Annotated in this window: 37 protein-coding genes and 1 tRNA gene (1 of these 38 running past the window's edge); 15 read left to right on the forward strand and 23 right to left on the reverse strand. The window is 69.6% G+C overall.

Annotated elements, in window-relative coordinates:
- Positions 1-799: 799 nt before the first annotated feature.
- The 3 genes from OV427_RS04495 to OV427_RS04505 all read left to right on the forward strand — a co-directional run bounded on the left by OV427_RS04495 (position 800) and on the right by OV427_RS04505 (position 7354).
- The gene (locus OV427_RS04495) at positions 800-4612 is read left to right on the forward strand and encodes a hypothetical protein (RefSeq protein WP_267854871.1); all 3813 of its coding nucleotides are present in this window, start codon (positions 800-802) and stop codon (positions 4610-4612) included.
- A 172-nt stretch (positions 4613-4784) separates the two neighbouring features.
- Positions 4785-5684, forward strand: a complete 900-nt coding sequence (locus OV427_RS04500) for a hypothetical protein (protein ID WP_267854872.1) — start codon at positions 4785-4787, stop codon at positions 5682-5684.
- Entirely contained in the window at positions 5681-7354 is a 1674-nt protein-coding gene (locus OV427_RS04505; protein ID WP_267854873.1) for a MopE-related protein, read from the forward strand. The genes OV427_RS04500 and OV427_RS04505 overlap by 4 nt, the downstream gene beginning before the upstream one ends.
- 38 nt (positions 7355-7392) lie before the next feature.
- On the opposite strand, the gene OV427_RS04510 is transcribed toward OV427_RS04505, so the two are convergent.
- Positions 7393-11325 carry a bifunctional serine/threonine-protein kinase/formylglycine-generating enzyme family protein gene (locus OV427_RS04510; protein WP_267854874.1) on the reverse strand — a complete coding sequence of 1311 codons (3933 nt, stop codon included), beginning with the start codon at positions 11323-11325 and terminating at the stop codon, positions 7393-7395.
- A gap of 62 nt (positions 11326-11387) precedes the next feature.
- Here OV427_RS04510 and OV427_RS04515 point away from each other — a divergent pair, with 62 nt between their 5' ends.
- Positions 11388-12305, forward strand: coding sequence for a sigma-70 family RNA polymerase sigma factor (locus OV427_RS04515; protein ID WP_267854875.1), 918 nt, complete (start codon positions 11388-11390; stop codon positions 12303-12305).
- Here the strand turns inward: OV427_RS04515 and OV427_RS04520 are convergent.
- Positions 12302-13357, reverse strand: a complete 1056-nt coding sequence (locus tag OV427_RS04520; protein ID WP_267854876.1) for an ADYC domain-containing protein — start codon at positions 13355-13357, stop codon at positions 12302-12304. The genes OV427_RS04515 and OV427_RS04520 overlap by 4 nt on opposite strands.
- A 404-nt stretch (positions 13358-13761) precedes the next feature.
- On the opposite strand from OV427_RS04520, the gene OV427_RS04525 reads away from it, so the two are divergent.
- Positions 13762-17031, forward strand: a complete 3270-nt coding sequence (locus OV427_RS04525) for a CHAT domain-containing tetratricopeptide repeat protein (RefSeq protein ID WP_267854877.1) — start codon at positions 13762-13764, stop codon at positions 17029-17031.
- A gap of 68 nt (positions 17032-17099) precedes the next feature.
- Here OV427_RS04525 and OV427_RS04530 read toward each other — a convergent pair whose 3' ends face one another.
- The 3 genes from OV427_RS04530 to OV427_RS04540 all read right to left on the reverse strand — a co-directional run bounded on the left by OV427_RS04530 (position 17100) and on the right by OV427_RS04540 (position 23770).
- Positions 17100-18989: a right-handed parallel beta-helix repeat-containing protein gene (locus tag OV427_RS04530; RefSeq protein WP_267854878.1), complete on the reverse strand. Its 1890-nt coding sequence runs from the start codon at positions 18987-18989 to the stop codon at positions 17100-17102.
- 24 nt (positions 18990-19013) lie between these two features.
- A complete protein-coding gene (locus OV427_RS04535; RefSeq protein ID WP_267854879.1) occupies positions 19014-22343 on the reverse strand; it encodes a CHAT domain-containing tetratricopeptide repeat protein in 3330 nt (1109 codons plus the stop codon).
- A gap of 128 nt (positions 22344-22471) precedes the next feature.
- Entirely contained in the window at positions 22472-23770 is a 1299-nt protein-coding gene (locus OV427_RS04540; protein ID WP_267854880.1) for a M12 family metallopeptidase, read from the reverse strand.
- 490 nt (positions 23771-24260) lie between these two features.
- Here OV427_RS04540 and OV427_RS04545 point away from each other — a divergent pair, with 490 nt between their 5' ends.
- A complete protein-coding gene (locus OV427_RS04545) occupies positions 24261-25208 on the forward strand; it encodes a hypothetical protein (RefSeq protein WP_267854881.1) in 948 nt (315 codons plus the stop codon).
- Between the two features lie 117 nt (positions 25209-25325).
- Here OV427_RS04545 and OV427_RS04550 read toward each other — a convergent pair whose 3' ends face one another.
- The 8 genes from OV427_RS04550 to OV427_RS04585 all read right to left on the reverse strand — a co-directional run bounded on the left by OV427_RS04550 (position 25326) and on the right by OV427_RS04585 (position 34736).
- Complete coding sequence (locus OV427_RS04550; RefSeq protein WP_267854882.1) at positions 25326-26003, reverse strand: hypothetical protein; 678 nt, start codon at positions 26001-26003, stop codon at positions 25326-25328.
- A gap of 382 nt (positions 26004-26385) precedes the next feature.
- Positions 26386-27630, reverse strand: coding sequence for a hypothetical protein (locus OV427_RS04555; RefSeq protein WP_267854883.1), 1245 nt, complete (start codon positions 27628-27630; stop codon positions 26386-26388).
- 343 nt (positions 27631-27973) lie between these two features.
- Positions 27974-28055, reverse strand: a tRNA-Leu gene (locus OV427_RS04560).
- A gap of 86 nt (positions 28056-28141) precedes the next feature.
- A complete protein-coding gene (secG, locus tag OV427_RS04565; protein WP_267854884.1) occupies positions 28142-28594 on the reverse strand; it encodes a preprotein translocase subunit SecG in 453 nt (150 codons plus the stop codon).
- 99 nt (positions 28595-28693) lie between these two features.
- Positions 28694-29467: a triose-phosphate isomerase gene (gene tpiA, locus OV427_RS04570; RefSeq protein ID WP_267854885.1), complete on the reverse strand. Its 774-nt coding sequence runs from the start codon at positions 29465-29467 to the stop codon at positions 28694-28696.
- Positions 29468-29515: 48 nt separating this feature from the next.
- Positions 29516-30703 (reverse strand): phosphoglycerate kinase, encoded by a 1188-nt coding sequence (locus OV427_RS04575; RefSeq protein ID WP_267854886.1) that lies wholly within the window; start codon positions 30701-30703, stop codon positions 29516-29518.
- A gap of 39 nt (positions 30704-30742) precedes the next feature.
- Entirely contained in the window at positions 30743-31753 is a 1011-nt protein-coding gene (gene gap / locus OV427_RS04580) for a type I glyceraldehyde-3-phosphate dehydrogenase (protein WP_267854887.1), read from the reverse strand.
- Positions 31754-31853: 100 nt separating this feature from the next.
- On the reverse strand, positions 31854-34736 hold the full coding sequence (locus OV427_RS04585; RefSeq protein WP_267854888.1) for an N-acetylmuramoyl-L-alanine amidase: 2883 nt from the start codon (positions 34734-34736) through the stop codon (positions 31854-31856).
- Between the two features lie 78 nt (positions 34737-34814).
- On the opposite strand from OV427_RS04585, the gene OV427_RS04590 reads away from it, so the two are divergent.
- Positions 34815-35510 (forward strand): diacylglycerol kinase family protein, encoded by a 696-nt coding sequence (locus OV427_RS04590; protein ID WP_267854889.1) that lies wholly within the window; start codon positions 34815-34817, stop codon positions 35508-35510.
- Between the two features lie 93 nt (positions 35511-35603).
- Here the strand turns inward: OV427_RS04590 and OV427_RS04595 are convergent, their stop codons facing one another.
- Positions 35604-35807: a hypothetical protein gene (locus OV427_RS04595; protein ID WP_267854890.1), complete on the reverse strand. Its 204-nt coding sequence runs from the start codon at positions 35805-35807 to the stop codon at positions 35604-35606.
- 321 nt (positions 35808-36128) lie between these two features.
- Here OV427_RS04595 and OV427_RS04600 point away from each other — a divergent pair, with 321 nt between their 5' ends.
- The 5 genes from OV427_RS04600 to OV427_RS04620 all read left to right on the forward strand — a co-directional run bounded on the left by OV427_RS04600 (position 36129) and on the right by OV427_RS04620 (position 43038).
- Complete coding sequence (locus OV427_RS04600) at positions 36129-37724, forward strand: NAD(P)/FAD-dependent oxidoreductase (protein WP_267863360.1); 1596 nt, start codon at positions 36129-36131, stop codon at positions 37722-37724.
- Between the two features lie 26 nt (positions 37725-37750).
- Entirely contained in the window at positions 37751-38119 is a 369-nt protein-coding gene (locus OV427_RS04605) for a hypothetical protein (RefSeq protein WP_267854891.1), read from the forward strand.
- 195 nt (positions 38120-38314) lie between these two features.
- Complete coding sequence (locus tag OV427_RS04610) at positions 38315-39454, forward strand: class I SAM-dependent rRNA methyltransferase (RefSeq protein WP_267854892.1); 1140 nt, start codon at positions 38315-38317, stop codon at positions 39452-39454.
- A gap of 49 nt (positions 39455-39503) precedes the next feature.
- Complete coding sequence (locus tag OV427_RS04615) at positions 39504-41048, forward strand: 3'-5' exoribonuclease YhaM family protein (RefSeq protein WP_267854893.1); 1545 nt, start codon at positions 39504-39506, stop codon at positions 41046-41048.
- Between the two features lie 16 nt (positions 41049-41064).
- Positions 41065-43038, forward strand: a complete 1974-nt coding sequence (locus tag OV427_RS04620) for an HD domain-containing phosphohydrolase (RefSeq protein WP_267854894.1) — start codon at positions 41065-41067, stop codon at positions 43036-43038.
- Here the strand turns inward: OV427_RS04620 and OV427_RS04625 are convergent.
- The 3 genes from OV427_RS04625 to metG are packed head-to-tail and all read right to left on the reverse strand — an operon-like array spanning position 43025 to position 46915.
- Entirely contained in the window at positions 43025-43801 is a 777-nt protein-coding gene (locus OV427_RS04625) for a TatD family hydrolase (RefSeq protein ID WP_267854895.1), read from the reverse strand. The two genes, OV427_RS04620 and OV427_RS04625, sit on opposite strands and share 14 nt — an antisense overlap.
- The gene (locus OV427_RS04630; protein ID WP_267854896.1) at positions 43798-44772 is read right to left on the reverse strand and encodes a HEAT repeat domain-containing protein; all 975 of its coding nucleotides are present in this window, start codon (positions 44770-44772) and stop codon (positions 43798-43800) included. Before OV427_RS04630 ends, OV427_RS04625 begins: the two co-directional genes overlap by 4 nt.
- A 1-nt stretch (position 44773) precedes the next feature.
- Positions 44774-46915 carry a methionine--tRNA ligase gene (metG, locus tag OV427_RS04635; protein ID WP_267854897.1) on the reverse strand — a complete coding sequence of 714 codons (2142 nt, stop codon included), beginning with the start codon at positions 46913-46915 and terminating at the stop codon, positions 44774-44776.
- A gap of 115 nt (positions 46916-47030) precedes the next feature.
- Here metG and OV427_RS04640 point away from each other — a divergent pair, with 115 nt between their 5' ends.
- Positions 47031-47843, forward strand: a complete 813-nt coding sequence (locus tag OV427_RS04640; RefSeq protein WP_267854898.1) for an NRDE family protein — start codon at positions 47031-47033, stop codon at positions 47841-47843.
- 118 nt (positions 47844-47961) lie between these two features.
- Here OV427_RS04640 and OV427_RS04645 read toward each other — a convergent pair whose 3' ends face one another.
- The 4 genes from OV427_RS04645 to holB form a co-directional block, all read right to left on the reverse strand.
- A complete protein-coding gene (locus tag OV427_RS04645; RefSeq protein ID WP_267854899.1) occupies positions 47962-49872 on the reverse strand; it encodes a M4 family metallopeptidase in 1911 nt (636 codons plus the stop codon).
- Between the two features lie 336 nt (positions 49873-50208).
- Complete coding sequence (locus OV427_RS04650; RefSeq protein WP_267854900.1) at positions 50209-50670, reverse strand: hypothetical protein; 462 nt, start codon at positions 50668-50670, stop codon at positions 50209-50211.
- Between the two features lie 98 nt (positions 50671-50768).
- Positions 50769-52088 (reverse strand): DNA polymerase III subunit delta, encoded by a 1320-nt coding sequence (gene holA / locus OV427_RS04655; protein WP_267854901.1) that lies wholly within the window; start codon positions 52086-52088, stop codon positions 50769-50771.
- Positions 52085-53119, reverse strand: coding sequence for a DNA polymerase III subunit delta' (gene holB / locus OV427_RS04660; RefSeq protein ID WP_267854902.1), 1035 nt, complete (start codon positions 53117-53119; stop codon positions 52085-52087). The genes holA and holB overlap by 4 nt, the downstream gene beginning before the upstream one ends.
- 83 nt (positions 53120-53202) lie before the next feature.
- Between holB and OV427_RS04665 the strand changes: the two genes are divergently transcribed.
- Both OV427_RS04665 and OV427_RS04670 read left to right on the forward strand, forming a co-directional pair.
- Entirely contained in the window at positions 53203-54696 is a 1494-nt protein-coding gene (locus OV427_RS04665) for a mechanosensitive ion channel family protein (RefSeq protein WP_267854903.1), read from the forward strand.
- 127 nt (positions 54697-54823) lie between these two features.
- Complete coding sequence (locus OV427_RS04670; RefSeq protein WP_267854904.1) at positions 54824-56221, forward strand: MATE family efflux transporter; 1398 nt, start codon at positions 54824-54826, stop codon at positions 56219-56221.
- An 8-nt stretch (positions 56222-56229) separates the two neighbouring features.
- On the opposite strand, the gene OV427_RS04675 is transcribed toward OV427_RS04670, so the two are convergent.
- Together OV427_RS04675 and hmgA are read right to left on the reverse strand one after the other, a co-directional pair.
- Positions 56230-56607: a Rieske (2Fe-2S) protein gene (locus tag OV427_RS04675; RefSeq protein WP_267854905.1), complete on the reverse strand. Its 378-nt coding sequence runs from the start codon at positions 56605-56607 to the stop codon at positions 56230-56232.
- 9 nt (positions 56608-56616) lie between these two features.
- Positions 56617-57671, reverse strand: partial view of a homogentisate 1,2-dioxygenase gene (hmgA, locus tag OV427_RS04680; RefSeq protein WP_267854906.1) — the 3' portion only. It continues 259 nt past the right edge of the window; only the last 1055 of its 1314 coding nucleotides appear in the window; its start codon lies off the right edge, out of view — the gene reads right to left on this strand; its stop codon occupies positions 56617-56619.

Raw genomic sequence — 57671 nt, forward strand, 5'->3', positions numbered from 1 at the left:
AACGCAGACCTGCATGGGGAACGGTAGTAGCTGCCCCAATGGTATGGACTGCCATGGCGGCTGCCCTGTCTGCCTGAGACCGGGAGATCAGTGCTCAGAGTGAAGGGCAAGGGAATGGCTGGAATGCCTGACGGCCCCCTACGGCTCGCGGTCTCGAGCAGCCAGGGACTCCGCGTGCTCGCGAGCGTCAGGGGCCGATTCCGCCGCCCCCCGAATGGTTCTGTGCCCTTGTCCCTCTCAGCGCGGGCGAAGGGTAACCGGCCGCAAGCGGCCAGCCCTGGTTGGCCTGGAGTCGCGATCCTCCTGGCCTCCCGGGGCGCAATCCGTTTTCCCAGCCCATGACGCAGCGACGCCAATCAATCCGCGCGGCACACAGACGCGCGGCTCCAGCGAGGGCCCTCACCAGCCGGCTCGCCCGACCATTACACAAGGATGCGCAGCAACGATTGGAGTGAACCGGGTGCATTCGACGCGGGCTGCTGGCCGCGTGCGCAACCCCCGACATCCGCATGCGCCACAGCGAGTCGCATTCAGTCGTTCGCTTCGGACTCAACTTCCCGCTGCACAAACCTGTCTCAGTGCGAGGCAAATGACACGCATTGTCATCCCCACTCGACGCTGTGCCCTGAAGAAACACTGAGCTGGAGGTCTGGCGGTCCCTACCGACTCCCCCCATGCCGACCAGCCAGCAAGCGAGCATGACGGATGCCCGAACGGGAACGCCTGGGATGGGGGGATTCCGGATTGGAGGACGGGTTTGCTATGAAGGCGCCACCTCCCCGTCAAAGGCCAGTCCCTCTTGAACCAGCCGAGCCGTTCGGGCTTCAGCCCGGCGCTGCTGTCGCTCTTGTTTTGTGCCGCCTTCCTCGCGCGCTGCGCCTGCACGGACGTCACTCCTCCGGCGCCGCCACCCACTTCGGGCTGTGGGACGAGCTGCCCCCAGGGCCAGACCTGCGTGGCCGACCAGTGCGTCGCCGAGACGTGCGCTGGGCAGGTGTGCCGCGCCGACGAGGTATGCCAGGAGGGCCGCTGTCTGTCGCGCGAGTGCGTGGGCGTGCAGTGTCCCGGCTCCCAGGTGTGCGTGGACGGCAACTGCTACCTCAAGGCCTGTGGCGGCACCGCCTGCGGCGTCAATGAGGCCTGCGTCGACGGACGCTGCCAGGACACTCGCTGCGTGGGCGTCGCCTGCCCCACCGGCCAGGACTGCGCCAATGGCACCTGCTACCCGCGCTCCTGCGGCACGGTGGCCTGTGCCGCCGGTGAAGTGTGCGTGGGCAATGCCTGTGCAGAGCGTCGCTGCGTAGGCGTGGCCTGCCCCACCGGTGAGTTCTGCAGCCACGGCTCCTGCAGCAGGTGCCCTCCTGGCTTCTACTCCGAGGGGGTGCAATGCCTGCCCGAGGTGGCTACCGGCGGTGACTGCACCAACGGTCGCCAGTGCGCCTCCAGCCAGTGCACCGACGGCGTGTGCTGCAACCTCGCCTGTGACGGGGCCTGCGAGACATGCGGCGACGACGGCGAGTGCCGCCCCCTGCCAGTTGGCCAGGGGGATGTGGCCTGTGGAACCTACTCGTGCAACGCCTCGGGTGAATGCGAGACGGCGTGCACCTCGGATGCCCAGTGCCAGCAGGACGCGCGGTGCGTGGAAGGCGAGTGCCGCGCCACCCGTGCCGACGCCACCACCTGCACCTCGGGCGTGGAGTGCCAGAGCGGCTTCTGCGTGGACGGCGTCTGCTGCGGCTCGGCCTGCGCCGGCGGCTGCGACAGCTGCGACCAGCCGGGGAAGCTGGGCGTGTGCTCATCCCTGCCTTCCGGGACGGCCGGGGTGCCCTCCTGCGCTCCCTTCGTCTGTGACGGAGTGAGTGGCGCCTGCCCCCAGGCCTGCGATGCCCAGGCAGACTGCGCTTCCACCTACTACTGCGAGGAAGGCCACTGCCTCGAGCGCAAGGAAGCGAGCGGTACCTGCACCCGCGCCGAGGAGTGCGCCAGCAGCCACTGCGTGGACGGCGTCTGCTGCGACGCGGCCTGCGATGGGGCCTGCGACGCCTGCAACCTTGCGGGCAATACTGGCCACTGTCTTCCGCTAGCCGCCGGTGAGGCGGGAAGTCCCTCATGTGCTCCGGCGACGTGCGATGGCACCTCGGCCTCCTGCCCGGGCGGCTGCACCACCGATGCCCAGTGCTCCAACGGATACTTCTGCAACGGCAGCGGGCAGTGCGAGGAGAAGAAGACTCCCGGCACCTCCTGTGGAGCGAGCAACCAATGCTCGGGCGGCAACTGCGTGGACGCGGTCTGCTGCGACGCGGCCTGCGCCGGCGCCTGTGACGCCTGCAACCTGCCCGGCAGCGTGGGCACCTGCACCCCGCGCCCGGCCGGCAACGCCGGCACGCCCTCCTGCGCCCCCTACCTGTGCAACGGCGCCTCGGCCTCGTGCTCCACCACCTGCGGCTCCGACGCCGAGTGCACCGCCGGCAACTTCTGCAACGCCGGCTCCTGCGCTCCGGCAAAACAGAATGGCGCCACCTGCTCAGCCGCCAACGAATGCGGCAGCGGCAACTGCGTGGACGGCGTGTGCTGCAACACCAGCTGCAACGGCGGCGCCTGCGACGCCTGCAACCTGCCTGGCAGTGAGGGCACCTGCAGCCTCGCCCCTTCCACCACCCAGTGCCGCGCCTCGGCCGGCGTGTGCGACCCGGTGGAGTTCTGCAGCGGCTCGTCCGCCATCTGCCCCGCCGACACCCTCGCCTCCTCCGCCACCGTCTGCCGCACGGCGACAGATGCCTGCGACACGGCTGAAACGTGCACCGGGGCGAGCGCCCTCTGTCCCGCCGACGCCGTCGCGACGACCGCAACGGTGTGCCGTGGTGCCGCAGGCAGCTGCGACGTGGCCGAGACCTGCGACGGAGCCAGCAAGAGCTGTCCCAACGATGCCGTCGCGACGGCCAGCACCGTCTGTCGAGGGGCTACCGACACCTGCGACGCCACGGAGACCTGCGACGGCGCGAGCAAGACGTGTCCCAACGATGCGGTGGTGACGGCCGGTACCGTCTGCCGCGCCACCTCGGGTATCTGTGACGTGGCCGAGAGCTGCAATGGCAGCAGCAAGGCGTGTCCCGGCGACGCGCTCGTGAGCGCTGGCACCGTGTGCCGGGGCTCATCAGGCGCTTGTGACGTGGCGGAGACCTGCACGGGCGCAAGCGCCGCCTGCCCCGGCGATGCGCTCGTGAGCGCTGGCACCGTGTGCCGGAGCTCGTCAGGCGCTTGTGACGTGGCGGAAACCTGCACGGGTGCGAGCACCGCCTGTCCCGGCGACGCGCTCGTGAGCGCCGGGACTGTCTGCCGCGCCGCCACCGACACCTGCGATGTGACCGAGAGCTGTACGGGCTCGAGTGTGGCATGCCCCGCAGACGGCGTAGTGGCTGCCGGAACGGTGTGCCGGGGGGCCACGGACACCTGCGACGTGGCCGAGTCCTGCAACGGCTCCGCCAAGGCCTGCCCCAGCGATGCGGTGGCGGGTGCGGGCACGGAGTGCCGTACGGCTTCGGGCGTGTGCGACGTGGCCGAGTCCTGCAACGGCTCCGCCAAGGCCTGCCCGGCGGACGGCGTCGTCTCCGCGGGCACCATGTGCCGGGGCTCCGCGGGCGCCTGCGACCCGGCCGAGGCCTGCAACGGTTCGGCGAAGAGCTGTCCCGCCGACGCGCTGACCAGCGCCGGCACAGTGTGCCGCGGCTCGGCGGGCTCGTGCGACCTGGCCGAATCCTGCAACGGCTCCAGCGCCGCGTGCCCCGGCGATGCGAAGGTTGCCGCGGGCACGACGTGCCGCGGCTCGGCGGGCCTGTGTGACGTCGCCGAGTCCTGCAACGGCTCCAGCGATGCATGCCCCGGCGATGCGAAGGTTGCCGCGGGCACGACGTGCCGCGGCTCGGCGGGCTCGTGTGACGTCGCCGAGTCCTGCAACGGCTCCAGCGATGCATGCCCCGGCGATTCGAAGGTTGCCGCGGGCACGGAGTGCCGCGCCTCAGCGGGAAGCTGCGACCCGGCCGAGGCCTGTGATGGCTCCGGCGTCGCGTGCCCCGCCAACGTCTACACCAGCGCGGGGACCGTCTGCCGCGCCGCGAGTGGGGTGTGCGACGCGACAGAGACTTGCACCGGCTCAGGGCCTTCGTGCCCGGGCGATGCTTCCGCGCCCAATGGGATGGTGTGTGCCGCCCCGAACCAGGGGGGCTGGAGCGCCTGCGCAGGCTACAGCGACACCTGCGACGAGACCGGCACTCAGTCGCGCGTGGTGACGGCCTACGCCTGCACCAGCGGGACCTGCGGTAGTTCTACCTCCAGCGAGACCCAGGCCTGCAGCCGGAGCACCACGGGGGTGGCCTGCGGCACCACCACGTACGGACCGTGGAGCGCCTGCAACGCAAGCGGCCCTTGCGCAATGGGGTCCCAAAGCCGCACCGTCACCAGCTACGCCTGCGCTTCTGGAGGCTGCCAGGCGAGCACTTCCGAGGAAACGCAGTCCTGCGTGGGGAACGGTAGTGACTGCCCCGGTGGTATGGCCTGCTATGGCTGCGCTGTCTGCCTGAGACCAGACCAGGTGTGCTACGTCGAGGAAGGGTAAGAGTATGGCTGGAATGTCTGATGGTCACGCCTGCGCGAGCAGTCTCCGCGCGAGGGCGTGTGGTAGTCGCCGCCCCATGGGTGTTGTCCTGAGCCGGGGGCGAGCCGCCGCCGTATTCGCCCTCCTGCTCTTCTGCTTTCCCAGGGGAGGACTCGCACAGGCCTCCTCCTCCGTGTCAGCGCCGGAGGGGAGCCCCGAGGTTCAGCGCTACCTCCTTTCCGCCTCGCGCCTCTACGAAGACCTCGAATACGAGCGGGCGCTCGACCAACTCGCGAGCGCCAAACGCTTCGCGCACCGCGTGGAGGACGACGTCACCATCGCTCTCTATGAGGGCATCATCCTCGCCGACCTTGGCAAGAAGGAGGCGTCCACCGCTGCATTCAAGGCCGCGCTCTTCCTGAACCCAGAGGCGACGCTGCCGGTGACGGTGAGCCCCAAGGTGGAGCGGGACTTCGAGGCGGCACGAGCCGACGTCCGCAAGGAACTGGCGCCCATCATCGCCCGGCAGGAGGCGGAGAAGCAGCGCAAGGAGGAGGAGCGCCGCGCCGCCGAGTTGCAGGCGCAAGCGGCGGAGAAGCAGCGCAAGGAAGAGGAGGAACGTCACGCCGCCGAGTTGCAGGCACAAGCGGCGGAGAAGCAACGCCAGGAGGAGGCGCGCCGCGCCGCCGAACTGAAGGCCCAGGAGGAGGCAGAGCGCCTGCGTTCCGCCAACCACCGCCCAGTCCTCGAACCTGCTGCACCCGCCATCTCCACCGGACCCGACCTGCGTGTTGCGCCACAGGTGGAGGCGCCTCGGCGCTCCCGCCCGGTCCTTCCTTTCGTGCTGCTCGGCGCGGGCGCACTCGCCGGTGGAGCGGGAGGCTACTTCGGGATTCAGTCCAGGTCGGACACCCGGTCCGCCCGGGAGCCGGGCTTCCAGTCGGTGCGCGCCGACCATCTCGAGAGCGCGCGAGGTAACGCCCTCATCGCCAACGTCCTCCTTGGCACCGCGACCGCGGCTGGCATCGGGGCCCTCATCAGCTTCCTATCCTCGGGTGGTGACGACGCCCCCACGGCGGAGGCCGCGCGATGAAGTGGCTCTCCCTGTTCGCCGTGCTGCTCACCGGCTGTCTCGTTCCCAGCCTCGATGAAGTCGAGGCAGAAGGACCGCCGGGCACCTGCGACGCCGAGCACCCCTGCGTCACCGGCTACTTCTGCGTCGAGGGCATCTGTCAGACCAACGCGGGCCCAAGCTGCGAGCCAGGGAACACTGCCCTGTGCGACCTGCAAAAGGGAGTCTGCGAGGGCAAGGCCCGGGCGTGCATCGAGGGCCACGAGGAATCGGTGTGCACCGCCGCGTCGTACGGCATGGACTATGAGCCGGCCGAAACGCTCTGCGACAACAAGGACAACGACTGCGACGGCGCCACGGATGAAGCACTCACCCTGGCCTGCGCGAAGCAGCAGGGCGTCTGCGAGGGCAGCGTCCAGGCCTGCACCGAAGGCACCTATCCCGCCTGTGACGACGCGGTGTATCTGGCGAACAACGGCGCCTATCAGCCCTTCGAACAGAGCTGCGACGGCCAGGACAACGACTGCGACGGCCAGAAGGATGCCTGGTCACCCATCAATGTCAGCCGGACCACGCCCACGGACGGCGCACCGGACGCGGTGCGCTCGCGGAACGTGGCAGCCATCTCTGTGTCCCAGGGGGGCCAGTCTCCCGTGCTCCTCACCCTCTACGAGGAGGGAGACCGCATCCTCGCGCGCACGTTCACCCCGGATGGCAGGGTGAGCCAGGGCAAGGCCCCGAGCGCCACCGTCCCCCAGGCCTCCACGGTGACTGAGCCGGTGCTTGCATCCAACGGGCTGGTCCACGTGGGCGCATGGATTGAAGAGCTCCCGCCGGGCAGCGGCACGGTGACCCACCGGGTCATGGTGGCGCCGCTGGGAATCGATGGCGTGTCCACCATCCAGGACCGGGCTGCTGTTCCCATCTTCGACCAGGGTCGGCCGCTGCGTCTGGCGCTTTCGGTGAGCAACAACCGGGCCCTCGTGGTGGTCGAGCAGGCCCAGGAGTCCGGGGGACCACGGCTGTGGGCCGTCACCATGCCCCTCAGCTTTCCGCCCCCTGGGGACTCCATCAAGACGCAGCAGATCGGCGTTGGCGCCACGGGTTCGCGTCCCTCCGTTTTTCCGCCCCGCTCGGCGACGGAGACCTTCTTCGTGGCCTACGAGAGCGCCACGGGCATCCGGGTGGCCTCGGTGCGGGATGACGCGACGGTGAGTCCGCTGACAGGAATTGACGTCGAGGGTGCGAGCCAACCGCAGGTCTTCAGCGATGAGACTTCCGGGGGCGTGCAGGGTTACACCGTGTGCTTCGTGCCCCCCACGCGCGACCGCATCTCGGTGGCCCACTGCACCGGCGGCACGTGCAGCCCGCAGCCGGAGCTGGTCGGCGCCCCCCTCTCCGGCCCCATCCAGGACCTGAGGATCACCTCCCGCTCGCCCACTTCGCAGGAACCGCTTCTGGCCACCTGGGTGTCCAGCGGCACGGTCCAGGTCTTCCTTCCGAGCGTCGGCACGGAAGGCTCGCTCCTGCAGGCCAACTCCGCGGGCAGCGCCTTCCGCCCTGTCCCCGTCGTCCTCGAAGCTGGGGTATCCGGAGGAGGAAAGGGCCTCGTGATCTTCGACACCGAGGGGAACACCTCAGGTGGCCTGGCCCGCGACGAAATCTTCGTCCTCCCGGTGTGTCTCCCGTGAGCGGGGTTTGCGCTCCCCAAGGGGCCGGGCACTCCGGCCTACCCTGGTGAAAACGAAGCACAGACCCGCACGCCAATCCTGGCATCGCGCGCCGTGGGGTCACCGGGTGAGAGGTCCGCGCTGGCCGCGAGAAAGGCGTCGTAATACCAGGCGCCCCCTCGGAGCACGACGCGCCCGAACCCCGGTGTCGCGGCGCGCGTGAGCTCGTAGGCGTTGCCGGCCATGTCTTCCAGGCCGAAGGGACTCACCGAGTCAGGGTGGGCGCCGACCATGTCGGGCCCGAAGGCCGTGGGCTGCCGGTCGTACGTCTCGTCGACGTTGGCGTCGTCGGGCTGCAATTGGTCGCCATGGGGGTATCGCCGGCCATCCGCGCCCCGGGCCGCGTACTCCCATTCGTGCTGGCCGCACAGGCGCGCTCCCGGCAGACGCTTCGTCCGGTCGAGCCAGTAGAAATAGCCATCCAGGTCCCGGGCCGAAACGCCAGACAGGGGAAACCGCCTCCAGTCGGCGGTGTTCCTCCGCGTCCGCCCCGTGTACACGAAATCCTCGCCCACCTTCACCGCGCTGAACTCCTCGCGCGAATGCTGGAAGGAGAAGAGCCACCCATCCTTCGGGTGCTTCCAGAGTGAGACGGCCCCCCCGTCGCCGAAGCGTGGCTGTTCGAGGATGCGCCTCGCGGGCGCGTCCGGAGGCAGGTCGTCCAGGTAGGCCAGCCAGTCGCCGAACGTCACCTCCCTCCGGCCAATCAGATAGCCCTCGTTGAGACAGAAGCGATGAATCGGCGGGCTGTACGTGAAGCGCCGCACCTCTTCCGGCTCGGCGCTGCCCAGGAGGAAGCACCCCTGCGGAACGTAGGCGTAGCCGTCGGGCACCGTGGTGGGGAGCGTAAGGCGAACCGTCTCGCGAGCCCCGTGCGTGAGGAGCAACGGCACCTCCACTGGAGCGCGTCCTGGATGCGTGATGCGAAGCGCATAGGAGCCCTCGGGAAGAAGGAGGCGGGAGATGGGTGTCAGCCCCAGGGAACCCGCCTCCGGAAAGGGCTCTCGGCGAAGCCTCCCCTCCACCTGGGTGTAGCGCTCGAGCTCGACCTGCGCACCAGGAGGCGTGGTCACCACCTCGAGCTCGGCCGGAGCCCGGAGCCGTTGCAGCCACTCCGCGCCCTCCTTCGAGATGTCCGCCTCCCGCTCCAGGCGCTGCGCCCACTCGTCACGCTCGCGGCGTTGATGGAAGAGCTCGGCGAGAAGGACTCGCTCGTAGAGGACCTCCGCGGTGAGCCGGCGCGCTTCCGCGTGGCGGGGATCTCGACTCAGCGCCCGCTCAAGGGCCTGGCTGGCGCGAGTGTAGGCCGCATCGGTCCGGTCATGCATGGCGAGCGTCTCGGTCCATTGCTCATTGGCGGCCCTCCTGGTGCCCGTGGCTTCCCACATGGCCCCGAGGCCCACGGACGAAGGCGACCAGCCGCCGAACAGCACCATCGCCTTCTCACTGCCCTCCCGGGCCTGCCCGGCGAGGGCACGACCCTCGGCGAGCGCCCCCCGCGCGGTGGCGAGCTCCTCGGCGAACAATCGCGCGTCCACGAGGTACGCCAGCAGCCGCTGACCGCCAGAGGCGAAGATGGCGAGCGCGACGACGAGGACCGCGAGCCGGCGCCCCCAGCGCTCACGTGTCACGGCGCGGCGAGAGGCGAGGAGAAAGGCGCGCTCGCGCGGGCCCAGGATGGAGAGGTCGAGCAGACGCGCCTCGTCGAGCTGCCGCTGCCCCCAGAGTGCCTCGCGGGCACGCAGGAGGCGCTCCCACTCGGCACTGGCCCCCTCGACCCGCTTGCGCAGCACGCGCTGGCCGATGTCGTCATCCAGCCAGTCGCGGAGCGTGCCCCAGCTCTGGATGAGCGACTCGTGGGCGATCTCCCAGCGCGGCTGGCCACCCACGGTGCGCGTGTGCAGCAGCCGGCCTTCGACGAGCGCACGAAGGGCGGCGCGAGAGGCCCCATCCGAGGCCTCGGCGAGCGCGTCCTCGCCGCGCTCGATGCGCGTGCCCTCCGCCGTCACCAATTGAATCAGGAGGCGGTGTGCCGCCGCGTGCTCGGCCGGACCCAGGCGCGCGAGCACCCCATCCGCATGCCGGGACAGCGCTCCGGCCACCCCGCCCATCGCGTCGAGTGCCTCACGCGTGATGCGGCCCTGCGCGGGATTGCGCCGCTCCCACAGCTCGGCGAGCGCGAACTGGAGGAGCGGCAGGCTGCCCACACCGTGCGCCGTGGAGTCGACCAGCGTCTGGAGGAGCTCACCGGACTCGAAGACCACGCCCCGGCTGCGCGCGGGGCCGACGATGGCCTCACGCACTCCCTCGGGGGACAGGGGACGCAGGATGTAGAGCCCCCGCTCGGCCTCGTCGCCCAGGCCGGGCAGCGCGCACAGTCGCGTCAGGAAATCACCGCGCGCCGCCAGCAACACGTGGAGTCCCGCCGACGGCAGGGCGAGCTCCCCGAGGAGGCGAGCGAAGTGCGCCGCCTGGACCGGCTCGGAAAGGGTGATGAGCTCCTCGAGCTGGTCGATGAATAGCAGCAGCCCCCGCCCGCGCGAGTGCGCCTCGCGCAGCGCCTGCCCGAGCCAGGCCGGCCTGTCCGCGAGCGCGGTCACGAGCTCCGCTTCCTTCTGGCCCAGCACGGGCGCGAGCGCGGCGGCCAGGGCCTCGAGCGGGCGGTGACCGGGCCACAGCGTGAGGGTGACCTGCTCACGGCCGTCGTCCAGGGCGCCCGCGGCCACCCGGGGCAGCACGCCCGCGCGGCACAGCGAGGACTTTCCTGCCCCGGAGTCTCCGGCCACGAGCACCAGGGGCCGGGAGCGGAGACGCTCCAGCACGGCGCGGATGTCGGCCTCGCGCCCGAAGAAGAGCGACCGGTGCTCGGCCTCGAAGGGCGCCAGGCCGCGGTAGGGATTGCCGGCGACCAGCGGCTCTGGCGCGCAGAGGCGCTCGAGCCGCCCCAGGGCCTCGCAGAGAGCGTCGGCCGAGACGAAGCGCTCGAATGGATTGGCCGCGAGGCACCGGGTGATGAGCGCGGCGAAGTCCGGGTCGAGGTCCGGCCCGAGCGCGGCGCGAGGGGGCGGCTCCGACCCGACAGGCGCGCGACGCGGCACCTCGCCCGTGCACAGCTCGTGGAGGATGAGGCCCAGGGCGTAGATATCGCTCCGAGGCGTCGCCGGAGCACCCGCGAGCAGCTCGGGCGCCATGTAGGGCACCGTGCCGGCGACGAAGCGTGAGCCGGGCTCCGGGGCCGCTTCCGCCTCGAAGCGCTCGGCCAGGCCGAAGTCGAGCAGCTTCACCTCCCCTTCCCGGGTGACCAGGGCGTTGGAGGGCTTGAGGTCGCGGTGGAGCACGCCCTGGCGATGCGCCGCCGCGAGCCCCCGAGCCAGGCCCACGCCCAGGGCAAGGACGCGGCGCCAGGGCACCGGCAGGGGCAGCTCCGCGAGGCTCTGGCCGACGACGTACTCGGAGACGATGTAAGGGCGGCCGCCCACCTCACCGACGCTGAAGACATTGACGATGTTGGCGTGCTGCACGCGCGCCAGGGCCCGGGCCTCGGTCGCGAAGTTCTCCCGGACCCGGGCATCGGGCTGGCTCGAGGCCATGAACTTCACCGCCACGCGCCGGTCCAACGAGGTGTCGTGCGCCAGGAAGACGACGCCCATGCCGCCACGGCCAATGGGCCCTTCGAGGCGGAACTCGTCGAACGCGTCGGGGGGCGTCCAGGACAGCCCCGGCTCCCGTGAGGTGTCAGCTGACTCGAAGGCCTGCGCGGCTGCTTCCCCCGAGTGTTGAATTCCAGGCGTGAAGGTTGCCAGGAGGGTGCGGCAGTCGTCGCACCCGGAAGCGTGTCGATGGACACGGGCCAGGTCTTCGTCTGGCAGTCGGCCCTCGAGGAGGTCCACCAGGACCTCGTCCGTCAGACAACTGGAGGTGGGCGGACGCATATCGTTGTCATTCAATGGCAGTCGTTGAACCGCGGGAGGCGACCCGTAGTATGGGGCTCCCCATGGAACAGGTGCCCGAGCTGGTCGCGACGTTTCTCGCACATACCCGGATGCGCGTCGTGCCCCCCACGGAGGCGGAGGCCGGGGCACTCGACGCACTGCTGGTCCGCGCCTGGGAGCAGGCTCGCACGCAGTGGCCGACCGTGACGCTTCCCGTCACACGGTTCGTGATTCACGTCGCCGAGCGGCTGCCCGCGAGCAATCCCGTCGGCCCCATCGCGCCGCTCCTCGACAGTCTGTCCCTGGTGGAGCTCTACCTCACGTGTGCGTGTCTCCAGGGCATGACCTCCGCCCAGGAGGCTTTCGAGCGGAACTACCTGGCGAAGCTTCCGGCGAAGCTCCGGGGTCTCAAACAACCCGACGCGATGATTGACGACGTGTGTCAGATAACACGCGTGAAGCTCCTGGTCGCCACTCCCGAGAGCGCTCCCAGGATTGGGGATTACACGGGGCGCGGCGCGCTGCTGAGCTGGGTGCTCGTCATCGCCGGGCGCACCGCCAGCAAGCTGCGGGCCGCCGAGAAGCCCGCGCCCGATGACAGCTCGGAGGAGATCATCAAGGTGCTGCCGGGACAGGGAATCGACCCGGAGCTGGATGTCATGAAGCGCCGCCACCACTCCGAGTTCCGCCAGGCCGTGCGCGAAGCCGCCTCCACGCTCTCGCCGGACGAGCGCCACCTGCTGCGCCTCCACTTCTCCGATCAGCTCTCGACGTATGAGCTGGCTTCGCTCTTTCGCGTCAATCAATCGACCATCTCCCGCTGGCTGAAGAGTGCACGGCAGCGAGTCTATGAGGAGACCCGGAGCCGCCTGCAGGAGCGGCTGGGCCTCTCCACCCCGGGCTTCAAGAGCTTCCTGGCATTCATTGGCAGCCAGCTGGACTTGAACATCAGCCAGATATTGGAGGAGAAGGACGTCTAGCGATTCGGGGCCGCATACGTCAGGTTCCGCAGCAGCGCGGCCTCGGGGCTCACGTCCGCGCGCCGCACCGTGCAGCGCTCCCCCGCGCCCAGCTCGACCGCCGCACCTGTCTGGAACCGGTTGGGGCACTCCTGGAGGATGGTCTCCATCGCACGGCCGTCACGGGTGCGAGCCAGGCAGGTGGCCCCGTCGGGCGCCCACGCCGCCTCGAAAGAGGCCTTCGCCGGGTCCCACTCTCCCCGCTCGACTAGGCCGAACCGGTCATAGAGGTCGATGACGGTGTTCTGGTGCGTGTGGTTCTGGCCGTTGCCGCAGTAGTCCGCGCGCGCCATGCGGGTGCAGGCCTGATGGAGGTCCGCCAGCGGCTTCCCGTCGCGGCGGGCCCAGGGCTTGTAGCCCCAGGTGATGCACTTGGTGATGGCGCCGTTCTCACAGGCGAAGGTGAGCTTGCCCGGGGCCTCCTGGTGGGCGCCGCTGCCGTCCCAGACTCCGCTCACCGCGAGGGCGCGGGGGTCTGGCACGCGGTCCAGGGCGACGCAGGGGTTCTCCCACTCCTGGGCCACCGCGTTCCAGGCCTCGATGCGGTAGAAGACCATGCCAGGGTCTTCGGGAGAGGGCTCGGCGCCGCAGATGGCCACCTCCACGGGCTTGCCATCGCTGGAGGTGCCCTGGAGCACGGTGCCAACGACGCCGCCGGTGGCCACCCCGGCATCCGGGCCACAAGCGGCCACCAGGTGCCCGCCCTCGAGCCGCAGGGCCTTCACCCCGTCCACCGCCTGGCGCAGGGGCGCGAGGTCGGCCGAGACGAGCACGCTGCTGCGCTCCGGGGCCAGCTTCTCGGTGTTCCAGTCCCGCCGGGTGCCCCACAGCATCGTCCCCTGGGGCCTGCCGATGCGGTGGGCGGACTGGGACTGGCACCGGCGCGCATAGCGCTCGGCGTCGGACACGACGCCCGAGGGTCTGGAGGCCGCGGGCTTCGGGGCGGCGGGAGCGGTGGCCCAGGCTGCCGCCGGGAGCTGAAGGAACAGACAGACGAGCAGGGACTTCTTCATCGCTTTCTCTCCGGTGGGTTCACCGGGCCGGACAGGTGGCCCGCAACCGTAGAGAGCCCATGACCTGGAGAATCATGCACGGAATCCGCCCGGGTGGCGGAAGCGCCACCTGCGGTCAGCACCAGGAGGGGCCATGACGCCTGCTCGCGTCCAGCCCCCATCAGGAACCTCACCAGAAGAGCAATCCGAGGATTCTCTGCATCATTTTCCATTTCATCGGCTCATCCGATTGAGGGCCCTGCCCGCCTCCAATGACGTGAGCCCGGGACGAGCCGACACCGTCAAGGAGCGGAAACGCCATGATTTGCTACCTCGACTCTCTCAATCTCCTCGCCCTGGTCGAACTGCTTCGTGCGCGGCTGCGGAGGAGATAGGGCAACAACGTTGCATTCACGAAGAGGACCATGAAGCGCCTATTCGGGTGGATGACGGTCGTCATGCTCTGTTCTACGGCAGGAGCGGCCACAGCGGAGGAACCGGAGAATGCGAAGCTGCTGGAGACGCATTCTGCCTTTGACGAAGCGACGAAGCTCAAGGACTCAGGCCGTTATTCCGAGGCGCTTGCACGGGCTGAGCATGCGCTCGCGCTCAGCGAGGCTGTGCTCGGGAGCACGCATCCAGACGTCTCCCACTGTCTGCACCTGGTGGGGACCCTGTATCTGCTGCAAGGGGATCAGGCACACGCCGAGCCAGTGCTTCAACGCGCGCTCGCCATCCGGGAGGCGGTCCTCGGCAAGAGTCACCCCGACGTCGCCACCTCGCTCAACACCCTCGGCGGCCTCTACGTGCTCCAGGGGTTGTACAGACAGGCCGAGCCATTGATTCACCGCGCGATCACCATCCGGCAGGCGGTCCTCGGCAAGGACCACCCGGAAGTCGCCAAAGGGCTCCAGAACCTCGCCGCCCTCTACATCAACCAGGGTTTGTACAGCCGGGCGGAGCCGCTCTACCAGCGCGCGCTCGCCATCCGGGAGGCGGCCCTTGGCACGAGTCACCCCGACGTCGCCGTCTCGCTCGACAACCTCGCCGTCCTCTACTCGCAACAAGGGTTGTACGGCCGGGCGGAGCCGCTCTACCAGCGCGCGCTCGCCATCCGGGAGGCGGCCCTCGGCAAGAACCATCCCGACGTCGCCACCTCGCTCAACAACCTCGCTCTTCTTTACGCGGTGCAGGGGCTGGACGGCCGGGCCGAGCCGCTCTACCAGCGTGCGCTTGTCATCCGGGAGGCCGCCCTCGGCACGAATCACCCCGACGTCGCCACCTCGCTCAACGTCCTCGCCGACCTCTACTCGAACCAGGGGTTGTATGACCGGGCCGAGCCGCTCTACCAGCGCTCGCTTGCCATCCGGGAGGCGGCCCTCGGCAAGAACCACCCCGACGTCGCCACCGCGCTCAACAACTTCGCTCTCCTTTACGCGGTGCAGGGGCTGGACGGCCGGGCCGAGCCACTCTACCAGCGCGCACTCTCCATCTGGGAGGCAGCCCTCGGCAAGAGTCACCCCCTCGTCGCCTTTTCGCTCAACGGCCTCGCCGATCTCTACTCGAAACAGGGGTTGTACGAACGGGCCGAGCCGCTCTACCAGCGCGCGCTCGCCATCCGGGAGGCGGCCCTCGGCAACACCCACCGCTACGTCGCCACCTCGCTCAACGGCCTCGCCGATCTCTACTCGAAACAGGGGTTGTACGAACGGGCCGAGCCGCTCTACCAGCGCGCACTCACCATCCGGGAGGCGGCCCTCGGCAACACCCACCCCGACGTCGCCTTTTCGCTCAACAGCCTCGCTCGGCTCCGTCTGGCCCAGCATCGCCTCCCCGAGGCCCTGCCGCTATTCGCCCGCGCCTTCGCCATATCCGAGCAGCGTTTGCGCCAGGAGGCGCTCTACTTCTCCGAATCGCGACTGGCCAGCTTCCTTCAGTACCTGCGCGCGGACGAGCAGTCGCTCTACGCCCTATTGCGCGCTCACCCCGGCGATGCCCACGTCAGACGCCTGGCCCTGGGCGCCGCACTCCTGCTCAAGGGCCGCTCCGTCGAGGAGACCGCCGACATCTCCCGCACCGTCTATCGGAGCCTGGAGGCCGAGGACCGAGACATCTTCCAACAGCTGCGTGGCCTGCGCACCCAGCGGGCCACTCTCTCGCTCGCAGGCCCCGGCTCTCTCTCCCCCGCAGACTACCAACAGCGTCTCAAGATGCTCGCCGACGAGGGCGATGCCCTCGAAGCAGAGCTGGCCAAACGCTCCGCGCCCCTGCGTGCGCTCACCAACCTTCCACTCCCCGCCGAAGTCGTCGACCGGGTCGCCGCCTCCCTCCCCAAGGACAGCGCCCTCGTCGAGTTCATCGCCTACGTGGACAGTCCTCTCGTCCCCAAGCCCGGCACGCCACGAGCGAAGCTACCTCGCCAGCTCCGCTACCTCGCACTGGTGCTCTTCCCCGATGGCTCGACCCGTGCCCAGGACCTGGGGCCCGCGGCCCCCATCGACCGTGCCGCAACGCGCCTGCGTGACGCACTCGCACGCCACGATGTTCAATTCCAGACCTCGGCTCAAGCCCTCTACCGGCTCGCCTTCCAACCGCTGATTTCGTTGCTGGGCGGCACCCGCCGCCTATTCCTCTCTCCCGATGGGCAGTTGGGCATTGTCCCCTTTGCCGCGCTCCACGATGGACGCCAGTTCCTCGTGGACGCCTTCGACTTCACCTATCTCACCTCCGGCAAGGACCTGCTGCCGCGTGCCCAGGACAGGCTCCCCTCGTCCTCCGTCGTCGTCCTCGCGGACCCGGACTTCCATGCGGCCCCTGGAGCTGCGCCCTCGACCTCTGGCTCCACCCCCTCGCCAGCAGAGCGCTCCGCCGCCCTTGAGCGCTTCTTCTCGACGTCGCGCGCGGAGGACCTCACCGCCACCCCATGGGCACCACTGCCGGGCACCCGCCAGGAGGCCGAGGCCATCCAGCGCCTGCTGCCCCGGGCCCGGCTCTTCCTGGGCAAGGAGGCCACCAAGGAGCGGCTGTTACAGCTCACCACTCCCGGCATCCTCCATCTGGCCACCCACGGCTTCTTCCTCGAGGACGCTCCCGTGCCCAGGGACTCCAGAGCCGTCGTCAATTTTGGCGCGCTGGGCGGCGATCCCCTCGCAGCGCGTCCCCCCGATCCATTGCTGCGCTCGGGGCTGATTCTCGCGGGCGCGGGCCCCGGGGCGCCCAACGCCTCGGACGCGCTCCGGGCTCCGGCCGACAACGCGCTGGTGACGGCGCTGGAGCTGGCGGGCATGGACCTGTGGGGTACCCAATTGGTGGTGCTGTCCGCGTGCGACACCGGCCGAGGCGACGTCAAGCTGGGCCAGGGCGTGTACGGGCTGCACCGGGCCTTCCTCGTGGCCGGTGCGGAGACAGTCGTGATGAGCCTGTGGAAGGTGAGCGACGCGAAGACCGGAGCCCTCATGGAGGCCTATTACCGGAACCTGCTCGCAGGGCAGGGCCGGGCCACGGCCCTGCGCGAGGCGATGCGCGAATTACGCCTGACCCAGGCCCATCCCCACGACTGGGCCCCCTTCATCTCCGTGGGCAGCGACGCCCCCCTGCGCGCGCTGACGCCCTTCCCCAGCAACCTCCGGACTCGAAGTCCGTGGACGGACGCTGAGCCGGCACTGACATTCCACGGCCAGCGACGCGCACGATGACACGGGTGCGCTCCTCGAGCTGCTCGGAGCGCACCTGCCGAGCCCGGCAAAGACTCTCTTCGGCTGGCTCAGGGGCAATCGTGCCAGACGAAGGCTGTCATCGGAGTCGTGTCACCGTTGCGGTTCACCACTGAATCGGCTGGGTTGATGTTCAGGTTCGAGGTGCTGTGGCTGCCGCAGAGGAAGCTCGCCGAGCCGGGGGCGGAGCCGCTCACCGTGTTGCCGTAGAGAATGAGGGGGGCGGCTGCTGTACCCGCGCCATCGACGTTGATGCCCTGGCGGCCCGCGAAGACGGTGTTGCCATGCACGTCACCACCGAGGATGGGGGTCGACCGATACCAGGCATGCGGTCCCAGGTTGATACCAAAGTGGCAATTGCGGGCCGCCGTGCAGTCGATGGTGTTGCCGGTGACGACCGCGCCGGTGAAGTCGCCTGAGGTGCCGCCGTTGAAGTTGTCGAGCATCAGGCCGGCGAAGACGACCTGACCGGGCTGGCTGATGGCGTTGTTGGTGACGACGGCGTTTCGCCCGCCCCCCAGGATGAGGGCCACGTCGCTGTTGTCGACGAAGACGTTGTCGCTCACCGTCACGCCATCCGAGAAGTGAATGGTCAGCCCGTCGGCCCACATATTGGAAGTCGCGTTCTGGCCGTTCGAGCGGAAGACGTTGTGGATGAGGGTGCCGTCGTTGCCGCGAAACTCGAGCCCGGTGCCGCAGAGCGCGTTCCTGCTGACGCTGTGGGTGAAGCGGCAGAACGTGCAGTCGCTCATCCGGGAGTTGAAGCCGTAGCGGTTGTTGCCGCCAGCGCACTGCGAGGCCGCCGTCGTTCCCAGACGCGCCGCCCGGTTTCCGTCGAGGACCAGGTGGTCGATGGCGACATCATGCGTCGACTCGACGGCGAGGAACCCACCGACATTGGCGTTGAAGGTCGGCAACGCCTTGAGCACGGCGCAGGTGAGGCCGGGCGCCTCGCAGTTGGCGGACACGCCGGCGAGCCCCTGCGTCCGCAGGGTGAGCGGTTTGTTGATCAGCACCTGGGTCGCAATGCCGTAGGTGCCGGCCGGGAGCTCCAGGGTGCCGCCCGAGACAGTGGCGTTGATGCAGTACTGGATTGCCGGTCCCAGGTCGGTCGTACCGTCCGGGGTCACCACGATGCCGGGACAGAGGGTGACGGACGGCGGCGCGACCGAAATCGCCACGTTGGGCGACAGCTCGCCGAACCAGGTCTGCCCCTCCTGCAGCATCTTCCACTGGAAGTTGTAGGTCCCCGCGGTGGCAGGGGCGGTGATGTTGAAGGTGAAGGTCTTCTGGCCGCTCCGGCCTATCGACTCGCCCGGCGCCAGGTCCACCCGTCCGAGCCCCCATGTGCCGTTGTCCTGTGGGTTCTGCGACCCGAGCCTGTAATTGCCGGCGGCGGTCCAGACGTTGGTGCCGGTGTTCTTCATGCTCACAGAGACCGACGCCGTCTGGCCCGCGGTCAGCGTCGCCGGTACCGTCTGCGACACGAACTGCGAATTGTAGGGGGCCGGCGCCGTAACGGTGATGACGACGTTGGGAGTGAAGGCACCAAACCAGGCGACGCCCTCGTGCACCATGCGCCACTGGAAGTTGTAGGTACCGACCGAAGTGGGGGCGGTGATGTCGAAGGTGAAGGTCCGGGAGGCGCCGGGAGCAACCACCTCACCGGGATTCAAATAGACCCGGGTGGCCCCCATCCACAGGATGTTGTCTTGGGGGTTCTGGGTGCCAAGTTTGTAGCCGCCGGCCTCCGTCCATGGCGTGGTGCCGGTGTTCTGCATCGTCACCGAGACGGAGCGGGTTTCGCCTGTGGTGAGGGTCGACTGCATGCTCTGCGAGACGAAGGAGGCACCGTCCGCCGCGTGTGCGGACGGGCTCGCGGCCAGACCGAAGAGCAGAGCACCGAGGAAGATGAACAAGCGGCTTCGGCTTCGAATCATGGGAGGAGCCTTTCACGAAGCGGGTTATGGGTGATGCGCACCCTGATGACCAGGCAGGAGCAGACGCAGCGGTGTCTCCCGGCCCATGGCGATGAACGGCGCCCAATAGTGAGGGTGGGGTCGGGCACGCCGCAACTCGTACATCGCATCGCGTAGCGCCATGGCCCTGCCCTGGCCCGCCAATAGATTGCGGTAGTAGGCCTCCATCAGCGTGCTCGTCGTTACATCGTCCACCTTCCAAAGGCTCATCACCACCGTCTCCGCGCCAGCCACCACGAGCGCGCGGCGCAGCCCGTAGACGCCCTGGCCCAGCTTGACGTCGCCTCGGCCGGTATCACACGCGGACAGCACCACCAGCTGGGTGCCCCACAGGTCGAGGCCGGCCAACTCCAGGGCCGTCACCAGCGCGCTGTCGGGCGGGGATTGGGGGGCGCTGGAGGTGGAGGGCGTCGGCGCATTCGCCCCAGCGAAGAGCAGGCCAGAGCGCAACAGCGGGTCCGGGGGGCGCTGGGCGAGAGGGTCTTCGCCCAGCGCCCCAAAGTTGCCAATGGCGCGGGAGCCAGTGAGTGCAGGGGCGTCCTGCAAGAAGAAGCCATGGGTGGCCAGGTGGAGGATGCCGGGAGCAGGCAGGTGAAGCAGCCGGTCCTTGGTAGCCTCCGGGCCCAGGAAGAGCTGGGCTTGGGGCAGCAGGCGCTGGATGGCCTCGGCCTCCAGGCGGGTCCCCGGCAATGGGACGAGGCTCCAGTCTCGGTGCGCCAGATCCTCGCGTCGCGCGGAGAAGAAGCGCTCGACGGAGGTGGAGCGCTCGGTTCGCGATGAAGCCTCTCCCGGAGAGGGAGCAGGTGCCTGGAGCGGGGCGCTGAAGTCCGGGTCTGCCAGGACGACCACGGAGGATGCGGGGACTGTCTTATCGGGACGAGGCAGCAGTTCCTTGCCCGAGGTGAGGTAGGTGAAGTCGTAGGCGTCGATGAGGAATTGGTGACCGTCGTGCAGGGCGGCGAAGGGCACCAGGGCCAGCTGACCCTCCGGCGAGAGGAAAAGGCGGTGGGCCTTCCCCAGCAACGGGAGCAGGGGTTGAAAGGCGAGCTGGTACAGCGCCTGTGCGTGAGCCTGGGAGGCGGCATCGCGATTGGCCAGGGCGTCTCGCAGGCGCGAGGCGGCAAGGTCGATAGGTCCGGCAGGGCCCAGGTCGAGGGCACGAATGCGTGTGTCAGGCAAGAGCACCAGCGCCAGATAACGGAGCTGTGGCTCGGGCATGCCGGGTCCGGGCAAGAGCGGGCGGTCCACATAGGCGATGAACTCCATGAGAGCACCGTCCCTGGGCAGGGCCGCGGCGACACGGTTGACGATGTCAGCGGGAGCCGGCAGCGCGGCCAGTGCGCGCAGGGGCGCGGAGCGCCTGGCCAAGGTGACTTCGAGGGCATCCCCCTGCTCGGCGAGCACCTTGAGCTGTTGCTGGTAGGCAGTCAGTGGGAGTGAGCCAGGGCCCTGGAGCGAGAGACTGGCCAGCTGGGTGCGCAGCCCGCGCAGTCGCTCGAAGGTGTCGCGCTCCTCCGCGCCCAGGCTCCGGTAGACAGCACGGGAGATGTCGGCGCTCTCCTCGACGGAGCGGCCCTTGAGTAGCAGTGCCGCGCGGAGGGCCAGGCGTCTCACCTCGAGGTTGTCTGGATGCGCGCGCAGCACCGCATAGAGGCGCTCCTCGTCGGTGCGCAGGAGTTGAAGGAAGCGAGCCAGGCGCGCCTCGGAGAAGCCGAGCGCCTCCTGGCGCAGGCGCTGCTCGGACACGGAGAAGGCGCGCGTGAACAACGGCAGGGCCTCGGCGAGGCGATTCTGGTTCAACCGGAGCAAGGCGAGTTGGTTGAGCGACAGGGCGACGTCTGGGTGGCTCTTGCCCAAGGCCGCGTCCCGGATGGCGAGAGCGCGCATGTGGAGCGACTCGGCCCGGCTGTACATCCCCTGCTGCGAGGAAAGGATGCCGAGGCTGTGGAGCGATTGGGCAACGTCGGGGTGGTTCTTGCCCAAGGCCGCTTCCCGGATGGAGCGCGCGCGATCGAAGAGCGGCTCGGCCCGGCCGTACATCCCCTGAGCGAGATAGAGGTCGGCGAGGCCGTGGAGCGCCCGAGCGACCTCGGGATGGTTCTTGCCGAGGGCCGCTTCCAGAATGACGAGCGCGCGCTCATAGAGCGGCTCCGCCCGACCGTACAACCCCTGTTCCCTGTAGAGGCTGGCGAGATTTGAGAGCGATTGAGCGACCTCGGGATGAGTCTTGCCGAGGGCCGCTTCCAGAATGGCGAGCGCGCGCTCGTAGAGCGGCTCCGCCCGGTCGTACATCCCCTGCTCCTTGAAGAGCCTGGCGAGGCCATACAGCGATTGGGCAACGGAGGGATGATTCTTGCCGAAAGCCGCTTCCTCGATGGCGAGCGCGCGATCGTGGAGCGGCTCGGCCTGGCCGTACAGCCCCTGCTCCGTGTAGAGGTTGGCGAGGTTGTAGAGCGATTGGGCGACGTCGGGATGGCTCCCGCCGAGGGCCGCTTCCCGGATGGCGAGCGCGCGCTCGTGGAGCGACCCGGCCCGGCCGAACATCCCCTGGTCCTGGTAGAGGTTGGCGAGGTTGTTGAGCGATTGGGCGACGTCGGGGTGGTTCTTGCCGAGGACCGTCTCCCGGATGGCGAGTGCGCGCTGGTGGAGCGGCTCGGCCCGGCCGTACAAGCCCTGAGCCCAATAGAGGTTGGCGAGGGAGGTGAGAGAGGCGGCGACCTCGGGATGGTTCTTGCCGAGGGTCGCTTCCCGGATGGCGAGCGCACGCGCGTAAAGCGGCCTGGCCCGGCCGTACATCCCCTGGTCCTTGAAGACGTTGGCGAGGTTGTTGAGTGATTGGGCGACGTCGGGGTGGTTCTTGCCGAGGACCGCCTCCCGGATGGCAAGCGCGCGCTGGAGGAGCGGCTCGGCCCGCCCGTACAGCCCCTGCGCCCTGTAGAGAAGGGCGAGGTTGTTGAGCGAAGCGGCGACGTCGGGGTGGTTCTTGCCGAGGGCCGCTTCACGGATGGCGAGCGAGCGATTGAAGAGCGGCTCGGCCCGGTCGTACATCCCCTGTGCCTTGAAGAGGATGGCGAGGGTGTTGAGCGAAGAGGCGACATCCAGATGGGTGCCCCCAAGCGCCGCCTCCCGCAGCTCAAGCGCACGCTCGCCCTTCACGATGGCGTCAGCGTACCTGCCCGCCGCGTAGAGCCTTGACGCCTCGTTGGAAGCCTTTTGCGCCTCCTCCAACCGTGCGTCCGGCGTCTCCTCCCCGGCCGCTGCCCCCGCTGCACAGCACAGCACCACCGCTGTCATCCACACGAGTACCTGCCGCATGTTGAGCATGCCCCTGAGCTTGCCTGGGTTTCGTGGCTCGCCCGCGCTTTGTGTGATGCGCAGGCTCAGACGGTGCTCAGCACGCGACGGCGCAGCAGGTCGAAGCTGGCGGTGGTGCGAAGAGCGGGCTACATGAAGCGCGAGCGATACTCGGCGGCGGTAATGAAGCCGCGGATGACCGCGTTGTAGTCACTGGTTGAATTCAGGAAATCCAGCCAGTAGGTGCCGTCACCAGGGCCATGCGGACGCCGTAGGAAGCTCGTGTAACAGTTGTTGATGTAGGCGGCTTTGTAATTCGGCGAGCTCGGATCCAGCTCCGGATGCTGCTGACGGTGCTCAGCGGACTCGAAGAGCGAGCGCGCCGCGGAAACACGAGCCGAGTCCAGACAGGCTTGATTACCGGAGCATCCGTTCATGCTGCCCAGATAGTATACGAAACCGCTCGTGTCAGGCTCGCGGTTGAGCACATCCGTATAGAGTTGCTGGACGAAGAACTCCGAATCATCGCTGGAGTAGATGCTCCTGATTGTGGCCACGTCTCCAGCGCTCGGCGCGGTGTCCTGTCCGATGGCCTGGCCCCCTAGCGCCTCGATGGTAGGCAGGCCGTTCTTCGAGGCGATATACGGACCGTAATGCATGATGGAATTGTAGTCGTAGGCGACTACGTCTCTGGTGAAAGGCGGCCTGATATCGAAATCTCCAGAGTATGCAGGAATGATGTTCTCCCACAGGATGCGCACGTAGGCGTTGCGATCCGTGCGGGTATGCTCGTGCCACATTCCCAGCACATGGCCGATCTCATGGATCATAATGCCCGTGGTGGCCCCACTGCTTAGCTGCACCGACTGCGGGGTTGGCTGCCTCCCGACATTGCTGAAGTTCCCGCCGGGGGTGTCTGTCGCCCGAAAGGTGACGTAGTTCGGGTACTGTGCGGCGTTGCTCGCCGTGCGCAACACGAAGCGGATTGGCGTGACCTGCTGCCAGGCGTTGATGGCGGCTGCCAACCTCGATGGCTGGGCCACGTCTTGAGCGATGGTGTACGGGACCACGCCGTTGGGCCACCGCCACCAGTATTGGTTGTCGGTAATGACGGCCCCCTGGGCGTGGACGATGCCGGCCTCGGGCCCACCCTGCGCCTCCACCTCGCGAGTGCGCGCCTCCACCTCCGCCACCGAGCCGATCACGATGTCCCCCTCGACGACCGCCAGCCCGCCCACCTTCGCATAACGGACGGGCACCACTTTCCCGCTGGCCGCGTTCCAGACGTATCCGTTGTGGATGGGCGCGCGGGACTCCACCAGCGCTGTCTCTGGACTCACTGGCGGACGCAATACTTCCGGACCTGCCTCCATCCCGCAGGCGGTGAGCAGCAAGCAGGGGACGAACAGCGCGGCGACAAGCGCCGGCTTCAGGGTGCTTCGATACATGTGACTGCTCCTCGACTCGTTCGCCGGGAACGGATGTCTTGCTTCCCAGCATGGATTGAGAGGAGGACGGCTCGTCCCGGGTTCACCTTCGTAGGGCCGAGCAGGTCCCCCTCGGCTCCAATGAGCCGACGAGGTGGAAAACGATGCAGAGAATCCGAAGGCCGCTGGCCCAGAGCCGGTTCGTAGCGCCGCCCTGCGGCCCAACGCCCCCTGAAGTTGCCCCGTTTTCACGGCTCTTCCGCATCTTGTGTGACGCGGGTCGCCCACGGTGCAGGCGCTCGCCCGTCGAGCAGTCGGGCTCGACGCTCCCGGCATGACCGCCTGACCTGAAGCCAACGGTTCGAGCCCCTGGACTGAACGGACCCGTCGAAGTCAGGCCAACACGTGACGTGGTCCCTGACGTATCCTGGGACATTCCCGCCACCTCGGGGCCCTGCCGAAGAGCGCCCCGCGACGAGCGGGCGCGGACGACGGCCCCTGAAAGACCCGCATGCGCGCCGCCGCCCCGACCCTGTTCACGCTCCAGAGCCAACCCGCCTGGGGTCGCGCGACCCTGCTGGACGACAAGGATGGCAAGCTCACGCTCTTCTTCGAGCACGGCGGGCGGCGCGTCTTCGTCAAGGCCCAGGTGAAGGGGCTCCAGGCCGTCGAGCTCGGCGAGGACGAGGCCCGGACGGTGGACGCCCGCCTGCGCGGCAAGCACCCGCAGGGCGGGACACGGAAGCCCACCAAGCCGAAGGCGGCGCGCGCCCTCGTCGCGGCCTTCCCCTCCTTCGACGCCCAGGTGCGCTGGTTCGAGACCTTCTTCCCCGGCGGCTTCGCGGGCGAGAAGTTCGTCTCCGAGGAGCGAGGCGCCCCCGAGACCAAGGGCAAGAAGGGGTACAAGACCGCGGCCATCAAGCTCGCCCAGGCGCAGCTGTCGCCCGAGCGACTGGCGAGCGCCACGCCGGAGGAGACCTTCGAGGCCTCCAAGAAGCTGCTGGGCTTCACGAACCTCGTGTTCCCCATCGAAGGCCCCGTCCCCTTCGGCTCCATGAAGGAGGAGGACCGGGCCGGGTTCGTGGCGGCGCTGAGCGAGGTGCTGCACGGCGAGGGCGAATACGAGCCGCGCTTCGAGAAGTTCGCGAGCTCGGTCCAGCTCCGGGACGCGACGGGCCAGGGCCGCAAGGTCACCTGGCCCCTGGCCACGATGCTGCAAGCGCTCTACGCCCCTGAGAAGCACACCTTCGTGAAGCCCCCCGTCTTCGAGCAGCAGGCGCTCATCTTGAACCTCACGGCGGACAAACACGCGTCCGTCACCGGCCCGAACTACGAGCGTTTCCTGGACGTGGCGAGGAAGACGTCGGAGCGGCTGGTGGCCGCGGGGCATGCACCTCGGGACCTGATGGATGTCTATTCGTTCATCTGGCGCTCGCATAAGGAGAAGCCCACCGCGTAGCCGCGGAGCCGTGTCCTCGCGAGCCTCAAGGGCCGCCAACACCCGAGAGCCCCGACGGGTTCGAATCCCGTCGGGGACACTGTCATCGGGAGTGCCCAGCAGCAGCTCGCACCGGGACTACAGCCGGAGCTGGAACCGCAGACCGGGCTGCAGCCAGAAGTGGAACGACTTCTCCGGGAACTCCCTGTTCGTCTCCACTCCGGCAACCGTGGAGGTCCGCTTCGAGTACACCCCCGCCGTCCACAGGGCGTAGGGGCCCACCCGGATGGCCCGCGTCACCTGGAGGTCCAGGCCTGCCTGGGCATGGGCAAGCTCGAAGCCCTCGAAGACGTTCTTGCCCGAAGGACCCCGGACCGTGTGGTCCGTGGCCACCTCGTAGCCCGCGCCCACTCCCAACCACGGGCTGAAGGTCGCCTCCGGGGAGAAGTGGTAGTTCACGTCGAAGCCCACGCGCATGAGCGTCCCCCGGCAGTTCCGCTCCTCGTGCAGACAGTTGTCCTCGTAGGTCTTCGCCGGGCCGTACTGGAAGTAGCCGCCCGCGTAGAGGTTGGGACTGAAGAACCAACCCAGGTCCACCTGCGGCGCGATGGCGCTCGTGAAGACATGCCGGAGGGAGCCCTCGCCAATATTGCCAAGAGGAACTCCCAGCGCCCCACGCACACCGAAGGAAAGCCCAGCGCCCCGGTGGGTCGAGGTCGGCGCGGCCTCCGGAACCTCCAGGGCAGCGGCAGGTAGGGCCAGCAACAGGGGCACCAGCACTCGGGCGGCAAGGATTGAAGCGGTCAGGTTCGTCACGGGAGCTCTTCGTCGGGATTGAGTGTTCTCCGGCCGGGAGCAGGCTTTGCAATGCGTCTGCCAGGGGCTCCGACAGAGGGACGTCGGAAGCAGCGGGCCGCTTCCGCGCACCGGTGCGTCAGCCGGCACACTGACTCGCGTGTCACAGGCGCTTCGATGACCGGGAGGAATCCTGAGTGCCGGACGCGACAGCCCCGTCATGCGGTGGCACCGGTTCGAATCCCGTCGGGGACGAGGCTTGGGCCTCAAGGCTTCGTCGTGGGCGCGATCCCCTCGGCGGCCACCTTCCTGCCCTGTGTACCGCACCGAAATGTTGAAACACCGGGTTGGTCGTCATCAGCCCGCATGCTTCTGCTTCAACTCTCGCCGGGCCTGAACCGGATCAGAGCGAGCAGGTAGCGCCGGGGAACAGCTCCCACCCACGGTCGCAAGCGACCTTGTTGACCCTGGCAATGCGCCTGGGCGCGGACGGCTCCTGCAAGGCGGTGTTGAGCGCCCCCACGATGGCGTTGCGATAGGCGGACTGCGTCGCGTTGGGGTTCAGCACACCGCGAGCACTGGCGAATTGAACCAATTCATTCCACACCTCGCCGAGCACGGCAGTAGTGGTCTGATCCTGGGGACTCAGGCTGGAGAACATCACGCCCGTCTCGTAGAGATGCCGGAGCAGGTGGACCGCCTGCCCGCATTCCGGGTTGTTGATGTCCTCGCGAAAGCCCTCGTTGCGTGCGAGCGGACCGACAATCGAGGCTGCATCCGTGCAGACGTGGTGCGAGACGCGATCCGCCAGGGTGTGCAGGTAGATGCCGAGCCGGGCGTTCGCGACATCACTCGCCGTCCCGCCGAGATATTGATTGAGCTGCGCGGACGTCACCACGCTGCCATCCACGTTCGTATGCACCACCTGAGGCCCCGTGGACGTGGTGATGAGCACGGGAACGCTGTTCACCGCGGTGAGGGTGCCTCGCACCGGCACGGACTGCGCGGAGCTGCTCACGTAGCAGGCCGAGCCCGTGGCGGAGTCTCCATTCGAGCCCAGGGTGAAGCCGCCAGTGCACTGCGGATGGCTCGTGCTTCCGGCCAGGGCCCAGGCGCGCAGGTGCGCGAGCGTCGACTCGGTGTAGGGGTCGTCCATGTCGGGATGCAGCCCGTTGACCACGGCGCCGCTGTTCCGAGGCGCGATGAAGTGGAGGAACACGCCTCCAGTGTCGAAGTTGGTGCGCACCAGGCCGTCGATGGCCGCCGTGGTGTAGTTGCCCGGGACGGGCTGGCCATGCATGTCGAGCGGCTGGAAGGTGCCCAGGTCCGTCGCCTCGTCATAGGCGGCAATCCAATACGCATCCGTCGCGGAGAAGCCCACCGCTTGCGCCATGACATAGGTGGCGTCGGCGTGGACCAGACTGCGCCCCGCCACGGGGGGCCGCGTGGCGTAGCTCGCCACCACCTGGTTCAGGCAGGTATTGGAGACGGGCTCGGTGGTGGCGCAGCTTGCGGGAAGGGTGGCGCAGTTCTTCGCGAGGGTTCCATTCCCCTCGTAGCAGACGTCCTCGGCGAAGCCGAAGGCGTGCGGGGCGAACAACAGGAACGAGCCGATGAAACAGCGGGACAGACAGCGAGGGAGGGACATTCGAGCTCCGGGTTGTGGTTCCCGGACATGAACCCGGACCGCGTCTCGCGGTTTCGCCGGTGTGACTGCCGTCAAGAGCTCCACTGCGTCCGAGGCGACGTCTGCGATTCCCACCAACCCCGAGGGAGTCCAGCCCGCGGAGCTGGAGCAGAGGGTGGAGAACCTCCTGGGCATCCACTCGCGATGCAGCAGCTGGTGGCGGTGCCCGCTGGCGCAGAAGCGCCGCACCCGGTGGGCCAGCCCTCGCACGCGCTCCTGCGATGCGAAGGGCCCTCGCCTGGCCTCGGACCCTCTGAAACGAAAAAAGCCCCCGAGTCTTTCGACTCGGGGGCCTCTTCCGGAGTGCCCAAGGCGGGATTCGAACCCGCACACCTTGCGGCGCCAGCCCCTCAAGCTGGTGTGTCTACCAGTTCCACCACCTGGGCATTTGCTGCGCGCTCCATCTACCGAACCTCACCGACTCACGCAACGACAATCTCAACCGACGCGTGAGCCGGCTTCTTCCTGACGACTACTGCGCCGGAGCCGGAGCAGGCGCGGGGGCAGGCGTCGCCCCCTGGGGAGCCGGAGCGCCCTCGGCGGGAGGAGCCACCGGCGTCTCGCCGCGCGGCTGCTCCAAGCTGCCCGGAGCCGGAGACGAAGGCGTCGTCGCGCCCGGAGCAGCGGCACCCCCCGGCGTCGCCGGAGCCGTCTGCGCCGGAGGCTTGGCGACCGAGCCGCCAGCCGCCACCGAAGAGCGAAGCCCCACGAAGGACAGGCCGAGCGAGGTGAAGAAGAACAGCATCGCGCAGACGCCCGTGAGCTTGCTCAGGAACGTCACCGCGCCGCGGCCGCCGAAGGCGCTCGTGGCCGCGCCGCCGCCCAGGGCCGAGCCCATGCCCGCGTCCTTACCCGGCTGCAGCAGAATGACGAAGATCATGAACACGCAGACGAGGACGTGCACGATCGTGACGAAAGCGAGCATGGCGATTCTTCCAGACGTTCCGTGAGAAGGAGGCGCACCCTACACAAACTGGCGAACGGGTGACAACTTCTTCCGCCCGCCAGTTCCGGCTCTGCCGATCTAACCCGCTGCCTTGACGATGGCCGCGAAGTCGCCCGCCTTCAGGCTGGCGCCTCCGACGAGCGCTCCATCCACGTCCGGCTGCCCCAGCAATTCCGCCGCGTTGTCCGGCTTCACGCTGCCGCCGTACTGGATGCGCACCCGCCCGGCCGTCTCCCCGTCATACAGGCGTCCGAGCAGCCCGCGAATCGCCGCGTGGACCTCCTGCGCCTGCGCCGACGTGGCCGTGCGCCCCGTCCCAATCGCCCACACCGGCTCGTACGCCAGGACGAAGGTGCCCACGTCCTTCGCGTCGAAGCCCGAGAGCGCCCCGCGCACCTGGCGCTCCACCACCTCCAGCGTCCGGTTCGCCTCGCGCTCGGCCAGCGTCTCGCCCACGCAGACGATGGGCGTCATCCCCGCCGCCCGCACCGCCCGGGCCCGCTTGTTCACCGTCTCGTCCGTCTCGCCGAAGAACTGCCGGCGCTCCGAGTGCCCCACGATGACGTAGGCACACCCCAGCTCCGCCAGCATCGGCGCGGACACCTCGCCGGTGAAGGCGCCGGAGGACTCCCAGTGACAGTTCTGCGCCGCCAGTTGCAGCGGCGCACCTTCGAGGGCCACGTGGAGCGGCTGCAGCGCCACGAACGGCGGCGCCAGCACCACCTCCACCGCGTCACCCAGCGAAGCCACCATGCTCCGCAGCTCGCGAACGAGGCCCAGCGCTTCGGGCACCGTCTTGTTCATCTTCCAGTTGCCGGCGACGATCTTCCGACGACGAGCTGCGGCAGCCATGTGTCCCCCCGGGGGTGTGGAATGCGGGTTGCGTTGCGGCCGCGCAGCCTACCGCGTTTCCAGTGCCTTGATACCCGGCAATTCACGCCCCTCCAGGAACTCCAGGGAGGCGCCGCCACCGGTGGACACGTGGCTCATCTTCTCCGCGAAGCCCATCTGCTCCACCGCGGCCGCGCTGTCACCGCCGCCGATGACGGTGGTGGCCTGGGTGTTGATGGCCATGGCCGCGGCCACCGAGCGGGTGCCCTCGGCGAACTTGTTGACCTCGAACAGCCCCATGGGCCCGTTCCACACCACGGTGCGCGCGTCACGGATGTGCTGCGCGTAGATGGCGCGCGTCTTGGGGCCGATGTCCAGACCCATCATGTCCGGAGGAATGGCGTTGTCCGGCGTCTCCTTCGCAACGCTGTTCTCGGTGAGCTCGGTGCCGACGATGTGGTCCACCGGGAGCACCAGCGGCACCTTCAGCCGCTGCGCCGCCTCCAGCATGCGCGTGGCCAGGGACAGCTTGTCCCCTTCCACGCGGGACCTGCCCACCTCCACGCCCTGCGCCTTGAGGAAGGTGTAGGCCATGGCGCCGCCGATGAGCAGCGCGTCCACCTTGGGCAGCAGGCTCTCGATGACCTTGATCTTGTCGCTCACCTTCGAGCCACCCAGGATGGCCACGAAGGGCTTCTCCGGGTTCTTGAGCACCTTGCCCAGGTACTCGATTTCCTTCCGCATCAGGAAGCCGGCGGCCTTCTCCTTCACGAAGGGCACCATGCCGGCGGTGGAGGCGTGGGCGCGGTGCGCGGTGCCGAAGGCGTCGTTGATGTAGACGTCGGCGTTGGCGGCCAGCTCCCGGGCGAAGGCCTCGTCGTTGGCCTCCTCCTCCTTGTGGAAGCGCAGGTTCTCCAGGAGGACCACCTGGCCCTCCTTGAGCTCCTTCACCTGCTTCTTCACGCCGTCACCGATGCAGTCGTCCGTGAGGATGACCTCGTGCTTGCCGCCGAGCAGCTCGGCCAGCCGCACGGCGACCGGCTCGAGCGACAGCTTGGGGTCCGGGCCCTTGGGCCGGCCGAGGTGGGAGGCCAGGATGACCTTCCCGCCCATCTCCAGCGCGCGCCGGATGGTGGGCAGCGCCTCGCGGATGCGGGTGTCGTCCGTCACGCGCCGGCCCTCCAGCGGGACGTTGAAGTCCACGCGGATGAAGACGCGCTTCCCGGTCAACTGCAGGTCGTCGATGTAGCGGATCATCTCGGTCCTTCCCTCTCGGTGCCCTTCAACGCCCTGGAACTAGACGCCCTTGGAGACGAGGAACTTCGCCGTGTCCACCATGCGGTTGGAGAAGCCCCACTCGTTGTCGTACCAGGCCATGACCTTGAGCATGTTGTCGCCCATCACGAAGCAGTTGGTGGAGTCGAAGATGGCCGAGTGCGGGTTGCCGTTGTAGTCCACGGACACCGTCTGCTCGTCGCTGAACTGGAGGATGCCCTTGAGCGAGCCCTCCGCGGCCTTGCGGTAGGCCTCGATGACGGCCTCGGCGGTGACGTTCTTCGTGGTGTTCACCGTCAGGTCCACCAGCGACACGTTCGGGGTGGGCACGCGCACGGAGATGCCGTGCATCTTGCCCTTGAGCTGCGGAATCACCTCGCCGATGGCCTTCGCGGCGCCGGTGCTGGTGGGAATCATGGAGAGCGCGGCGGCGCGGGCGCGGCGCATGTCGTCGTGGGTGAGGTCCAGGATGCGCTGGTCGTTGGTGTAGCTGTGGACCGTGGTCATCAGGCCCTTCTCCACGCCGAAGTTGTCCACCAGCACCTTGGCGATGGGCGCCAGGCAGTTGGTGGTGCACGAGGCGTTGGAGATGACGTGGTGCTTCGCCGGGTCGTACTCGTTGTGGTTGATGCCGTAGGCGATGGTGAGGTCCGGGCCCTTGGCCGGGGCGGAGATGATGACCTTCTTGGCGCCCGCCTTGAGGTGCTTCTCGGCGCCGTCGCGCGCGGTGAAGCGGCCGGTGCACTCCAGCACCACGTCCACGTTCATGCCCTTCCAGGGCAGCGCCGTCGGGTCCTTCTCCGCGGTGACGGCAATCTCCTTGCCGTCCACCACGATGCCCTTCTCGGTGGACTTCACGGTGCCCGGCCAGGTGCGGTGCACGGAGTCGTACTTGAACAGGTGCGCCAGTGCCGCGGGCTTGTCGAGGTCGTTGATGGCGACAATCTCGAGGTCCTCCTTGCGGCTGAGGGCCGCGCGCAGGATGCAGCGACCGATGCGACCGAAGCCATTGATGGCGATGCGGGTAGCCATGTTCGAGTCTCCTTGCAGGGCGTGAGCGCGAGTGCCCACGCGTGTCTTCACGTCACGTCCAATTCGAGGGCGCCGACCGTAGGCATCCGCTCCCGCCGAGTCAACGCTTCGCGTCGCCCTTGCGACGGTGCGCACGCCGAAGCTGAACAATCAGCCCGAGCAACAGGCCGATACCGGAGCCCGTTCCCCCTCCTGCCCCACAGCCACAGCCCGAGTCTCCGAGTGGATAGAACTGCGGCAACTCCTCCAGCACGATGGGCTGCGGAGGCGGCGGCGGTGGAGGCGGCGGGGGCGGATGCGGGTCCACCCCACGCGCGGCCACGCAGGCGGTGAGCAGGCCAGGGCCCGCACCGCCAGGGTCCTCGGCGGGCGGAGGGGGCAGCTGCGCGAGCACCCCCACGTGCAACAGGAATGCGGAGAGCAGCTGCGCGCGCCGCGCCGGGCTGACGATGCCCTCGAAGGGCACGCCCAGCAGCAGCACCTGCCCGCCGGGCGTGGAGGCCACGCCCGCCACCAGGTCCGTCCCCAGGTAGCGCAGCACCGCCGAGCCCCCGGACGCGGGGGTGAGCACGTCCGTCACGCCCACCGGGAAGGCCCCGTGCGTGCCGTCATCGAGGAGTGCCGCGGGCAGGCCCGAGAGCCAGCCGCCCGCCAGCCCCTCCACCGCGAGCGGCGCCGAGCCGGTGCCCGGCGACGCGCGGAGGATGTCCGCGAGGAAGGCCTGGTCCTCCACGCTCCCCACCGCGAGCGAGGACACCACCTGGCTGCCGGACAACAGCAGATGGCCGCCGCCGGTGACGAAGGCGCGCAGCGCGTCCTGCTCCTGGCGCGTGGGCCTCGCCCCGTCCTCGCCGCCCCGCCCGGTGAACCAGTCCACCACCGTGTACGGGGCCGCCAGCGAGACGAGCCCCTCCTTCAGCGCCGCGCTCGTGGCGCTGTCGAAGGCGGTGCTCGCATACGCCAGCGCCTCGCCATGACGGCGCACGTAGGTGCCGTCGTTCATCGCCTCCACCAGGAGGCGCACCGGGGCCTGCAAGTCGTACGCGTCCAGTGCCTCGGCGCAGGCCTGCGACGAGTCCAGCCGCTCGAAGGCGTTGACGAGCAGCACGGGCGACTGGGCCCCGGTCGGCGTCCGCACGCCAACGGTGGCGGACGGGAAGCCCTCCCCGCCCGCGCTCACCGCCGCCACGCGGAAGTAGCGCACGGTGCCCGGCGCCAGCGTCGTGGTGAAGGAGGTGCCCGTCACCTCGGTGCCCTCGTCCCAGCCGAGGCCGTCCGCGCTCTGGTAGACGCGGTAGCCCGTGGGCGCATCGTGGCCCTCCTCGTCCGGGTTGGCGGCGGGCACCGCCCAGCGTACCTCCACCGCACCCGCCGCGCCGTTGCGCGCGGCGACGGCACCGGGGACTTCCGGCGGCAGTTGCACCGGCGTGTTGTCCCTCGCGGCGAAGTACTTGATGAGCCCCTGGAGGATGGCGCGCGCCGCCACGCGGCGGAAGGTCGGCTCCTTCAGGCGGTTCGAGTCGGTGATGTTGTCGTGGTACGCCATCTCCAGCAGCACGGACGGCATCTCCGGGTTGTGCGTGGGGTTGACCTCGCCCAGGTTGGCCGAGCGCAGGCTGCGCACCCGCCAGTTGGGGTCCACCTCGCGCTTGAGGTCCCTCCCGATTTCGTCCAGCAGCGCGCGGGCCATGACGTCGCTGCCGGCCACGCCCGTGAAGTTGAGCGTGCCGTCCACCGGGTTGGGCCCGTACACGTAGCCCTCCGTGCCCGTCACCGTGCCGGTGGTGCCGGCGTTGGTGTGCCACGCCACGTACACCGCGTCCTCGCCCTCCTCGTGCAGCCACGCGGCGAAGCGCGGGCGCGCGGTGACGTCCGCGTTGCGCTCGTTGGACAGCGCGTTGGCCCCGGTGGGCGCGTACACGGACGCCGGCGCGCCGCTGAACTGCACGTGGTAGCGCGCGGACTCCTCGTAGCGGGGCCGGTCGAGGGCGGCGATTTCGGCGTCGCCGATGAGGCCGCGGCCTCCACCGAAGCGCACCGCGTCCAGCGACACCGTGCCGCCTTCCGCCGTGTCGTTCATCGCCACCACCGATGCGGCTTCCGGATGCCGGCCCGCCTTGAAGTAGAAGCGGCCGAGCAGCACCCACGTGCCGCCGTGGCGCCGCTGGTTGACGCGGAAGTGGCTCTCCCCGCCCGCGTGCTTCACCACGTAATGCGCGTCCGTCGCCCGCGCCGGGTCCGAGCCGTAGGAGACATAGACGTGGTAGTTGCCGTCCGCCGGCACTTCCGGCGCCCACGTCGCGCTCGCGGTGGCGGTGCGCGCGGTGGACATGACGCGCGTGGTGCCCAGCGTGAAGGGCTCCACCGCGTTGCCCATGGGAAAAGGCGGCGTGCCCCACCCCTTCTGAGTGGAGTCCTGGAAGAGGGCCGCGTCCCCCGTCTCGGTGTAGCCCTCCTGCCCCGCGTCGAGCAGGGCCATGCGCGAGTTGAGGTCCGGCTCGCGCACCGGCACCACCGTGGCCCCCGCCCCCGTCAGCATGGGCAGCAGGTACTGGTTGAGCACCTCCGCGGAGATGAGGTCCTCCACCACCGCCCAGGTGTTGGGCCGCTGCGTGGCCCACCTGTCCAGCGGGGCGCTCCGGGTGAAGCCGTGGCCGGGGCTCAGGTACACCACCTTCCCGGACAGCGCCCCACCGCGCACGCGCGTCTGCGGCACGCCGGAGAGGGCCGAGCGCACCGCCCCACCCCGCTCCTCGCGCCGCACCACCGGCGGCTCGGACGCGGACCACCGCCGCGACTCATGCGCCCGGGGGCCGGGCGCCGGGAGGTACTCGACGCCGGGCGGCTCCAGGCCACAGGCCCCCTCGTCGAGGAGCGCGTCGGGAGCCGGGGCTTCGGCCCGGGCCAGGGGGGCCGTCAACAGCAGGGCCAGGGCCGCGCACCCCACGCGCGCCCGGTAACGGTAGTAGGAAGCGGATTTCACGGGGTCAGACCATACCCCTTCAACCCCGAGCGGCAACCGGACCCGTGGATGCTAGGGTGCGCGCCCCTTCAATCTCCGATGAACGTTCCTGTCCGGCCACCCTCCGCCTTCCCTCCCCGTCGGGGCTCGGGGCTGTTCGCCTCGTTCGGCCACGCGTGGGCGGGGCTCATCCACACCGTCGTCCACCAGCGCAACATGCGCGTGCACCTGATTTCAGGCGTGCTGGTGGGACTGGTGGGCAGCGGCATCCCCCTGGGGCTCGCGGAGAAGGTGACGCTCATCTTCTGCGTCCTCCTCATCTTCTTCGCGGAAATCCTCAACAGCGCCCTGGAGCACCTGGTGGACCTGGCCGTCCAGCAGTTCGACGAGAAGGCCCGCCTCGCCAAGGACGCAGCCGCCGCGGGCGTGCTGGTGCTGGCGCTGGGCACGGTGGTCATCTTCGCCGCCATCCTCGTGAGCAACTGGGAGACGGTCCGCACCAGCACGGAAGCCATTACCCGGCAGGTGGCGCTGGGGCTTCCCCTCACCGCCTGCGTCGTCGTCCTGGTGCTGCCGCAGCGCCGCCCCGTCGCCGTGGACGTGGGCGCCTTCGTGGGTGCCTTCGCGCTGCTGGGACTGCTGGCGCTGGGGACGGCCAGCATGGTCTTCAGCGCGCTGACGGGGGGACTGATTGTCGTGGCCGGCGCGGCCGCGTACCAGCGCAGGCGGGAGCAGCGCTCCACGGCCTCCGTGACGACTGATTCGCCGGTCAGCGGAAACAAAAAAACCGGCTGACGCCGGTTCCGTACTGCCTCCACGCGGGCGGGAGCCCCGAATCCAGTCCGGAGCCCGCGCGCCCGCGGGGTCGATGGTCCGAAGACTAGGGGCTCAGGCGCGCTGGCGCCACTCGGAGCCCTGCTCCTGTGTTGCCTGGACGGCAACGGGCTTGTCGCCTTCCTTGAGGTCCGCGGTCACCAGGTCGAGCAGCTCCGTGGCGATGCCGATGACCTGGTGCGGCGTGTAGCCGCTCGCGCGCAGCTGATTGAAGAAGGTGCGCGCCAGGATTCGGGTGCCCTTTTGGTCGGTGCTCACAGTGATTGCCTCCAGGAAGCGGCGAAGAGAGGGGGTCGCCGCATAAGCATGCGGCGTCAACACTTCAACCCCCGTGCCAGACGTTCTCTTCCGAACGGATTCCCCAGCGTTTCCCAGGGGTTGAAGGACACCGGCGCTCGGCATGGCCTCCCGGAGGGTGCGAAGACTGTTACGCACCTGTCGTCGGCACGGGGGGATGGCGGAGGGGGGTGCATCAGCGGGTACGCACCCGCGAGGGCCCCGCGAGACTCCGTGGTTTCAAGTGCTTGCAATCTTTCATGGGTGCGGAGAGATACGCGCCCCCACCAGGAGCGAATGGCAATGGCGTATCGGGTGAACAACATCGGGCTGTGGCTGGACGAGCCGGAGGAGCTGCTCGGACAGCGCGCCGCGGAGAAGCTCGGGGTCACTCGCTCCGACCTCGCCTCCGTGCGCGTGGTGCGCTCGGTGCTGGACGCGCGGAAGAAGGGCAGCCCCCGCTACATCTACACGCTGGAGGTGGAGCTGGCCCCCGGCCGCAAGCCCGGCCGCCTGCCCCCGGACGTGGGCGAGGCGCCTCCGCCTCCGGACGTCCTGCCCCCGGTGAAGGCGCCGGAGCGCAGGCCCATCATCATCGGCACCGGGCCCGCGGGGCTGTTCGCCGCCCTGGGCCTGCTGGAGCGCGGCGTGCGCAGCATCCTGCTGGAGCGCGGCCGCGAGGTGGTGACGCGTCGCAAGGACGTGGCGAAGCTGATGCGCGACGGCTCCCTGGACCCGGAGAGCAACATGAACTTCGGCGAGGGCGGCGCCGGCGCGTACACGGACGGCAAGCTGTCCACGCGCATCAACCACCCCATGGTGCGCAAGGTGATTGAAGCCTTCGCGAAGTACGGCGCGCCGGACCACATCCTCATCGAGGGCAAGCCGCACATCGGCTCGGACCTGCTGCCGGGCGCGGTGGCGAAGCTGCGCGAGGAGCTCATCGCGGGCGGGTGCGAGGTGCACTTCGAGCAGCGGGTGGAGGACCTCCTCTACCGCGACGGGCGCGTGGCGGGCGTGAAGCTGGCCGACGGGCGCACCCTGGAGAGCGACCGCGTCATCCTCGCCCCGGGCAACTCCGCGCGAGAGCTGTACGAGCGCTTCGCCGCCGACGGCCAGGTGAGCGTGGAGGCCAAGCCCTTCGCGCTCGGCTTCCGCGCCGAGCACCCCCAGGCCCTCATCAACAGCATCCAGTACGGCAGCGCGGCGAAGAATCCCAAGCTGCCCCCGGCCGACTACAAGCTGGCGGAGAACCTGGACGTGGACGGCGAGGTGCGCGGCGTCTACTCGTTCTGCATGTGCCCCGGCGGAATCGTCGTGCCCACGCCGACGCAGGACGGCCTGCAGTGCACCAACGGCATGAGCAACTCACGCCGCAACGCGAAGTACGCCAACGCCGGCATCGTCGTCTCCGTGTCGGTGGCGGACTTCGAGCGCGAGGGCTTCCGCGGGCCGCTGGCGGGCCTGGAGTTCCAGCGCCACTGGGAGTCCAAGGCGTATGAGCTGGGCGGGGGGCGCTTCTACGCTCCGGCCCAGACGATTCCGGACTACCTGGCCGGCCGTGTGAAGAAGGACCCGGGCGGCACCAGCTACCGGCCGGGCCTGGCCCACACGGACCTGAACCGCCTCTTCCCGGAGCGGCTCACCGAGTCCATCAAGCAGGCGCTGCGCACCTTCGAGCGGAAGATGCGCGGCTTCATCAGCGAGGAGGGCAAGCTCATCGGAATCGAGAGCCGGACCTCGTCGCCCGTGCGGATTACGCGCGGGGAGGACCTGCAGTCGGTGTCCCTCAAGGGACTCTATCCGGCGGGCGAGGGGTGTGGTTACGCGGGCGGCATCGTATCGTCCGCCATTGATGGTCTGCGCGTCGCTGAGCAGATTGCCACCGAGCTGTCCTGAGGGGACACGCCCGGGAGGAGGGCCCCATGCGCTACGTGGTACGCACGCCGGACGGTGAGCTGGTCTACCCCAGCCTTCTCGACGTCGAGCAGGCCTACCTCCAGGGGCTGGTGGACCCGGAGGACGAGGTCCGCGAGGAGGACTCCTCCAAGTGGCGCAAGGCGGGCAGCCTCCCGACGCTCGTCCAGGCGCGCCGCGCATCCTCCGGGGCCGCCCAGCGGGGGCAGGCGTTGATGGTGCTGGGCGTGGTGCTGCTGGGCGGGCTGGCCCTGTCGCTGCTGTTCCGCGACAGCTGGAACCTGCGCCTTCTGGGCATCGTCCTCGCGCTGATGGCCAGCTTCATCCTCACCCGGGTGACGTTCAAGGCGTTCAAGCGCCCATCGTCCGGGGCCTGATTCGGCTCCTGGGTCCGGCGGGGTTCGCTCCCTCCGACTTCTGAGCCGGGCGGGGTTCGCTCCCTCCCCCGCCTGCCCTCCCGGGCGGCGGCCCGGCGCTCGCCGCAAGCTGGCGACCGACGGCCCATGTTCTCCCCTGGGAGGACGCCCGTGGGCGCCGGTGCTCGCGGGGAACCGAGAGAGGGAGGACACACCTTGCTCAGCACCTATCTGTCCCGGGACGCCGCGCGCCGGCTCCGCCACGGTGCCCCCTGGCTTCGCCGGGAGGACATCGTCTCGATGGAGGGAACACCGCAGCCCGGGGAGCCCGTACAGCTCCGCGACGAGGATGGCTCGGTGCTGGGCCTGGGCGACGTGGACCTGGAGTCCTCGTACGCGGTGCGTCGGCTGGGCCAGCCGGACGAGGCCGTGGAGGGGCTCATCCCCCGCCACCTGCGCCACGCCTTCGAGCGGCGCGGCCGGCTGGTGGACGACCCGCGCTTCTGCCGCGTCGTCAACGATGACGGCGACGGGCTGCCCGGCCTCATCGTGGACCGGTACGACACCCACTTCGTGGTGCAGACGCTGACGCGCGCCATGGACGCACGGCAGGCGGAAATCACCCGCGCGCTGGTGGAGGTGACGGGCGCGGGCTCGGTGCTGCTGCGCAACGACTCGCCCCGGCGCAAGGCGCTGGGCCTTCCCACGCAGCGGGCCCACGTCCTCTACGGCACCCCGCCCCGCTGGTGTCGGCTGCTGGAGCTGGGCGCGCGCTTCACCGTGGACCTCACCTACGGCCTGGGCACCGGCTACCACTATGACCAGCGCGAGCTGCGCCGCTTCGTGGCGCGCATGGCCAACGGCGGCCGGGTGCTGGACGCGTGCTGCAACGTGGGCGGCCTCTTCGTCCACGCGGGCCTGCACGGGGCGCGGCAGATTCTCGCCTTCGACAGGAACACGGACGCGGCGGACCTGGCCCGGGAGAACGCCGAGGCCAACGGCCTGCTGGGCCGGGCCACGGTGGACACGGGCCAGCCCCTCCAGGTGCTCAGGGCGCTCCGCGACACCTTCGACCTGGTCCTCCTGGACACACCCGGGGTGACGTCCGAGGACGAGTTCGTGGAGCAGCTGCGCCACGCCCTGCGACGCACCCGGCACGGGGGGAAGCTGCTGGTGGCCGGCTACCACCCGCCGCTGGCCCTGGGAGGCTTCGACGAGCTGGTGGCCACCGCCTGCGAGGCGGAGGCCCGCATCGGCACCCGGCTGGTCCGTCTGGGCCTGCCCCCGGACCACCCCACCCTGGTCGGCTCCCCCGGCTCGGACTACCTCGACGCCCTGGCGCTGGAAGTCAGCTGACGCGAGTTCCCCTGGAAGTGCCTTCCTGGTGCTAGTGTCCGCCGCCGAAATGACCAACGAAAACACGCCCGAGACCGCCACCCCCACCCCGGAGGGTTCCGTGGAGACCGTCCGCAAGGTGTACGCGGCGGATCTGCGCGAGAAGGACCGCGTCAACACCGTCTTCCGCGTCACGAAGAAGGAGAAGGTGACCGCGCGCAGTGGCAAGGTGTTCCTCGCCCTCACCCTCGTCGACAAGAGCGGCGAGGTGGATGCCCGCATCTTCGACAAGGTGGACGCCCTGGAGCCCGCGTTCCAGTCCGGCGACTTCGTGCTGGTGCAGGGAAGCGTCATCAACTTCCACGGCCGCACCCAGGTCGTCGTGGAGGCCGTGGAGCGCCTGGACCCGGAGCCGCTGGACCCCAAGGAGTTCGAGCCGCCTCCGGCCCCGCCCCCCGAGGCGAAGCCCGCCGCCGAGGCCAAGGCCCCCGAGGCCCGCGAGCCACGCGCCGAGAAGGCCGACAAGGGCGAGGCCCGCGCCAGCGCCGAGCCGAAGGAAGGCAAGGCCGCCGAGGGCGCCCGGGACGGCTCGGGTGGCGCGCGCGCCGCCGGCCTCATCCGGGAGATGGTGTCCGAGCGGGTGAACGACCCGCACGTGAAGCAGTTGCTGCTGGCCTTCCTGGACGACCCGCAGATTGCCGCGGGCCTTCCGATTGCGCCCGCGGGGAAGGCCATGCACCACGCGTGGCGTGGCGGGCTGGCCGAGCACCTGCTGTCGGTGATGCGGCTGACGCTGCGGGTGGCGGACCACTACCCCATGGCGGACCGCGACCTGCTGCTGGCCGGCGCGCTGCTGCACGACGTGATGAAGGTGGCGGAAATCTCGCCCGAGAAGGGCTTCGACTACACCGACGAAGGGAAGCTCGTCGGCCACCTGGTGATGACGGCGCAGAAGATTCGCGAGAAGACGCTGGCCATCCCCGGCTTCCCGCCGCTCCTGGAGCAGCACCTCACGCACCTGGTCCTCGCCCACCACGGCCAGCTCGAGTACGGCAGCCCCAAGCTGCCGATGACGCTGGAGGCGCACATCGTCCACGCGCTGGACTCGCTGGACTCGCGCATCGCCTCGTGGCTGGAGGCCATGCAGCGCGACTCCAACGACAAGTGGACGGACGTGCTGCGCCACTATGACCGGCAGCTGTGGAAGGCCCCCGCGCCCACCTCTCGGGGCCGCGCCCCCGTGGAGGGCGGTGGTGGCCGCCGCAAGTCGCGCGAGGAGAAGCGCAAGGCCCGGGGCGACAGGCCCCGCGAGCAGGGCGGCGACAAGGCCCAGGGTGGCGACAGGCCCCAGGGCGCCGCGCCCGCCACCGAAGGTGCCACCCCGGCCGAGGCGAGTGCGCAGCCCCAGCGCCCGCCGCGCCGCGAGCGTCCGCCCCGTGAGGAGCGCGCACGTGAGGAGCGTCCCCCCCGCGAGGAGCGCCCGCCGAGGCCTCCGCGCGAGGAGCGCCCGCCGCGCGACGCCAACTCCCTGCCCCGCGAGCTGACCTTCAAGCCCTTCAGCGCGCTGACGTCCGTGGCCCCGGCCAAGGACGGCGAGGGTTCCTCGGAGAGCTGAGGGAGCTCAAAGGCCCATGGCGAAGAAGTTGGGAGAGCGCCTCATCGAGGCCGGCCTCGTCAACGCGGGGGCCGTGGAGCAGGCCCTGGAGCACCAGAAGATCACCGGCCACAAGCTGGGGGACTGTCTGGTGGAGCTGGGACTGCTCCAGGAAGCGGGGTTGCTGCGCTTCCTCGCCGCCGAGTTCCAGACGCGCTTCGTCACGGCGGACAAGCTGGCCAAGGCCCGCATCGCCACCGAGGTGCTCGACAGGCTCCCCGTGCGCCTCGCCGAGGCGCAGAACGTGCTGCCGCTGGCGGTGGACCCGGAGCGCAAGCTGCTCTCCGTGGTCGCCGCCGAGCCGCAGAACAAGGCGCTGATGGACGAGATTGCGCTCGTCACCGGCATGTCCGAGGTCTACGCGTACGTGGGCCTGCGCAGCGCCATCGCCGCGGCCATCCGCAAGCACTACTACGGCGACCCCACCGCCTTCACCGCGCTGCTGGAGTCTCCGGGCGCGCAGCCCAGCCCCCCCGTCCCGTCCCGCACGGGGGCCGCGGAGCACAGCCGCACCACCACGTCGGGCCGCAGCAGCATGACGGGGCTGAGCAGCCTCTATGGCCGCATGGAGACGGACCCGCGGCTGCGGGTGCACCGCCCCAGCGGCGCCACCCCGGCCGCCCGCCCCTCCACCCAGCGGCGCGAGCCGGGCGGGCCCCGCGGCATCGTCAGCGACGCCGACTACGTGGAGACGCTGGGCATCCTCGTGGGCATGCTGGAGCAGGACCGGCAGCGCCACCGCGGACACTCCGCGCAGCTCGCGCGCCAGGCGGGCATCGTCGGCCAGCGCATGGGCATGCCGCACAAGGAGCTGGCGGCGCTGTCCATCGCCGCCTACCTCCATGACCTGGGCAAGCCGTCCGAGCGCCACTTCTCCCTGGCCAGCAACGCCGTCAACGCCGACTGGAAGGCCCAGGCGAAGCAGGCGTGCCGCGTGCCCACCAAGCTGTTCGAGACGGTGCACCTGCCCACGCAGACGAACACCATCCTCGCGCAGCTCTACGAAGCCTGGGACGGCTCCGGCACCCCGCAGGGCGCCAAGGGAGAAGACATCACCCTGGGCGCGCGCATCCTCGCCGCGGTGGACAGCTTCCTGGAGCTGACGAAGAACCCGGGCAACGCGCACGGCAAGGCCTTCACCAAGGAGCAGGCGCTGGAGCACCTGCGGAAGAACGCGGGCGTGCTCTATGACCCGGTGGTGGCGGACATCGTCATCCAGCTCCAGAGCGGCGAGCTGCTGCGCCACCGGCTGGAGAGCGAGGGCCGGCAGGTGCTCGTCGTGGAGCCGGACGAGGCAGCGCGCGGCGAGCTGCTGGAGGCGGTGCTGAAGCAGGGGCTGGTGGCGCATGCGCTGTCCACGGTGGAGGGCGCGCAGGACGGCCTGGCCCGGCAGGACTGCGACGTGCTGGTGGTGAGCCTGCGGCTGGGCCAGCAGGAAGTGCTGGACCTGCTTCAGCAGGCGCGCTCGACGCCGGAGACGGCGGGGCTGCCCATCGCCGTGGTGGGCGAGCCGGACGCGGCCACGCGTGAGCGGCTGGTGATGGCCGGCGCCTCGGCGGTGCTGGCTCCCGGCGAGAAGGGGGTCATCGCCAAGGCGGTGAGCACCCTCCTCGAGGACCGGGTGCTGCACAACGGCCCGGGCCGCGTGGTGCGGGGCAGCTTCGACGAGCTGCCTCCGAAGGAGCTGCTGCGCACGCTCTCCGGCGGATTCAAGAATGGGCGGCTGCACCTGCGCCAGCACACGCTGGAGGGCTACCTCCACCTGGAGCGCGGCCGCGTCGTCTTCGCCTCCTTCGGAGGCCACTCCGGAGAGCCCGCCCTGCAGGCGCTGCTGAAGCTGAAGCAGGCGGACTTCCAGTACGACCCGGACGCGCTGCTGCTGGACGTGCCGCAGATGGACCAGGACCTGCAGGACCTGCTGGCCCTGGCCGGCGCCGTCAGCCCAGGCTGAGGCCGAAGAGGGCGGAGGCGTTGGCGGTGGTGGTGGCCGCCACCTCCTCCAGCGTCACGCCCTTCAACTCCGCCACCTTGCGCGCCGTCTCCACCACGTGCGCGGGCTGGTTCTTCCGCCCGCGGTGCGGCACCGGCGCGAGGTACGGGCTGTCCGTCTCCACCATCAGCCGGTCCAGCGGCGCGAAGCGCACCGCGTCCTGCAGCGCCTGCGCGTTCTTGTAGGTGACGACGCCGGACAGGGACAGGAAGAAGCCCAGGTCCAGGTAGCGCCGCGCCGCGGCCGTGTCCCCGGTGAAGCAGTGGATGACGCCGCGGGACAGCCCCACCTCGCGCAGCACGCCCTCGCAGTCGTCATGCGCGTCGCGCACGTGCACCACCAGCGGCTTGGCCAGCTGGCGCGCCAGGGCGCACTGGCGCCGGAAGACGGTCGCCTGCACCTCCCGGGGCGAATGGTCGTAGTAGTAGTCCAGGCCCGCCTCCCCCACCGCACGCACCTCCGGCCGGGCGCACGTCGCCTCCAGCATGGCGAAGTCCGCCTCGGTGGCTCGCGCGGCCTCGTGGGGATGGATGCCCAGCGTGGGCGACAGGAAGTCCGGGTGCGCGGCGGCCAACTCCAGCGCGTTGCCCCAGTCGCCCGGCCCGTGGAACTGGCCCACCACAATCGCGTGGACGAGGCCGGCGGCGCGGGCCCCGTCGAGGATGGCGGCCACGTCCGGGTAGTCCTTCACCTCGAGATGACAGTGGGCGTCGACGAGTCTCATGTCTCCTCCAGCAGCAGCTCTTCCAGCTCCGTGCGTGCCTCGGGTGAGGTGAAGGTGGGGATGGAGGCGCGCACCCGCTCGCGTCCCTCCGGCAGGCCCAGCCGCCAGAGCGCGTCCGCGGCGTCCAGGCGGTAGTCCTCCGCGGCGCCCTGCTCGTCCAGCAGCACGAGCAGCCAGGGCAGCGCCCGCGCATCACCCAGCCGGCCCAGCCCGCGCGCGGCGGCCCCGCGACACTCGTCCTTGGCGTCCTCGAGGATTTCCTTCAGTCGCTCCAGCGCGCCGGGCGCCTTCACCGCGCCGCACAGCTCCACGGCCAGCGCGCGGTCCGTGCTCCACTTCTTCCGCGTCCGCGCCAGGAGGTACGTGGCGCCCTCCGGGTCCCCGAGCTGCGCGAGCACCCCCGCGGCCTGCGTCTTGTCGAAGGCAGGCAGCAGCCAGCGGCGGAACAGGCGCTTCACCGCGGGCAGTGCGCGCGGGTCCTCCAATTCGCCAATCGCGCCCAGGGCGCGGAAGCGCAGCAGGTCCGCGTCCAGCGCCTCCACCAGGATGTCCAGGCCGGCGGGGTGTCTGAGGGCGGCGATGCCGCGCGCCGCCTCGAAGCGGACCTCGGGCATCGGGTCCTCCAGCATGCTCGCCAGCGCCCCGCGCAACTCCGGCCGCGCCAGGTCCGCGAGCCGGCCGGTGGCCTCCAGGCGCACCAGCCACTCGTCGTCGCGCAGCCGGGAGATGAGCATGCCCGACAGCTCCTCCGGGGGCAGCACCACGGCGGCCAGCCCCACCCCCGAGCGGCGCACCTCCGGCTGCGAGTCCACCAGCAGCCGGGTGAGCACGTCGGTGAAGTCGGGCGCGCGCGCCGGGGACTCGAGGGCCAGGTGGTAGAGCTGGTCCGCGGCCTCGGCCCGGAGCGCCGGGCGCTTCTCGCGCTCCAACGTCAGCAGGGCGCGGTCGCGCTCGGCGCGCCAGTCCGTCACGTCACTTCACCTCGCTGCCCGGGGGCATGTCGCCCGGGTCCAGCAGCGACAGGTCCTTGCCGCCCGGACCGGCCGTCAGGAGCATGCCGCGCGATTCGATTCCCCGCAGCTTGCGCGGCTTGAGGTTGGCCACCACCACCACGCGGCGCCCGGTGAGTGACTCCGGCGCGTACGCCTCGGCGATGCCGGAGACGATGGTGCGCGGGCCCGTGGGCTCGCCCACGTCCACGGTGAGCTTCAGGAGCTTGTCCGCGTCCTTCACCTTCTCGGCGACGACGACGCGGCCCGCCTTCAGCACCACCTTGGCGAAGTCCGCGTACTCGATTTCCCCCGGCGCCTCACTGGCGCCCGCCCCGGGCGAGGCCTGGGTGGCACCGGCACCCGCGGGCGGCGGCGCGGCGGCGGGCTTCTTGTCGCTCTCCACCTTCTTCTTCTCCTTGCCCCCGGCGGGCTTCGCTTCCGCGGCCTGCGGAGCGCCTTCCGGGGTCTTGATGATGGCGTTGACGCGTTCCGGCTCCAGCCGGGGCAGCAGCGGCTCCGGGGTGCCGGTGGGACGGCTGCGGTCCAGCAGCGGGTACTTCGCGCCCTCCAGCGCCTGGAACATCAGCGCCGGCGCACCGAGCTGCGCGAAGAGCTTCTCCGACAGGCGCGGCGTCACCGGGGCGAGCAGCGCGCCCAGCAGGTACACCACGTCCGCCACGTCGGACAGGTCCGCGCGCGCACCCTCGGCCGTCTCGGGCTTGCGGACGGCCGCCCACGGAGCCTGCGTCTGGACGAAGGCGTTGGCGGCCGAGGCGATGTCCGTAATCGCGCGAATCGCGTTGCGGTACTCGAGCTTGTCGAACGCGGCGCGCACCTCGGGCACGCGGGCGAGCGCGGACTCCACCAGCGCGCGGCCCGGCCCCTCGGCGCGGCCCGGCGCCAGCCGCTTCTCCAGCGGCCCCGCCAGCAGCGACAGGGCGCGGTTGGCCAGGTTGCACACGTTGTTGACCAGCTCGCCGTTCACCCGCTCGCGGAAGTCCTTGAGGCTGAGGTCCAGGTCCTCCACGCCCGCGCCCAGGTTGGCCGCGTAGAAGTAGCGCAGGTAGCTGGGGTCCAGCTGGTTCAGGTAGTCCCGCACCGGCACCATGGTGCCGCGGCTCTTCGACATCTTCTCGCCATTCACCGTGAGGTGGCCGTGCACCTTGATTTCGTTCGGCACGTGCAGGCCCGCGACGTTGAGCACGGCCGGCCAGAACAGGGCGTGGAAGTAGACGATGTCCTTGCCGATGAAGTGGATGATGCGCGACGGGCTGCCCGCGTCCCAGTAGTCCAGCGCGCTCTTCGCCTTCCCCGTCTCCTTCGCCCACTTCTCCGTGGTGGCGATGTAGCCGATGGGAGCGTCCAGCCAGACGTAGAAGAACTTGTCCGTCTCGCCCGGAATCGCGAAGCCGAAGTAGGGGCCGTCGCGGCTGATGTCCCAGTCCGACAGGCCCTTCTCGAAGAAGCCCTGGAGCTGGGTGGCCAGGCCCGGGTGGATGAAGCCGGGCCGGCGCAGCACGGACTGGAGGAAGTCCGCGTGGCGCGACAGCTTGAAGAACAGGTGCTCGGAGTTGCGGCGCACCGGCGGCGTCTTGCACAGGGCGCAGTGGGGCTCGATGAGGTCGGTGGGCGCGTAGGCCTTGCCGCACTTCTCGCAGGCGTCGCCGTACTGGTCCGGCGACTTGCAGTTGGGACAGGTGCCCTTGATGAAGCGGTCCGGCAGGAAGCGGCGGTCCACCTCGCAGTACGCCTGTTCGATGGTGCGCCGCTCGATGTCGCCCTTCTCCTTCAGCCGCCCGTAGATGAGCTCCGCGTAGTGGCGGTTCTCCGGCGAGTTGGTGGAGTGGAAGTAGTCGAAGCGGATGTCCATGTCGTGGAAGTCGCGCTGGTGCTCGTCGTGGAAGCGGGCGATGAACTCCTCGGGCTTGATGCCCTGCTTCGCCGCGTTGATTTCGATGGGGGTGCCGTGGGTGTCGTCCGCGCAGAAGTAGACGACGTCCTTGCCGCATGAGCGGAGGAACCGGACGTAGATGTCGGTCTGGACGTACTCGACGGCATGGCCGATGTGGACCGGACCGTTCGCGTAGGGCAGCGCGCTGGTGACGAGAATTCTCTCAGCCATGGATTCTCCTGAGGGCGGCGGACCTTAGCCGCTCGGGTGGCCGAGGTCATCGACGGCGTGAGGGCCCCGGGCACGAATGCGCCGAGGGGCCGGAGATGTTATCGACCGGATACGCATGTGCACCATCGTCATCCTCAACCAGGTCCACCCGGAGTGGCCGCTGGTGCTCGCGGCCAACCGGGACGAGTTCTACGCCCGCCCCGCCACCGGCCCCCAGGTGCTTCGGGAGTCCCCTCGTACCGTCGGCGGGCGCGACGTGGAGCGCGGTGGGACGTGGATGGGTTTAACCAACGAAGGAGTCTTCGTCGGCCTGACGAACCAGAGGGGCGGGCGAGGCCAGGGTCCGGCCCCCCGCTCGCGGGGCGAGGTGGTGCTGCGCGCCCTGGAAGCGGGGAGCGTGGAGGCCATCGAGCGCTATCTGGACACCCTGCCCGGCGACGAGTTCCTCCCCTTCAACCTCCTCTACGGGGACGCGCGGAGGCTCCGGGTGGCCTATGCCCGTCCGGGCGACAAGCGGCTGCGGCGGGAGGACGTGCCTCCTGGCATCCACGTGCTGCCCAATGACGTGCTGGACTCCCCTGCCCTGCCCAAGGTGGAGCGGGCCCGGCTGCTCGCGGCGGAGGTGGCGCACCGGCCCTGGCCCCAGCTGGAGGCCGGGCTGAAGGCGCTGCTGGCGGACGCGACGCTGCCCGCGCTCGAGGACATCCCGGTGCCGGCCACCGGGGAGGACCTGCCGCGGGACTTCCTCCGGCAGCTCCAGGCGCTGTGCATCCACACGCCCGCATATGGCACGCGCTCGTCGGCCATCGTGACGCTCGCGCCGGGGCGCGTGGGGCACTACCTGGCCACGGAAGCGGCGCCCTGCCAGGGCCCGTGGAAGGACGTCACCGGGCTGCTCACACCGGCTTCCGAGGCCGCCACGGGCTGAATGCCCCGAAGGCAGGCCCCCCCAAAAAGAAACCGCCCCCGAGGCGCGAGGCCCCGGAGGCGGAATCCGTGCAGCGAGGACCGGGCTTCAGGCACCCGGCCCCACGCTTCGCCTCAGGCTAGTAGGTCGCCTTGAGCGAGACGCCGCTGTAGGTCGAGTAGCCGTTCAGCATGATGTAGAAGCGACCGGCCGTCGTCTTCGCGGCGATGCTGCACGACTCGTTGTTGCCGGAGAGGTACGGGCGGCAGTCGTACGAGGACGTCGTCGGGGCCGCGTTGTACTTCACGTACATGTCCGCATCACCCGTGCCGCCGCTGAGGACGAACGAGGAGGCCTTCGAGGCCGGCACGTCGATGCAGTAGAACTTCTGCGAGCCCGACGCACCGGAGATGCCCGTCGTGGCCACGCCGTTGGTCAGCAGGGTGCAGGCCGGAGGAGGCGTCGTCACGCCCACGCCCACCGCTTCCCAGGCCTTGGTCACCGAGTCCTGGATGGCCGCGCTGTAGCCCAGCTGCGAAGCCGCCGTCACGGTGTACGTCTTCGCCTGGGCGAAGGTGGTGGACGCCGTGAAGAGGTCCGTGTTGGCCTTGTAGAAGATGCGGGCGGCCACTTCCACGCCCACGCCTGTCACGCTGACCGTGGTCTTGCCGCGCGGGTGCGTGCCACCCGTGGCGAGCAGCTTGAACGCCAGGTTGGCGATACCCGAGTTCCAGTGCACGCCGCCGTTGTCGGAGGTGCCCGTGTAGCGCTCGGGGTAGTAGTCCTTCGACGAGCCGTCCTGCGTCGGGTTCGCCATGTAGCGGAGCGCGTCACCCGCGGTGCCCGGCGTCCAGATGTCCTCGCCAATCATCCACACGTCCGCGCTGGTGGACCAGCTGGTGGACCAGGACTCGCAGACGGCCGCGAAGATGTCGGACATACCCTCGTTGAGGGCGCCGGACTCGTTGGAGTACGTGAGGTTGGACTCGGACGACGTCACGGCGTGGGTCAGCTCGTGCACCGTCACGTCGGCGTCCTTGCCGAGCATGCCGGAGTTCACGCCGTCGCCGTCGCCGTACACCATCTGGCTGCCGTTCCAGTAGGCGTTGACGTAGTTGGTGCTGTAGTGCACCGAGCTCTTCAGCTGCGCGCCCGCGTTGTTGTACGAGTCGCGGTTGAAGATGGTCTTGTAGCAGTTGTACGTGAACCCGAGCTGGTCGTAGTTCTGGTCGATGTGGGCGTCGCCCGTGGTCGCCCCGCCCTCGCTGCGGCGCAGGGTGCCCGGCAGGCTGCTGCCGTTGTTCGCGCTGTACACGGCGCGGTTGAGGGCCGAGTGGATGTCCGTCACGCGGTCGGCGACGACGCCGGTGGTGGCGTCCACGAAGACGTGGTCGCGGATGGGCAGCTGGGCGCCCTCACCCGTCACCACCACCTCGTAGGCCAGGGTCAGCTTCTGCGCCTGACCGGCGCGCAGGTAGACGAGCCGGGGCTGGCCGTCGATCTCGAGCCGGGTGCCCACGGTGTTGCGCAGGGCGGCCGTCTTCGCCGACTGGGCGGCGATGCGCGCCGTCGCGGGCACGCCGAACTCGCCGTCACGGGCCGAGCCGTTGGCCATGACGATGTTGCCTTCCGGGTCCAGGTGGATGGCCAGCTCCTGGCCGACCACGGGGAGGCCGTTCTTCATCTGGTTGTAGCGGATGTGCGTGAAGCCCTGCTCGTCCACGCTGACCCGGCTCACCACCAGGTCCTCGGCGCGCAGGCGGAAGGAGCCGGCGATGCTCGGCAGCATGGAGCTGACGGCACGCACCGAGTCCGCACCCGCGAAGCCGCGGACGGCGCTGTCCACGGTGCCCAGGCGACCGCGGATGAGGAAGGGAACGCCGTCATCATGGCGGCCCACGACTTCGGCGCCGGGCATGGAGGCCAGCGAGCTCGTCACATCCGACAGCTCGTCGGTCTTCTGCGTGCCCTGAGACGTCGCGTCGCCGCTCATCTCGCAAGCGGTCAGGGGGAGGACCAGGAGGGCGGCAAGGATACGGGTTCGAACCAAGGGGGGAGCTCCTTTGAACCCGCCTGCGGGGCGCTGGCGGGCGCTCCCCCATGAGCACGGTTCGGGCCAACGTCTTGAGCACCCGCGATGCACTCTATAAGCGCCGCGCCTGCCCACCCTCCGGTGGCACACGGATGTCGCGCACCGCACCGCGCGGAATGTATGGGGTATTTACAGAAAAGCCCGGAAAACGAGCCCCTCCACTCGGGAACTCAGTCCTCCAGCCCTGTCCTCCCAAACGACACACCGGAAGTATGGGTGTCTGTTTTGAGGGCAGGCGCCAATTATAGTCGAGAACTGCTTTGCCTTGCAACTTTACACGGGTAACAAATGCCCTCAATCCGACACACGAGGGCCCGGCTCACCCACCAGCACGCGGGCGCGCCCGTCCATGGAGAGCTTCACTTCCTCCACGGTGGCGAAGCCGGCCGCGCGGGCCAGCTCGGCGAGGTGCCGCATCCACGGGTTGTAGGGCATGCCGTTGTCCGAGCAGCACGGCACCACGGCGAAGGGCAGCCGGTGCTTCGCGGCGTACTCGATGATGACGCGGGTGGCGCCGTCCGGGTGCATGCCCACCACCAGCTCCGCCTCGCACGGCTCGTCGAGGGTGAAGATGCGCTGGGCATAGGTGACGGGCAGGTGCTTGTGCCTCAAGTCGAACGTCGTGACGGCGCGGCCGCGCTGCGTCAGCGCCTCGTTGAGACGCCCCTGCCCTCCCGCGACGTCGAAGACGCGAGGGGCCGCGAAGCGCGACACGAGAAAATCCGCGAAGAGGTCGAAGCGACGCTTGTCCGCCATGGCGGGCCTCCTCTACCGAAACCCGGGCGCGCATGCACCCGGAAGCGCCGGGGCGGGGGCCAGGGCGGCGCCCCCTCCCTCCGCTCCCCGGGGAGCGCTCACGCGGCGCGGAGGCATACCGTGGCCAGCAGCCGCTCAATCACCAGTCGCCCGTTGGCGGACGACTTGAGCGCCAGGTCGGCATCCGCGCACGCCACCAGCGCGCCCAGCAACTCCCGCCGCTCGTAGCCGGCCGCGGCCTTCATGCTGAAGGTGAGCGCCCACGCGTTGGGCATCTTCCGCTTCGTGCCCTTCAGCTCCGCCTCCAGCCGGGGAAGCACGCGCGCCTCCACGTCCTTCGCCGAGCGCGGCGGGTTGCCCCCGGCGTAGCGCCACAGCCACTCGTGGCTCTCCAGGAGCGAGCGGACGATGGAGGCCACCGCGCCCAGCAACTGCAGCGCGTGGGTGCCCTGCCCCATGGCGTCCGTGGCGTAGGCGAGCGCCCCGCCGAAGTCGCGCTTCTGCAGCGCCTCGGACAGCTCGAAGAACTCCTCCTCGCGGGCGTGGTGGACGAGCATCGCCACGTCCGTCTTCTCGATGGCCGGCCCTTCCGAGTAGGTGGCCAGCTTCTCCAGCTCGGACTGGAGCAGGCGGATGTTGCCGCCGATGCGCTCCTTCAGCTCGTCCAGCGCGCCGGGCCCGAGCTTCTTCTTGAAGGGCGCCAGGAACTCCTTCGCGATTTCGGAGAGGTCCAGGTCCTTGTGGCGCGCGGCCACCTTGCGCTCGACGACGTGGCCCTTGTCGTGGGCCAGCTTCACCAGCGGGCTCTTCGCGTCCACCTCGGTGGCCGCCATGACGAGCGCGTGCCCGGACGGCACACCCTTCTGGATGAGCTCCAGCAGCGAGGACACGTCGCCCTCGGGCGCGGAGATGCGCTCCTCGCGGCAGAAGACGGCCGCCTCGTGCAGGAAGGCGACGTCCGCCTCCGCCAGGTCCACGTTCAGCTCGTCCTTCCACTGCGTCACGGAGGGGGCGCCGGGCGAGCCCGGGTCCAGCTGCTCCACGCCCCAGCCCGCGCGCGCCGCCAGCGCCAGGAGCCGCCGCGCGCCCTCCTTCCGCTTGCCCGCCTTCCACGCCTCGCGCGCCTTGCCCAGCGCGTCCCCGCGGCCCTTCTTCGGCGCGAGGAACTCCGGGTCTCTCACCAGCACCACCTTGCGCCCGGGGAACAGCGGCATGGTGGCCAGCTCCTGCGCCACCTCGCGCGGGCTGCCCGCGTCCAGCACGGCCAGGTTGAGTCCCATGGCCGCGTCCGGCACCAGCTTCTTCACCAGCTCGTCCGCGTCCTTGCGGACCAGGAACTCCTCGCCCCACAGGAGGTACAGCGGCGCCACCTTGCCCGCCTTCACCTCCGCCAGCACGTCATCGAGTTCGGCGCTCACCGTGCGGCCTCCGTGAACAGCTCAATCAGCATGCGCTCGAGTTGCAGCCGCGGCGCGCCGTTGCGGGCAATGGCCGCGCGCGCGCCCTCCAGCAGCGAGTGCCGCCGGTGCAGCAGCGCATCCGAGGAGCGCGCGGCCGCCTCGCGCGCCAGGTTCTTCAAGTCCCGGTTCGCCAGCCCGTCCTCCATCCCCGCCCGGGCCAGCGCCACGTCGCGCGTCCACAGCACGAGCAATTCCAGCGCGGCCTCCGCGTCCTCGCGCGAGCCGCCGTGCGCCTCCGCGAAGCGCAACAGGCCCACCGCGTCCTCGCCGCGCAGCGACTCGAAGGCGGTGACGACGTCCTTGCGCTGGGAGAGCGCATCCACGTCCAGCGCCAGCGCGCGGCCCAGGCTGCCTCCGGCCATGATGGCCGCGAGCGTGGCGGTGTCCGCGTCCAGCTTGCGCTCCTCCTGCACGCGCTTCGCGATGAGCTCCACCGGCAGCGGGCCGAAGTGCACCTTGCTGCACCGGCTGCGGATGGTGGGCAGCAGCTTGTCCATCGCGCTGGCCACCAGGATGAGCGTCGTCTCCGAGGGCGGCTCCTCCAGCGTCTTCAGGAAGGCGTTCTGCGCCTGCACGTTCATCGCCTGCGCGGAGATGATGATGGCCACCTTGCGCTTCGACTCCAGGCCGCGCAGCGCGAGCCGCTCCTGGAGGCCGCGAATCTGTTCCACGCGCAGCTCGCGGCTGGGCGTGCCCGTGAAGTCCGAGCGCCCCGCCAGCCCGCGCGACACGCGCTCGTCATCCGGCATCACCCAGGTGACGTCCGGATGCAGGCCCCTGGCGATACGCACGCAGCTCGCGCAGGTGCCACAGCCCACGTCCGGCTGCTCGGGGCACGTGAGCGCCTGGGCCAGTCCCACCGCGGCCAGCTCCTTGCCCACACCCTCCGGCCCGGCGAAGAGATACGCGTGGTGCACCGCGCCGCCGCGCAATGCCGCCTGGAGTGCATCAATCGCGCGGGGCTGTCCCTGTACCGATGCCAGCGTCATGAGGCGTGTATCCCCGGAGGCGTGGCACCCGTCAACAAGCCTGCCTTGACCCTCCCGTAACGCGCTGGTGACATGGGAAGGCCTTGCTTTCCCTCCTCCAGAGCAACCTGTCCCTGGCGCTGGGCGCCCTGCTGGCGGTCATCCTGCTGGCGGTCCGCACGGCGACCCAGGACAAGCACCTGCAGCGCGACCTGAACGGCGCCATCCGGTTGCTCATCGCCTTCCTGGTGCTGAGGACGGTGGCCTGGACGCTTCCGGAAACGGCGCCCACGGTCCTGGTGAAGGTGGTGCGCGTCGGCTGGATGCTGACGTTCGCCTTCGGACTCATCCGCGCGAGCGTGGGCTTCGGACTGAAGCTGATGCGGCTGCGCGCGCGCTCGGAGGCGCCTCCGAAAATCCTGCGGGACGTCATCGACTTCACGCTGTACGCGCTGGCGGCGGTGCCCATCCTCAAGACGCAGCTCTCGCTGGACCTCACCGGCCTGGTGGCGACGTCCGCGGTGCTGTCGGTGGTGATGGGCCTGGCGCTCCAGGAGACGCTGGGCAACCTCTTCGCCGGCCTGTCGCTGCAACTGGACCGGCCCTTCGAGGTGGGTCACATCATCCGCATCGGCAGCCATGCGGGGCGCGTGGTGCACATCGGCTGGCGCTCCATCCGCCTGGCCACCTTCCGGCGCGAGCTCATCACCCTGCCCAACAGCATGGTGGCCAAGGAGTTGGTGCAGAACTTCTCCGAGGACCAGGAGCCGGTGGGCGTCGACGTGGAGCTGAGGATTGCCCACGACGCCCCGCCCAACCAGGTGAAGGCGACGCTGCTGGACGTGATGCGGGAGATTCCGCAGGTCCTCGTGGAGCCGCCGCCCCTGGCCCGCACGCTGGCGTACGACGAGTCGTGCATCCGCTACATGGTGCGCTTCTTCCTGGCGGACTATGCGCTGGCGGACGCGGTGAAGGAGGAACTGCACACGCGGCTCTGGTACCGGCTGCGGCGGGAGAACATCGACATCCCCTACCCGCAGCGCACGGTGCACGTGCGGCAGGAGGTGGCGCGCACGGAGCTGTCCGAGGACACGGTGCGGAGCCTGCTGCGCGCGGTGGACCTCTTCCAGCCGCTGGGCCCGGAAGACCTGGACCGGCTGCGCCAGGAGGTGGTCGTGCACCGCTTCGGCAAGGGCGAGCGCATCATCCAGGAGGGTGATGACGGCCGCACCTTCTACGTGCTCGCGTCCGGCGAGGTCAGCGTGCGCGCGGGGAAGCTGCAGGCCGAGGTGACGCGGTTGGGGCGCGGCGGCTACTTCGGGGAGATGTCGCTGCTGACGGGCGAGAAGCGCGCGGCCACGGTGGTGGCGGTGGAGGACTCCCTGCTGCTCGAGGTGGACCGGCCCACCTTCGCGCGCATGTTCGAGCAGTACCCCGGGCTGGCGCGGCAGCTCTCCGCCCTGCTCGCCCAGCGGCGCACCCAGCTTCGCGCGCTGGCCCAGGCCGGCGGCGGAGGCGCGGACCCCATCCCCGCCGAGGTGGGCCGCATCCTCGGAAGGCTGCGGCAGATTTTCGGGCTCAACGCGACGCACGACTGAGCGGCGCCGCGCGCGGGCGAGCAGGCAGGCACCGGAAGGTGTCATCCAATGTCACTCGACGCGGCGCGGCAATCATGCGAGATGCGACGGGTGCCGGGCACATGCCCGACGGAGTCGACCCATCCCGATGGAAGTCGCAGTCGCGTCGTCACCTGCTTCGCCGCACCTGGGCCTGTTCCGCCTCACCTGGCCCATCCTCCTGGAGCTGCTGCTCTTCATGCTGATGGGCACGGCGGACACGCTGATGCTCAGCGGTGTGTCCGATGACGCGGTCTCCGCGGTGGGCGTCGTCAATCAGTACGTCTTCATCTGCATCCTCATCATGGAGGTCATCGGGAACGGCGCGGCCATCGTCGTGTCCCAGTACCTCGGGGCGGGCAGGACGCAGGAGGCCTCGCGCATCTCCGCGCTCGCCATCTCCCTGAACCTGGGGCTCGGCGTCGCGGTGAGTTCGGGCCTGCTGCTGTTCGGAGACCGCATCCTCGGCGGGATGAATCTGCACGGCCAGGTGCTGGCCCATGCGACGACGTACCTGCACATCGTGGGCGGGTTCCTGTTCCTCCAGGCGCTCATCAACGTCTTCTCCAGCCTCATCCGGACGTACGGCTTCACGAAGCAGTCGATGCTCGTCTCGCTGGGGATGAATGTGCTGCACGTGGGCGGCAACTTCGCGCTCATCTTCGGCCACTTCGGACTGCCGGCGCTGGGCGTGGCCGGTGCGGCCGTCTCCACCGTGGTGAGCCGCGCCGTCGCGCTCGGCGTCTTCGTGTGGATGCTCTACCGGGTCATCCCCGTGCGGATGGTGCTCCGTGACTACGTGACGCTCTCCAGGGAGTACGTCCGCAAGATTCTCAAGGTGGGCGTCCCCTCCGCGGTGGAGCAACTCACGTATCAGGCCTGCCAGACGGTGTTCCTGTACTACGTGACGTTCCTCGGCCCCGTGGCCCTGGCGTCGCGGCAGTACGCGCACTCCATCTCGCAGTATGTCTTCCTGTGCAGCCTGGCCATCGGCCTGGGCACGTCCATCCTCGTCGGACGGCTCGTGGGCGCCCACCGCACGGAGGACGCGTACCGCCAGGCGCTGAACGGCCTGAGGTGGGCGCTCGGCATCACCCTGGTGGTGGACGTGGCCGTCATCCTCGTGCGCGTGCCGCTCATCCGCCTCTTCACCGACAACGGCGACATCCTCCGAGTCACGTCCCAGGTCATCGTCATCGGGCTGCTGCTGGAGACCGGCCGCGCCTTCAACCTCGTGCTCATCAACGCGCTGCGCGCCGCGGGCGACGCCACCTTCACCGTCTACATGGGCTTTCTGTCCATGGCCTGCATGAGCCTGCCCCTGGGCTGGTTCCTCGTCTTCAAGCTGGGGTTGGGCCTGTCCGGGGTGTGGCTCGCCGTCGCGGCGGACGAGTGGGTGCGCGGCATCACCATGTGGCTGCGCTGGAGGAGCCGGGCCTGGGAGAAGCAGTCGCTCGTGGAGCCGGCAACGAGCCCCGAGCCCACCACGCTGGCCGTCGGCGCCTGAGCCGGCGCTCAGGTGGTGATGACGAAGCCGCCCTCGACCTTCACCGGCCAGGGCGTCAGCCGCGCTCCCGCGCACGGGCCGCCGACGCAGCGCCCGTCCCCGGGCTGGAACAGCGCGCCGTGCCAGGCGCAGACGATGAGCTGCTTGTCGGGCGTGAGGTACTGGTCCAGCTTCTGCGCCAGCGGCAGCCCGGCATGGGGACACCGGTCCACGTAGCCGTGGACCTCGTCACCGGTGCGCACCAGGAAGCCGTGGAAGTACGCGTCGCCAATCTGCAAGACGAGGTTGCGCGCGCCCGGGTCCTGGAGCGCCGCCAGCGGGAGGAGCTTCACGTCCGGCGGAGTCGCCGTGAGCCGCTCCCGCGGCGGTGGGCGTGCCTCACTCACGGATGCGCCTCAGGGCAGCTTCGCCTTCTGGAAGCCCGACCAGCAGTGGTCGTAGTCGGACTGCAGCGTCGGCGTCTCCATCGCGAAGCGCGTGGGGCGGATGACCCAGCGCGACTCGAACATGAAGGCCAGCGTGTCCTTGATTTTGTGCGGCTTCAGGTCGGCGTTGATGGCGCCCTCGTAGCTCGCCTGGTCCGGCCCGTGCCCGCTCATGCAGTTGTGCAGCGACGCGCCGCCCGGAGCGAAGCCACCGGCCTTGGCGTCGTAGACGCCCTGCACCAGCCCCATGAACTCGCTCATCACGTTGCGGTGGAACCAGGGCGGCCGGAAGGTGTGCTCGGCCACCATCCACCGCGGCGGGAAGATGACGAAGTCGCAGTTGGCCGTGCCCGGGATTTCGCTCGGTGACGTGAGGACCGTGAAGATGGACGGGTCCGGATGGTCGAAGCTCACCGTGTTGACGGTGTTGAAGCGCGCCAGGTCGTACTTGTACGGCGCGAGGTTGCCGTGCCACGCCACCACGTCCAGTGGTGAGTGGTCGAACTGGGAGGCCCACAGCCGGCCCATGAACTTCTGCACCACCAGCGTCGGCCGGTCCACGTCCTCGTAGGCCGCGACGGGCGTCAGGAAGTCGCGCGGATTGGCCAGACCGTTGGCGCCGATGGGGCCCAAATCGGGCAGGCGGAAGAACGCGCCGTGGTTCTCACAGACGTAGCCGGAGGCCGGCCCGTCCGGCAGCTCGGCGCGGAAGCGCACGCCGCGAGGCACCACACCCACGTCGCCCGGCGCCAGGTCCAGCACGCCCATTTCCGTGACGAGCCGCAGCCGCCCTTCCTGAGGTACGAGGAGCAGCTCGCCGTCCGCGTCGTAGAACACGCGGTCCACCATGGACGTATTGGCGGAGTACAGGTGGATGCTGATGCCCGCGCCCGTGGCCGGGTCGCCGTTGCCGCCGTAGGTGACGAGCCCGTCGACGAAGTCCACCTTCCCACCGGGCTCCGGCCGGGGATTCCAGCGCAGCCGGTTGGGCGTGACGGGCACCTCGTCGAAGGGGCCGCTGCGCA

The sequence above is a fragment of the Pyxidicoccus sp. MSG2 genome (assembly GCF_026626705.1).
Classification (GTDB): domain Bacteria; phylum Myxococcota; class Myxococcia; order Myxococcales; family Myxococcaceae; genus Myxococcus.

Excerpts from the sequence above, each read along its gene's own strand:
- OV427_RS04625 (WP_267854895.1), bottom strand. The coding sequence starts at position 43,801 with ATGAGACTCGTCGACGCCCACTGTCATCTCGAGGTGAAGGACTACCCG.
- OV427_RS04510 (WP_267854874.1), bottom strand. The coding sequence starts at position 11,325 with ATGCGTCCGCCCACCTCCAGTTGTCTGACGGACGAGGTCCTGGTGGAC.
- OV427_RS04525 (WP_267854877.1), top strand. The coding sequence starts at position 13,762 with ATGAAGCGCCTATTCGGGTGGATGACGGTCGTCATGCTCTGTTCTACG.
- OV427_RS04535 (WP_267854879.1), bottom strand. The coding sequence starts at position 22,343 with ATGCGGCAGGTACTCGTGTGGATGACAGCGGTGGTGCTGTGCTGTGCA.
- OV427_RS04505 (WP_267854873.1), top strand. The coding sequence starts at position 5,681 with ATGAAGTGGCTCTCCCTGTTCGCCGTGCTGCTCACCGGCTGTCTCGTT.
- OV427_RS04600 (WP_267863360.1), top strand. The coding sequence starts at position 36,129 with ATGGCGTATCGGGTGAACAACATCGGGCTGTGGCTGGACGAGCCGGAG.
- gap (WP_267854887.1), bottom strand. The coding sequence starts at position 31,753 with ATGGCTACCCGCATCGCCATCAATGGCTTCGGTCGCATCGGTCGCTGC.
- OV427_RS04620 (WP_267854894.1), top strand. The coding sequence starts at position 41,065 with ATGGCGAAGAAGTTGGGAGAGCGCCTCATCGAGGCCGGCCTCGTCAAC.
- OV427_RS04650 (WP_267854900.1), bottom strand. The coding sequence starts at position 50,670 with ATGGCGGACAAGCGTCGCTTCGACCTCTTCGCGGATTTTCTCGTGTCG.
- tpiA (WP_267854885.1), bottom strand. The coding sequence starts at position 29,467 with ATGGCTGCCGCAGCTCGTCGTCGGAAGATCGTCGCCGGCAACTGGAAG.
- OV427_RS04640 (WP_267854898.1), top strand. The coding sequence starts at position 47,031 with ATGTGCACCATCGTCATCCTCAACCAGGTCCACCCGGAGTGGCCGCTG.
- holB (WP_267854902.1), bottom strand. The coding sequence starts at position 53,119 with ATGACGCTGGCATCGGTACAGGGACAGCCCCGCGCGATTGATGCACTC.
- OV427_RS04575 (WP_267854886.1), bottom strand. The coding sequence starts at position 30,703 with ATGATCCGCTACATCGACGACCTGCAGTTGACCGGGAAGCGCGTCTTC.
- OV427_RS04670 (WP_267854904.1), top strand. The coding sequence starts at position 54,824 with ATGGAAGTCGCAGTCGCGTCGTCACCTGCTTCGCCGCACCTGGGCCTG.
- OV427_RS04545 (WP_267854881.1), top strand. The coding sequence starts at position 24,261 with ATGCGCGCCGCCGCCCCGACCCTGTTCACGCTCCAGAGCCAACCCGCC.
- OV427_RS04590 (WP_267854889.1), top strand. The coding sequence starts at position 34,815 with ATGAACGTTCCTGTCCGGCCACCCTCCGCCTTCCCTCCCCGTCGGGGC.
- OV427_RS04615 (WP_267854893.1), top strand. The coding sequence starts at position 39,504 with ATGACCAACGAAAACACGCCCGAGACCGCCACCCCCACCCCGGAGGGT.
- OV427_RS04515 (WP_267854875.1), top strand. The coding sequence starts at position 11,388 with ATGGAACAGGTGCCCGAGCTGGTCGCGACGTTTCTCGCACATACCCGG.
- OV427_RS04520 (WP_267854876.1), bottom strand. The coding sequence starts at position 13,357 with ATGAAGAAGTCCCTGCTCGTCTGTCTGTTCCTTCAGCTCCCGGCGGCA.
- metG (WP_267854897.1), bottom strand. The coding sequence starts at position 46,915 with ATGGCTGAGAGAATTCTCGTCACCAGCGCGCTGCCCTACGCGAACGGT.
- OV427_RS04605 (WP_267854891.1), top strand. The coding sequence starts at position 37,751 with ATGCGCTACGTGGTACGCACGCCGGACGGTGAGCTGGTCTACCCCAGC.
- OV427_RS04555 (WP_267854883.1), bottom strand. The coding sequence starts at position 27,630 with ATGTCCCTCCCTCGCTGTCTGTCCCGCTGTTTCATCGGCTCGTTCCTG.
- secG (WP_267854884.1), bottom strand. The coding sequence starts at position 28,594 with ATGCTCGCTTTCGTCACGATCGTGCACGTCCTCGTCTGCGTGTTCATG.
- OV427_RS04530 (WP_267854878.1), bottom strand. The coding sequence starts at position 18,989 with ATGATTCGAAGCCGAAGCCGCTTGTTCATCTTCCTCGGTGCTCTGCTC.
- OV427_RS04540 (WP_267854880.1), bottom strand. The coding sequence starts at position 23,770 with ATGTATCGAAGCACCCTGAAGCCGGCGCTTGTCGCCGCGCTGTTCGTC.